Source organism: Streptomyces abikoensis (assembly GCF_014648775.1).
Lineage (GTDB): Bacteria > Actinomycetota > Actinomycetes > Streptomycetales > Streptomycetaceae > Streptomyces > Streptomyces abikoensis.
On the sequence record NZ_BMRT01000001.1, the window covers coordinates 1,314,597 to 1,371,229 of the forward strand.

General features: G+C 69.1%; 52 protein-coding genes and 1 pseudogene (2 of these 53 cut by a window edge). 22 read left to right on the forward strand and 31 right to left on the reverse strand.

The genetic code is table 11. From position 1 onward, the window contains the following. The 4 genes from IE096_RS05685 to acnA form a co-directional block, all read right to left on the reverse strand. Positions 1-677: the 5' portion of a hypothetical protein gene (locus IE096_RS05685; RefSeq protein ID WP_189448941.1), read on the reverse strand. It extends 640 nt beyond the left edge of the window; only the first 677 of its 1,317 coding nucleotides appear in the window; it begins with the start codon at positions 675-677; the stop codon falls past the left edge of the window. A gap of 122 nt (positions 678-799) precedes the next feature. Further along, positions 800-1,132: a hypothetical protein gene (locus tag IE096_RS05690; protein ID WP_189448943.1), complete on the reverse strand. Its 333-nt coding sequence runs from the start codon at positions 1,130-1,132 to the stop codon at positions 800-802. 122 nt (positions 1,133-1,254) lie between these two features. After that, positions 1,255-1,545 carry a hypothetical protein gene (locus tag IE096_RS05695; protein WP_189448945.1) on the reverse strand — a complete coding sequence of 97 codons (291 nt, stop codon included), beginning with the start codon at positions 1,543-1,545 and terminating at the stop codon, positions 1,255-1,257. 214 nt (positions 1,546-1,759) lie between these two features. Continuing rightward, positions 1,760-4,474 carry an aconitate hydratase AcnA gene (gene acnA / locus IE096_RS05700; RefSeq protein WP_308430317.1) on the reverse strand — a complete coding sequence of 905 codons (2,715 nt, stop codon included), beginning with the start codon at positions 4,472-4,474 and terminating at the stop codon, positions 1,760-1,762. 285 nt (positions 4,475-4,759) lie between these two features. On the opposite strand from acnA, the gene IE096_RS05705 reads away from it, so the two are divergent. Beyond that, complete coding sequence (locus IE096_RS05705; RefSeq protein ID WP_189448956.1) at positions 4,760-4,969, forward strand: hypothetical protein; 210 nt, start codon at positions 4,760-4,762, stop codon at positions 4,967-4,969. Positions 4,970-5,177: 208 nt separating this feature from the next. Here the strand turns inward: IE096_RS05705 and IE096_RS05710 are convergent, their stop codons facing one another. Next, entirely contained in the window at positions 5,178-6,071 is an 894-nt protein-coding gene (locus IE096_RS05710) for an alpha/beta fold hydrolase (protein WP_189448958.1), read from the reverse strand. Between the two features lie 187 nt (positions 6,072-6,258). Here IE096_RS05710 and IE096_RS05715 point away from each other — a divergent pair, with 187 nt between their 5' ends. The 3 genes from IE096_RS05715 (at position 6,259) to IE096_RS05725 (ending at position 9,820) form a co-directional block, all read left to right on the forward strand. Continuing rightward, positions 6,259-6,813, forward strand: coding sequence for a Uma2 family endonuclease (locus IE096_RS05715; RefSeq protein WP_189448960.1), 555 nt, complete (start codon positions 6,259-6,261; stop codon positions 6,811-6,813). A 99-nt stretch (positions 6,814-6,912) separates the two neighbouring features. Beyond that, positions 6,913-8,442: a helix-turn-helix domain-containing protein gene (locus tag IE096_RS05720; protein WP_126916506.1), complete on the forward strand. Its 1,530-nt coding sequence runs from the start codon at positions 6,913-6,915 to the stop codon at positions 8,440-8,442. A gap of 154 nt (positions 8,443-8,596) precedes the next feature. Further along, positions 8,597-9,820: an FAD-dependent oxidoreductase gene (locus IE096_RS05725; protein ID WP_189448962.1), complete on the forward strand. Its 1,224-nt coding sequence runs from the start codon at positions 8,597-8,599 to the stop codon at positions 9,818-9,820. Between the two features lie 67 nt (positions 9,821-9,887). Here IE096_RS05725 and IE096_RS05730 read toward each other — a convergent pair whose 3' ends face one another. The 3 genes from IE096_RS05730 to IE096_RS05740 all read right to left on the reverse strand — a co-directional run bounded on the left by IE096_RS05730 (position 9,888) and on the right by IE096_RS05740 (position 12,237). Next, positions 9,888-10,511 carry a TetR/AcrR family transcriptional regulator gene (locus IE096_RS05730; RefSeq protein ID WP_189448963.1) on the reverse strand — a complete coding sequence of 208 codons (624 nt, stop codon included), beginning with the start codon at positions 10,509-10,511 and terminating at the stop codon, positions 9,888-9,890. A 146-nt stretch (positions 10,512-10,657) separates the two neighbouring features. Beyond that, the gene (locus IE096_RS05735) at positions 10,658-11,056 is read right to left on the reverse strand and encodes a RidA family protein (protein ID WP_189448966.1); all 399 of its coding nucleotides are present in this window, start codon (positions 11,054-11,056) and stop codon (positions 10,658-10,660) included. Then, positions 11,053-12,237, reverse strand: a complete 1,185-nt coding sequence (locus IE096_RS05740) for an acyl-CoA dehydrogenase family protein (RefSeq protein ID WP_189448968.1) — start codon at positions 12,235-12,237, stop codon at positions 11,053-11,055. The genes IE096_RS05735 and IE096_RS05740 overlap by 4 nt, the downstream gene beginning before the upstream one ends. A gap of 149 nt (positions 12,238-12,386) precedes the next feature. Between IE096_RS05740 and IE096_RS05745 the strand changes: the two genes are divergently transcribed. After that, the gene (locus tag IE096_RS05745; protein ID WP_189448970.1) at positions 12,387-14,075 is read left to right on the forward strand and encodes an AMP-binding protein; all 1,689 of its coding nucleotides are present in this window, start codon (positions 12,387-12,389) and stop codon (positions 14,073-14,075) included. Next, entirely contained in the window at positions 14,068-14,904 is an 837-nt protein-coding gene (locus IE096_RS05750) for a PaaX family transcriptional regulator (RefSeq protein WP_189448972.1), read from the forward strand. The genes IE096_RS05745 and IE096_RS05750 overlap by 8 nt, the downstream gene beginning before the upstream one ends. 185 nt (positions 14,905-15,089) lie before the next feature. Here IE096_RS05750 and IE096_RS05755 read toward each other — a convergent pair whose 3' ends face one another. The 7 genes from IE096_RS05755 to mmuM all read right to left on the reverse strand — a co-directional run bounded on the left by IE096_RS05755 (position 15,090) and on the right by mmuM (position 26,146). Next, entirely contained in the window at positions 15,090-17,360 is a 2,271-nt protein-coding gene (locus tag IE096_RS05755; protein ID WP_189448974.1) for a bifunctional salicylyl-CoA 5-hydroxylase/oxidoreductase, read from the reverse strand. Beyond that, positions 17,345-18,172 (reverse strand): enoyl-CoA hydratase family protein, encoded by an 828-nt coding sequence (locus IE096_RS05760; protein WP_189448976.1) that lies wholly within the window; start codon positions 18,170-18,172, stop codon positions 17,345-17,347. Before IE096_RS05760 ends, IE096_RS05755 begins: the two co-directional genes overlap by 16 nt. Before the next feature lie 159 nt (positions 18,173-18,331). Further along, positions 18,332-19,333 carry an ornithine carbamoyltransferase gene (gene argF, locus IE096_RS05765; protein WP_189448978.1) on the reverse strand — a complete coding sequence of 334 codons (1,002 nt, stop codon included), beginning with the start codon at positions 19,331-19,333 and terminating at the stop codon, positions 18,332-18,334. Positions 19,334-19,465: 132 nt separating this feature from the next. Further along, positions 19,466-20,698 carry an arginine deiminase gene (locus IE096_RS05770; RefSeq protein WP_189448980.1) on the reverse strand — a complete coding sequence of 411 codons (1,233 nt, stop codon included), beginning with the start codon at positions 20,696-20,698 and terminating at the stop codon, positions 19,466-19,468. A gap of 174 nt (positions 20,699-20,872) precedes the next feature. Then, the gene (locus IE096_RS05775; protein WP_189448982.1) at positions 20,873-23,611 is read right to left on the reverse strand and encodes a polynucleotide kinase-phosphatase; all 2,739 of its coding nucleotides are present in this window, start codon (positions 23,609-23,611) and stop codon (positions 20,873-20,875) included. Continuing rightward, positions 23,608-25,176 carry a 3' terminal RNA ribose 2'-O-methyltransferase Hen1 gene (locus IE096_RS05780; protein WP_189448984.1) on the reverse strand — a complete coding sequence of 523 codons (1,569 nt, stop codon included), beginning with the start codon at positions 25,174-25,176 and terminating at the stop codon, positions 23,608-23,610. Before IE096_RS05780 ends, IE096_RS05775 begins: the two co-directional genes overlap by 4 nt. Positions 25,177-25,210: 34 nt before the next feature. Next, the gene (mmuM, locus tag IE096_RS05785) at positions 25,211-26,146 is read right to left on the reverse strand and encodes a homocysteine S-methyltransferase (protein WP_373298019.1); all 936 of its coding nucleotides are present in this window, start codon (positions 26,144-26,146) and stop codon (positions 25,211-25,213) included. Positions 26,147-26,506: 360 nt separating this feature from the next. Here mmuM and IE096_RS05790 point away from each other — a divergent pair, with 360 nt between their 5' ends. Beyond that, positions 26,507-26,737: a hypothetical protein gene (locus IE096_RS05790; RefSeq protein ID WP_229819940.1), complete on the forward strand. Its 231-nt coding sequence runs from the start codon at positions 26,507-26,509 to the stop codon at positions 26,735-26,737. Between the two features lie 20 nt (positions 26,738-26,757). Here IE096_RS05790 and IE096_RS05795 read toward each other — a convergent pair whose 3' ends face one another. The 4 genes from IE096_RS05795 to IE096_RS05810 all read right to left on the reverse strand — a co-directional run bounded on the left by IE096_RS05795 (position 26,758) and on the right by IE096_RS05810 (position 29,430). Then, positions 26,758-27,216, reverse strand: a complete 459-nt coding sequence (locus IE096_RS05795) for a DUF6099 family protein (RefSeq protein WP_189448988.1) — start codon at positions 27,214-27,216, stop codon at positions 26,758-26,760. Positions 27,217-27,335: 119 nt separating this feature from the next. After that, positions 27,336-27,686 (reverse strand): nucleotide pyrophosphohydrolase, encoded by a 351-nt coding sequence (locus IE096_RS05800; protein WP_189449662.1) that lies wholly within the window; start codon positions 27,684-27,686, stop codon positions 27,336-27,338. 161 nt (positions 27,687-27,847) lie between these two features. Continuing rightward, positions 27,848-28,996 (reverse strand): AAA family ATPase, encoded by a 1,149-nt coding sequence (locus IE096_RS05805; protein ID WP_189448989.1) that lies wholly within the window; start codon positions 28,994-28,996, stop codon positions 27,848-27,850. Positions 28,997-29,022: 26 nt separating this feature from the next. Beyond that, positions 29,023-29,430, reverse strand: a complete 408-nt coding sequence (locus IE096_RS05810) for a cell division protein SepF (protein ID WP_126916490.1) — start codon at positions 29,428-29,430, stop codon at positions 29,023-29,025. Positions 29,431-29,671: 241 nt separating this feature from the next. Between IE096_RS05810 and IE096_RS05815 the strand changes: the two genes are divergently transcribed. Together IE096_RS05815 and IE096_RS05820 are read left to right on the forward strand one after the other, a co-directional pair. Beyond that, positions 29,672-30,277, forward strand: a complete 606-nt coding sequence (locus IE096_RS05815; RefSeq protein WP_189448991.1) for a TetR/AcrR family transcriptional regulator — start codon at positions 29,672-29,674, stop codon at positions 30,275-30,277. Between the two features lie 32 nt (positions 30,278-30,309). Then, the gene (locus IE096_RS05820) at positions 30,310-31,152 is read left to right on the forward strand and encodes a putative RNA methyltransferase (RefSeq protein WP_189448993.1); all 843 of its coding nucleotides are present in this window, start codon (positions 30,310-30,312) and stop codon (positions 31,150-31,152) included. A gap of 48 nt (positions 31,153-31,200) precedes the next feature. Here the strand turns inward: IE096_RS05820 and IE096_RS05825 are convergent, their stop codons facing one another. Further along, a complete protein-coding gene (locus tag IE096_RS05825) occupies positions 31,201-32,004 on the reverse strand; it encodes a polyphosphate polymerase domain-containing protein (protein ID WP_189448996.1) in 804 nt (267 codons plus the stop codon). Between the two features lie 8 nt (positions 32,005-32,012). Continuing rightward, complete coding sequence (locus IE096_RS05830) at positions 32,013-32,645, reverse strand: DUF4956 domain-containing protein (RefSeq protein ID WP_189448997.1); 633 nt, start codon at positions 32,643-32,645, stop codon at positions 32,013-32,015. A 599-nt stretch (positions 32,646-33,244) separates the two neighbouring features. Here IE096_RS05830 and IE096_RS05835 point away from each other — a divergent pair. Together IE096_RS05835 and IE096_RS31250 are read left to right on the forward strand one after the other, a co-directional pair. After that, positions 33,245-35,116, forward strand: coding sequence for a DUF2075 domain-containing protein (locus IE096_RS05835; protein ID WP_189448999.1), 1,872 nt, complete (start codon positions 33,245-33,247; stop codon positions 35,114-35,116). 273 nt (positions 35,117-35,389) lie between these two features. Further along, complete coding sequence (locus IE096_RS31250; protein WP_229819941.1) at positions 35,390-35,518, forward strand: DUF6408 family protein; 129 nt, start codon at positions 35,390-35,392, stop codon at positions 35,516-35,518. A gap of 56 nt (positions 35,519-35,574) precedes the next feature. Here IE096_RS31250 and IE096_RS05840 read toward each other — a convergent pair whose 3' ends face one another. The 5 genes from IE096_RS05840 to IE096_RS05860 form a co-directional block, all read right to left on the reverse strand. After that, positions 35,575-37,692, reverse strand: a complete 2,118-nt coding sequence (locus IE096_RS05840; RefSeq protein ID WP_189449663.1) for a DUF2075 domain-containing protein — start codon at positions 37,690-37,692, stop codon at positions 35,575-35,577. Between the two features lie 410 nt (positions 37,693-38,102). Further along, positions 38,103-39,236, reverse strand: a complete 1,134-nt coding sequence (locus IE096_RS05845; RefSeq protein WP_229819942.1) for a tyrosine-type recombinase/integrase — start codon at positions 39,234-39,236, stop codon at positions 38,103-38,105. Between the two features lie 42 nt (positions 39,237-39,278). Further along, positions 39,279-39,503, reverse strand: a complete 225-nt coding sequence (locus IE096_RS05850; RefSeq protein WP_189449001.1) for a helix-turn-helix transcriptional regulator — start codon at positions 39,501-39,503, stop codon at positions 39,279-39,281. 679 nt (positions 39,504-40,182) lie between these two features. Continuing rightward, entirely contained in the window at positions 40,183-41,676 is a 1,494-nt protein-coding gene (locus IE096_RS05855; protein WP_189449003.1) for a hypothetical protein, read from the reverse strand. Continuing rightward, the gene (locus IE096_RS05860; RefSeq protein ID WP_189449006.1) at positions 41,677-41,937 is read right to left on the reverse strand and encodes a hypothetical protein; all 261 of its coding nucleotides are present in this window, start codon (positions 41,935-41,937) and stop codon (positions 41,677-41,679) included. It abuts the gene before it with no gap. A gap of 167 nt (positions 41,938-42,104) precedes the next feature. Between IE096_RS05860 and IE096_RS05865 the strand changes: the two genes are divergently transcribed. Beyond that, on the forward strand, positions 42,105-42,764 hold the full coding sequence (locus IE096_RS05865) for an HAD family hydrolase (protein WP_189449008.1): 660 nt from the start codon (positions 42,105-42,107) through the stop codon (positions 42,762-42,764). On the opposite strand, the gene IE096_RS05870 is transcribed toward IE096_RS05865, so the two are convergent. Further along, complete coding sequence (locus tag IE096_RS05870) at positions 42,745-44,019, reverse strand: NsdA family TPR-like regulatory protein (protein ID WP_189449010.1); 1,275 nt, start codon at positions 44,017-44,019, stop codon at positions 42,745-42,747. The two genes, IE096_RS05865 and IE096_RS05870, sit on opposite strands and share 20 nt — an antisense overlap. Positions 44,020-44,594: 575 nt before the next feature. On the opposite strand from IE096_RS05870, the gene IE096_RS31780 reads away from it, so the two are divergent. Further along, on the forward strand, positions 44,595-45,140 hold the full coding sequence (locus tag IE096_RS31780; protein ID WP_268248280.1) for a helix-turn-helix domain-containing protein: 546 nt from the start codon (positions 44,595-44,597) through the stop codon (positions 45,138-45,140). A 40-nt stretch (positions 45,141-45,180) separates the two neighbouring features. On the opposite strand, the gene IE096_RS31965 is transcribed toward IE096_RS31780, so the two are convergent. Further along, positions 45,181-45,723: a helix-turn-helix domain-containing protein gene (locus IE096_RS31965; protein WP_308430318.1), complete on the reverse strand. Its 543-nt coding sequence runs from the start codon at positions 45,721-45,723 to the stop codon at positions 45,181-45,183. Between the two features lie 1,035 nt (positions 45,724-46,758). Between IE096_RS31965 and IE096_RS05885 the strand changes: the two genes are divergently transcribed. From IE096_RS05885 to IE096_RS05910, 6 genes are all read left to right on the forward strand, one after another. Continuing rightward, positions 46,759-47,304, forward strand: a complete 546-nt coding sequence (locus IE096_RS05885) for a helix-turn-helix domain-containing protein (RefSeq protein ID WP_189449014.1) — start codon at positions 46,759-46,761, stop codon at positions 47,302-47,304. Between the two features lie 396 nt (positions 47,305-47,700). Next, positions 47,701-48,048: a hypothetical protein gene (locus IE096_RS05890; RefSeq protein WP_049714225.1), complete on the forward strand. Its 348-nt coding sequence runs from the start codon at positions 47,701-47,703 to the stop codon at positions 48,046-48,048. Further along, positions 48,041-49,273: an MAB_1171c family putative transporter gene (locus IE096_RS05895; protein ID WP_189449016.1), complete on the forward strand. Its 1,233-nt coding sequence runs from the start codon at positions 48,041-48,043 to the stop codon at positions 49,271-49,273. Before IE096_RS05890 ends, IE096_RS05895 begins: the two co-directional genes overlap by 8 nt. A gap of 26 nt (positions 49,274-49,299) precedes the next feature. After that, positions 49,300-50,088: an oxygenase MpaB family protein gene (locus tag IE096_RS05900; protein WP_229819945.1), complete on the forward strand. Its 789-nt coding sequence runs from the start codon at positions 49,300-49,302 to the stop codon at positions 50,086-50,088. 204 nt (positions 50,089-50,292) lie between these two features. Next, positions 50,293-51,300, forward strand: a complete 1,008-nt coding sequence (locus tag IE096_RS05905; protein WP_373298037.1) for an AAA family ATPase — start codon at positions 50,293-50,295, stop codon at positions 51,298-51,300. After that, the gene (locus IE096_RS05910) at positions 51,300-51,851 is read left to right on the forward strand and encodes a guanylate kinase (protein ID WP_189449018.1); all 552 of its coding nucleotides are present in this window, start codon (positions 51,300-51,302) and stop codon (positions 51,849-51,851) included. The genes IE096_RS05905 and IE096_RS05910 overlap by 1 nt, the downstream gene beginning before the upstream one ends. A gap of 27 nt (positions 51,852-51,878) precedes the next feature. On the opposite strand, the gene IE096_RS05915 is transcribed toward IE096_RS05910, so the two are convergent. From IE096_RS05915 to IE096_RS31260, 3 genes and pseudogenes are all read right to left on the reverse strand, one after another. Beyond that, positions 51,879-52,763, reverse strand: a complete 885-nt coding sequence (locus tag IE096_RS05915; protein ID WP_189449020.1) for a DUF1932 domain-containing protein — start codon at positions 52,761-52,763, stop codon at positions 51,879-51,881. Next, a complete protein-coding gene (locus tag IE096_RS05920; RefSeq protein ID WP_189449022.1) occupies positions 52,760-53,425 on the reverse strand; it encodes an HAD family hydrolase in 666 nt (221 codons plus the stop codon). Before IE096_RS05920 ends, IE096_RS05915 begins: the two co-directional genes overlap by 4 nt. A 356-nt stretch (positions 53,426-53,781) precedes the next feature. Beyond that, positions 53,782-54,055, reverse strand: a pseudogene (locus IE096_RS31260) (tyrosine--tRNA ligase); the annotation flags it as partial. A 172-nt stretch (positions 54,056-54,227) separates the two neighbouring features. On the opposite strand from IE096_RS31260, the gene IE096_RS05925 reads away from it, so the two are divergent. The 3 genes from IE096_RS05925 to IE096_RS05935 all read left to right on the forward strand — a co-directional run. Next, complete coding sequence (locus IE096_RS05925; protein WP_229819946.1) at positions 54,228-54,761, forward strand: flavoprotein; 534 nt, start codon at positions 54,228-54,230, stop codon at positions 54,759-54,761. Positions 54,762-55,346: 585 nt separating this feature from the next. Beyond that, on the forward strand, positions 55,347-56,456 hold the full coding sequence (locus IE096_RS05930) for an FAD-dependent oxidoreductase (protein ID WP_189449023.1): 1,110 nt from the start codon (positions 55,347-55,349) through the stop codon (positions 56,454-56,456). A gap of 20 nt (positions 56,457-56,476) precedes the next feature. Next, positions 56,477-56,633, forward strand: the 5' end (the start) of a protein-coding gene (locus IE096_RS05935; RefSeq protein ID WP_229819947.1) for a hypothetical protein. It continues 809 nt past the right edge of the window; the window shows 157 of its 966 coding nt (coding positions 1-157); it begins with the start codon at positions 56,477-56,479; its stop codon lies beyond the right edge, outside the window.

The following is a 56,633-nucleotide window of genomic DNA, read 5'->3' on the forward strand; positions in this document are numbered from 1 at the left end:
GTGTAGAAGGCGGGCCACACCAGGTAGATGCCGCAGCCCATCGCGCCGGGCCGGACGCCGCCGTAGCGGCAGGCCGCGCCGTGGCCCAGTTCGTGGAACGCGCACGAGGCGATCGCCAGGAGGACGACGAGCAGGACGGCGGCCGGTGAGGTGAGGACGTCCCGCAGCGCGGCGCCCGTGTCCTGGGTCGTCCACAGCCACGCCTCGCCGGCCACGAACGCGCCGAGCCCGAGGGCGACCACCGCCGGGCGGAACAGCCAGGCGAAGAGGCCCGACAGGAACCAGGTGACGTGCTCCGGCAGTACGGCCAGCCGGAAGCGGAAGGCGAGGAACGGATCGTTCTTCGTGGTCGGGGGTGGCGGGGAGCCGTCGCTGTAGGTGGTGATGCCGAGCGGGGCGAGCTTCTTGTCGATGAGGAAGACGATGTGTTCCTCGGTGAAGCTGCGGCCCGTCTCCTCCGAGAGGTCGGCGGCGATCCGGGCCATGGCGGGCTCGGGGCCGGGGGGCAGGGGGCCGGCCAGGGCGCGCACCACCCGGTAGAGCAGGGGCGGGAGCCGGACGATCTGGCCGTCAGGGCGGCAGACGAGTTGCGGTGGTTCCCGGTAGCCGGATCCCTCGAACTCGCCGACGAGTTCCATGCCGGCCACCAGGCCGGGTGAGGCGCAGGGCGCTGACATGGTCGTCCTCCGGAGGGTGGCGGGCGGCGGGGAAGGGCCGGGACCGGGCAAGCGGGTCCCGGCCCTTCCCCGGACGCTTGGGGCGGGTCCGTCAGGCGATCAGTGACCCATCGGGTGGCCGATCAGTGGCTGGCCACGGCCGCCGGGGTACAGACCACGCTGGCGGTCGGGTTCTCGGAGCCCAGGCCGAGGGAGCCGAGCAGGCCCGGGGTGCCCTGCCGGTCGATGGACTGGCAGGCGGACAGCATCGTGGTGCCGTGGTCGTGCGGCACGGGGGCGAAGACGCCGCCGCCCGTGGCCGCCGCGGAGCTGGAGCTGCCGGAGGCCGCGCCGGCGCCGGGGTCGCCCGGGCCGACGAGGTTGAGCGGGGTGGCGATGACGCCCATGACGGTGCGCTCGGGCAGCACCTCGCCCGCGATGCGGTCGAGTTCCTCGAAGCTGATGGCGTTGTCCATTTCCGTTCCCCTTCTGTGGTGTCCACTCCCGGCCCGCCGAACGGCGCCCGGGCATGCCGCCCCCGCCGGATGGCCCGGGGGCGGAGTCCTTGGGGTTGAGACGGTGGCGCGTGCTGGGGTGGTCAGCGGCTGTGAACGGCCGCCGGGACGCAGGTCATGGTGTAGCCGGGCGTAGTGGGTGCCAGGCCCAGGGCGGCGAGGAGGCCGAGGCTGCCGGGGTTCTCCTTGTACTGGCAGGCGTAGGCCACGGTCGTGCCGTGCTCGGTTCTCACGAACGCCGGATAGACGGGAGGGTGGTCGGCGCCCGCGCCGGCGGCGGCGCCGGTGGGCAGCAGGCTCGACAGGGCGATCCGCGCGGGCAGCTCCTCGCCGTACAGCCGGCCGAGCTCCCCGAAGGTCACGGCGGATCCCATTGGCTCATCCCTCCCTCTGGGACGACAGCGTCGCGTCCATCCCGGCGGGGAGCCTAACCCGCATATGAATGCACAACACTTCATCAATCCCCCTATCACCCGGTCGTGTTGTGAAATGCCCCGGGAGGGTGAAGGGCGGGAACACCCGCCCGGACAAGCGGAAGGGCCGCACCCCGTGAACGGGGTGCGGCCCTCAACCGCGTATCCGGACCGCCTAGTTGCGGATCAGGTTGCGCAGCACGTACTGCATGATGCCGCCGTTGCGGTAGTAGTCGGCCTCACCGGGGGTGTCGATGCGGACGACCGCGTCGAACTCGACACCGGTGTCGGTGGTGACCTTGACCGTGCGCGGCGTGCGGCCCTCGTTGAGCTCGGTGACGCCCGCGAAGGAGAAGGTCTCCTCGCCGGTCAGGCCGAGGGCCTCGGCCGAGGCGCCCTCGGGGAACTGGAGCGGGAGGACGCCCATGCCGATGAGGTTGGAGCGGTGGATGCGCTCGTAGGACTCGGCGATGACGGCCTTGACGCCGAGGAGCGCGGTGCCCTTGGCGGCCCAGTCGCGGGACGAGCCGGAGCCGTACTCCTTGCCGGCCAGGACGACCAGCGGGATGCCCTGCTCGATGTAGTTGCGCGAGGCGTCGTAGATGAAGGAGACGGGGGCGTCTTCCTTCGTGAAGTCGCGGGTGAAGCCGCCCTCGGTGCCCGGCGCGATCTGGTTGCGCAGGCGGATGTTGGCGAACGTACCGCGGATCATGACCTCGTGGTTGCCTCGGCGGGAGCCGTAGGAGTTGAAGTCACGACGCTCGACACCGTGCTCGGTGAGGTACTTGCCCGCCGGGGTGTCGGCCTTGATGGCACCGGCCGGGGAGATGTGGTCGGTGGTGACCGAGTCGCCCAGCTTGGCCAGGACGCGGGCGCCGGTGATGTCGGCGACCGGGGCCGGCTCCATCTGCATGCCCTCGAAGTAAGGGGGCTTGCGGACGTAGGTGGACTCGGCGTCCCACTCGAAGGTGTTGCCGGTCGGGATCGGCAGGGCCTGCCACTGGGCGTCGCCCGCGAAGACGTCCTGGTAGGACTTGTTGAACATGTCCTCGCCGATGGCGTTGGCCACGACGTCGTTGACCTCGGCCTCGGAGGGCCAGATGTCCTTGAGGTAGACCGGGTTGCCGTCGGTGTCGATACCGAGGGCGTCCTTGGTGATGTCCACCTTCATGGAGCCCGCGAGGGCGTAGGCGACGACCAGCGGCGGGGACGCCAGGTAGTTCATCTTGACGTCGGGGTTGATCCGGCCCTCGAAGTTGCGGTTGCCGGAGAGCACCGAGGTGACGGCCAGGTCGTGCTCGTTGACGGCCTTGGAGACCTCCTCCGGCAGCGGGCCGGAGTTGCCGATGCAGGTGGTGCAGCCGTAGCCGACGAGGTTGAAGCCGACCTTGTCGAGGTAGGGGGTCAGGCCCGCCTTGTCGAAGTAGTCGGTGACGACCTTGGAGCCCGGGGCGAGGGTGGTCTTGACCCACGGCTTGCGGGTCAGGCCCTTCTCGACCGCCTTCTTGGCCACGAGCGCGGCGGCGACCATGACGTAGGGGTTCGAGGTGTTGGTGCAGGAGGTGATCGCGGCGACGGTGACGGCGCCGTGGTCGATCGTGTAGGTGCTGCCGTCGGGGGCGGTGACGGTGACCGGGTTCGACGGGACGCCGTTGGCGGCGGCCGGGGAGTCGGAGGCCGGGAAGGACTCCTCGCCCGCCTCGTCGGCGGTGGAGACGTAGTTGAGGACGTCACGCTCGAACTGCGCGGCGGCCTCGGCCAGGACGATGCGGTCCTGCGGGCGCTTCGGGCCGGCGATGGAGGGGACGACCGTGGAGAGGTCGAGCTCCAGCTTCTCGGAGAAGTCGGGCTCGGCGGCCGGGTCCAGCCACAGGCCCTGCTCCTTGGCGTACGCCTCGACGAGCGCGACCTGCTGCTCGGAGCGGCCGGTGAGCTTGAGGTAGTTCAGGGTCTCGCCGTCGATCGGGAAGATCGCGGCGGTGGAGCCGAACTCCGGCGACATGTTGCCGATGGTGGCGCGGTTGGCGAGGCTCGTCGCGGCCACGCCCTCGCCGTAGAACTCGACGAACTTGCCGACGACGCCGTGCTTGCGCAGCATCTCGGTGATCGTGAGGACGAGGTCGGTGGCGGTGGTGCCGGCCGGGAGCTCACCGGTCAGCTTGAAGCCGACGACGCGCGGGATGAGCATGGAGACCGGCTGGCCGAGCATCGCGGCCTCGGCCTCGATGCCGCCGACGCCCCAGCCGAGCACACCGAGGCCGTTGACCATGGTGGTGTGCGAGTCGGTGCCGACGAGGGTGTCGGGGTAGGCCTGGCCGTTGCGGACCATGACCGTGCGCGCCAGGTGCTCGATGTTCACCTGGTGGACGATGCCGGTGCCCGGGGGGACGACCTTGAACTCGTCGAAGGCGGTCTGGCCCCAGCGCAGGAACTGGTAGCGCTCCTTGTTGCGGCCGTACTCCAGCTCGACGTTCTGGCCGAAGGCGTCCTTGGTGCCGAACTTGTCGGCGATGACGGAGTGGTCGATGACCAGCTCGGCCGGGGCCAGCGGGTTGATCTTCGCCGGGTCGCCGCCGAGCTCCTTGACGGCCTCACGCATGGTGGCGAGGTCGACGACACAGGGCACACCGGTGAAGTCCTGCATGATCACGCGGGCCGGCGTGAACTGGATCTCCTGGCTGGGCTGGGCCTGCGAGTCCCAGTTGCCCAGGGCGCGGATGTGGTCGGCGGTGATGTTCGCGCCGTCCTCGGTGCGGAGGAGGTTCTCCAGCAGCACCTTCAGGCTGTAGGGAAGGCGCGCGGAGCCCTCGACCTTGTCCAGCCGGAAGATCTCGTACGACTCGTCGCCCACGCGCAGCGTGCTGCGGGCGTCGAAGCTGTTCGCCGACACGACAGTCTCCTTCATGCATGAATTCGCGTACTGCGGCAATCCTGCCGCCCCGATGGCGCGCGCGTACGCTAAGGTGTGCCTAACTTAGGTATGCCTTACTGGCGCGACAGCGGTACGCCTCTCGGCAGATATCTCGATGTCGAGATAACTCTAATACATCGCCGCCGATCGGTCATGCCCGGATAGGCCGAGCGGGCCCGCGCCGCCGTCCCCGCCGTAGCGGCGAGCCCCTCCGGTGGTGAGCCGCGGATCACGAGCGCCTCCAGCCTCACGGGGACGGGGCGCATGGACCACCCCGTGCCCGGCGACGACATCCGCGTCACCGTCGACGCCCGCGCCTTCCACGGGGTGGGCCACCTCCCCGTACGGTCCGAGGGCACCTTCCGCGTCTCGCACCACACGGACGCCGTGAACGGGGAGCCCGCCTCCGACCACTGGGGTGAATTCGCCGTCGACTGCCTGACCACCGGCGGCCCGGTGGCGACCGGCCCCTGAGAGAAGGCGGGCCACCTGAAGCGGCACGTGCGCATGGGGGTGAGCTTCTACGTCGTCGACGTCGCCAATGGGAACGGCGGCCCGAGCCGGATCGGGCTGTCAGGAGGAACGGAGAAGGGGGACTCCCCCTGAAGAAGTGCATGGCCCCGGCCCCCGACGCGGCGGTCGTCGCGGGCGGCTACACCCTCAGGGACAGGACGCCGGTGGACTAACCGACCACCGCGCTCTCGGCCTTCTGGAGGAACTCCGGAACCAGGTCGTTGAACCACCGCACCGGAATCCCGTGCCCGGCCCCCGGGAGGACCTCGACCCGCGCACCCTCGATGGTCCGGCGCGCCCGGTCGGCGGCACGCCGGGGGTCGTGGACGCGGCTGGCGCCGCCGAGGGCGAGCAGGGCGGGCACGGCGATGGCGCGCAGCTCCTCGTCGGTCATGCGGGCCGGGAGAAGCAGCCGCATGCGGAAGCCGCGCAGGGCCTTCAGCGAGAAGTCGGCCCCCGCATCGGCCATGTCCGCCGGGGCGCCCGTGTCGCCGATGAGCCCGGCGAACCAGCGGCGCTGACGCTCCCCCGGCTTGCCGAGGAAGGAGGCGACCGCCCCGAGCACGAACCCGGCCTTCAGCGGGGCCAGCGCGCGCGGCGGGTCGTACGCGGTCACCGAGACGACCCGGCCGGGGGCCCGTACGGCGTGATTCAGGGCGACCCAGCCGCCGTACGAGTGCCCGACCAGATGCACCCGTTCCAGGGCGAGCCCGGCGAGCACCTCCTCCAGCCAGGCGGCCATGGCGTCCTGCGTCACGATCGGCGCGGTCTGGGTGCTGCGACCCGGTTCCCCCACCCGGTCGACGGCGAAGACGGGCCGCCCCTCACCGAGCGCGGCGACGTGCGGAGCCCATTCGGCGGGCCCGGCGTTCTGGCCGTGGAGGAGGACGACGGGGATGCCGCCGCCGTCGGGGTTGAAGGTGTGGACGCGCGTCGTACCGAAACCGGTCTCGACGTCGCGCTCCCCGCGCGGCTCCGGCCAGTACGCCATGGCCTTGTCGTAGGCGGCGAGCACGCGCGTACGCGCGGCGTCGTCGGCGAAGGAACTGATCCGAGTGCCCATGCGGCGGCCTCCCCCTGCGGGCGGCCGGTGCGGCCACCGTCGGGTCGATCTTCGCAGGTGGCCGATCGCGGCAAGCGAGGGGGGTAGTTCACCAGTTCGGGTGACGGTTGGGCCGAACGGGCGGACCGACAGAGCGGATTGCCGTAGACCTTTGACTGCTTCCACCAGGCCGCCACAGGAGCACGTCATGAGCGCATCACCCCGCGCCTACACGCCCGAAAGTCCTGAAACAGCCTTGAAGTACGCGATCCAGCACATCCGACTGGACCGCGTGCAGATGATCGAGGGCGTCATCCACCCCGTTTCGCGAAGCTGGAGCCACGAGGCGACGGTCGACTGCGTTCGCACGGGGATCGACGCGGCGGTGACCCGGATGGCCTGTGTCGCGGGGCGCGGCGGCCTCGACCTGCCCGGTTCCTGCAACTGGTACATCCCGGATCTGGCCGTCGTCCCGGAGGGCCTGACGACGGGCGCCGGAGCGCTCCTGCCGCGACAAACCCTGCTCATCGTCGAAGTGACCGACGAGTTCGACGGCGACACCGACCGGATCGTCAAGCGCCGCCGCTACGCCGAGTTCGGCGCCCCTCTCTACCTCCTGGTCGACCGCCAGGAGCAGTCCTGCACCCTCTTCGGCGAGCCCGGCAAGCTCGGCTACACAAAGGTCAGCGGCCCCCACCCCTTCGGCACGCCCCTCCACCTCCCCACCCCCTTCGACCTGGAGCTCGACACGTCGGACTTCTGATTTCCACACTCCTGTCCGATTGTTCGGATAGGAGTAGAACGCGTGGAGAGGCCATGGCGCATGCGGAAGGAATCTCATATCTGAGATACCGTCTGACTCATGACAGACGCCTACCTCGGCCGTATCGGCAAGCTCATCCGCGACGCCCGGCAGCACCGTGGCTGGACCCAGTCGCAGCTGGCGGACGCGCTCGGGACCAGCCAGAGCGCGGTCAACCGCATTGAGCGGGGAAATCAGAACATCAGTCTTGATATGATCGCCCGCATCGGTGAGGCCCTCGACAGCGAGATCGTCTCCCTGGGATACGCCGGACCGATGCATCTGCGCGTCGTCGGCGGGCGCCGGCTCTCCGGTTCGATCGACGTCAAGACGAGCAAGAACGCCTGCGTGGCCCTGCTGTGCGCCACGCTGCTCAACGCCGGACGCACCACCCTGCGGCGCGTCGCGCGGATCGAGGAGGTCTACCGGATCCTCGAAGTGCTCGCCAGCATCGGCGTGCGGCACCGGTGGATCAACGACGGGAACGACCTCGAGATCGTGCCGCCCGCCGAGCTCGACCTGGGCGCGATGGACACCGAGGCCGCCCGCCGCACCCGTAGCGTCATCATGTTCCTGGGTCCGCTGCTCCACCGCATGGACCACTTCAAGATCCCTTACGCCGGCGGCTGCGACCTCGGCACCCGTACCGTCCAGCCGCACATGACGGCGCTTCGGCACTTCGGCCTGGAGGTCACGGCCACCGACGGCACGTACCACGCCCAGGTGGATCGTTCCGTCTCCCCCACGCGCGCCATCGTGCTGACCGAGCGCGGGGACACCGTCACCGAGAACGCCCTGCTGGCCGCCGCCCGTCACGACGGCGTGACGGTCATCCGCAACGCCAGCTCCAACTACATGGTCCAGGACCTCTGCTTCTTCCTGGAGGAGCTGGGCGTGCGGGTCGAGGGCGTCGGCACCACCACGCTCACCGTGCACGGCGTGGCCACCATCGACCGCGACGTCGACTACGCGCCCTCCGAGGACCCGGTCGAGGCCATGAGCCTGCTCGCCGCCGCCGTGGTGACGGAGTCGGAGCTGACGATCCGCCGGGTGCCGGTGGAGTTCATGGAGATCGAGCTCGCCGTCCTGGAGGAGATGGGCCTCGACCACGAGCGCAGCCCCGAGTACCGCGCCGACAACGGCCGTACGCGCCTCCTCGACCTGACCGTGCGCCCCTCCAAGCTGCGGGCGCCGATCGACAAGATCCACCCCATGCCGTTCCCGGGCCTGAACATCGACAACGTGCCGTTCTTCGCGGCCATCGCCGCGTTCGCCCAGGGCCAGACCCTCATTCACGACTGGGTCTACGACAACCGCGCCATCTACCTCACCGACCTCAACCGCCTCGGCGCGGACGTCAAGCTCCTCGACCCCCACCGGGTCCTGGTCGAGGGCCCCACCCGCTGGCGCTCGGCCGAGATGATGTGCCCGCCGGCGCTGCGCCCCGCCGTGGTCGTACTGCTGGCGATGATGGCCGCCGAGGGCACCTCGGTGCTGCGCAACGTCTATGTCATCAACCGCGGTTACGAGGATCTGGCCGAGCGCCTCAACTCCATCGGCGCCCAGATCGAGACGTTCCGGGACATCTAGCCCGCCCCGCCCAAGCCACGAGCCCGGCGCGCCCGTTCGGACGGACGCGCCGGGCTCTCGCGTTCCCGCCTGCCGTAGACTCACGACTGACCAAGCGGTCAGACTGCTGACCGTGCGGTCAGTCAGCGTCCACCGTGAGGGGAGCGGAAAAGACATGGAACGCACGACGTGCTGTGTGGTGGGTGGCGGTCCCGCGGGCATGATGCTCGGCCTGCTGCTCGCCAGGGCCGGCGTCGAGGTGACCGTGCTGGAGAAGCACAAGGACTTCCTGCGGGACTTCCGCGGCGACACGGTCCACCCGTCGACGCTGCGCCTGCTCGACGAACTCGGCCTGGGCGAACGGTTCGCACGGCTCCCGTCCCGCAAACTGGACCTGGTCCGGCTGCACATCGGCGACACGGTCGTGACCCTGAGCGACCTGCGGCGCATCCCGGGCCCCCACAAGCACATCGCGATGGTCCCGCAGTGGGACTTCCTCGACCTGCTCGCGAGCGCGGCCGCCGAGGAGCCGTCCTTCACCCTGCGGACGCGCACGGCCGTCACGGGCCTCCTCACCGAGGGCGGCCGGGTGACCGGCGTGCGCTACGAGGATGCGGACGGCGCCACCGGGGAGCTCACGGCGGATCTCACGGTCGCCTGCGACGGCCGTGACTCGCTGGTCCGCGAGCTGGCGGGGCTGCGGCCCGACTACGTCGACGTCCCCATGGACGTCTGGCAGATCAAGGTGCCCGCGCAGTCCGACGACACCAAGGACGGCGCGATCTTCATGCGCGCCAAGGACGGGCAGTTCGCGGCGACGACGGACCGGGGCGATTACTACCAGACGTCCTACCTCATCAAGAAGGGCACCGACCGGGAGCTGCGGGCCAACGGGATCGAGTGGTTCCGCGCCCGGCTCGGCGACCTGTTCGGCTGGGGCGAGGAGGTCACGGACACGATCCGCTCGTGGGACGACGTGAAGCTGCTCGACGTGACCATGGGCAGACTGCGGCGCTGGTACCGGCCGGGGCTGCTCTGCATCGGGGACTCGGCGCACATCATGTCGCCGACGGGCGGCGTCGGCGTCAACCTCGCGGTGCAGGACGCCGTGGCGGCCGGACGGATCCTCGCGGAGCCCCTGCGGAACGGCTCGGTCTGCGTGCACGACCTGGAGCGGGTGCAGAAGCGGCGGCTGCTGCCGGTCGCCGTCATCCAGCGGTCGCAGATCGCCGAACACGAGGCCATGCTGCGGCCCATCCTCGACGGCACGCTCGGCCCCGACCGGCTGCCGGTGCCGGTCCGGCTGATGCGGCGCGTACCGATGCTGCGGACGGTGTCCGGATATCTGGGCGGGGTCGGCATACGTCCGGAGCGCGTGCCCGCCTTCGCCCGGCGCTGACGGACACCGCTGACGGACAACACCGCGCTGACGACGGAGACGCCTGCCTGCCGGGACCGTACGGGGGTCAGTCCTGGCGCCGGATCGCGCTGAGCGTGAACGTCTCCAGCTCGTCGGCCGCGGCGTCGAGGTCGTAGTCGGGGTGGACGAGCCAGTGGGAGATCACACCGTCGATCGCCCCGCCGATCGCGAGCGCAACGGTCACGGGGTCGAAGGCGCGCACCTGGCCGGTCTCCTGGCAGCGGGCCAGGAGACCGACCAGGTGGCCCAGGCGGTCGTGGTTGTCGTGGGAGCCCGGATTCTTGAGCCGGGTGCCGCCCTCGTCGTCGAGGAGCATCTCGGTGATGACGCGGACGTGGCGGCGGTTGGCCTGCTGGTACGAGATCATCGCGCGGACGTACGCGACGATCGCGGCGCACGGCTCGGTCTCGCGCTCCACCCGCTCGTGGACGTAGGTCCTGAAGCCCTCCAGCACGTGCTCGAGCGTGATCCGGGCGAGGTTGTCCTTCGACGAGAAGTGGTAGAGGACGGCGGCCTTGGAGATGCCGGCCGCCTCGGCGATCGCCGAGAGCGAGGTGGCCGGATAGCCCTTGGTGGAGATCAGGTCGATGGTGCACTCGACGATCTGCTGCCGCCGGGCCCGCTCGGTGAAGGTCAGGGCCTGGGGGTCGGCACTCCGACGAGGGGCCATCGACACGCCGCCTTTGCTCTCGCTGATTCCACGAACAGTTTCGCGAACCGCTGCAAACGGTACACCGGGCGCCCCGACCCGAGCAGCACGGCCGCCGGCCGCCCCCGCCCGTCAGAACGGCGGGCACCGCCCACCCGGCACCTTCGTCAGGGCAGCACGGCCAGCCCGTCCAGCTCCACCATCGCCTCCTCGTCCCAGAGCCGGACCACGCCGACGACGGCCATCGCCGGGTACTCGCGGCCCGCCAAACGCCGCCAGATCCGCCCGAGTTCAGGGGCGTGCGCCCGGTACGCGCCCACGTCCGTCGCGTAGACCGTCACCCGGGCCAGGTGCTCCGGCCCGCCCCCGGCGGCCCGGAGGGCGGCCAGGAGATTGGTCAGGGCCCGCTCGAACTGCTCCGGCAGGCCGCCCGCCACGACCGTCCCGGCCGCGTCGAGCGCGGTCTGCCCCGCCAGAAGGACCAGCCGCCCGCCCGTGGCGGCGACGGCGTGGCTGAAGCCGCGCGCGGGCGCGAGCCCGGCGGGGTCGATCCGCTCCAGGCTCACGGGGAGGCCCCCGCGCCCGCCGCCCGGAACAGCTCCTTCGCGATGATCGTGCGCTGGACCTCGCTCGCCCCCTCGTAGATCCGGGGCGCGCGCACCTCCCGGTAGAGGTGCTCCAGGAGGTGGCCGTGGGCCAGGGCGCGGGCGCCGTGGATCTGGACCGCGGAGTCGACGACGTACTGGGCGGTCTCGGTGGCGAAGAGCTTGGCCATCGCCGAGCGCGCGGCCACGCCCGGCTCCCCCGCGTCGTAGGCCGCGGCGGCCGCCTGGACGAGCAGGGCGGCCGCCTCGGTGCGGGTGGCCATCTCGGCGAGCAGGTGGGAGACGGCCTGGAGGTCCTTCAACGGGCCGCCGAACGCCCGGCGTTCCTCCGCGTGGGCCACCGAGGCGTCCAGGGCGGACCGGGCCATTCCGACAGCGAAGGCCCCGACGCTGGGGCGGAACAGATCGAGGGTGGCCATGGCCAGCCGGAAGCCCCGGCCCACCTCGCCGACGACGTCGCCGGGGCCCACGGGCACGCCGTCGAAGGTGAGCGTGCCCACGGGGTGCGGGCCGAGCATCTCCAGCGGTTCGCCGCCGAGGCCGGGGCGGTCGGCGGGGACGAGGAAGGCGGTGACCCCGGCGGCCCGGCTCCCCGGGCCCGTACGGGCGAAGACGGTGTAGACGTCGGCCTGCGGGGCGTTGGAGATCCAGCGCTTCTCACCATGCAGCCGCCAGCCCGACGCGGCCGCCCCGCCTGCCCTGGCCGCCCCTCCCGCCCCGGTCGGCTCCGCGCGCAGCTCCAGGGCGGCCGCGTCCGAGCCCGCGCCCGGCTCGCTCAGCGCGAACGCCGCCACGGCGCGCCCCGCGGCGACCTCCGGCAGCCAGCGCGCCCGCTGTGCCCGGGTGCCGTGGGCGACGACGGGGTGGGCGCCGAGGCCCTGCAGGGCGAGGGCCGTCTCGGCCTCCGTGCAGGCGTACGCCAGCGATTCGCGCAACAGGCACAGGTCCTGGGCACGTACGGGACCGGTCAGGGGAACCACCCGGGAAAGCAGGCCGAGTTCGCCGAGCGTCGCGAGGAGCGGCCTGTTGACCTTGCCGGGAGCGCCCCGGTCCGCGACGGGGCGCAAGCGGCGGGCGGCGAGCGCGCGCAGCTCCACGGAGCCCTTGCGCCGCTCCCCCTCCCCTGTGAACGGTGTGGCCATCCGACCCACCCTTCTCTCGCATGGTTTATCGCGCTCTATTGACTGCCGTCACCGCCTCGTTACGCTGACAGTGGATCCGCGTCGCTGGCAAGACCCCCGTTCACCTCCGATTTCTCCGGCGATTCCGCCGACGAGGGGGCGCATCCGCGATGGAGCTCATGCCATCGGCCCATATCGACACCTTCCCGCGCGACCACCTCCCGCCCGTCGCCCAGTGGCCGGAACTCCGCTTCGACCTCCCCGGCGCCCCGGACCTGCGCTACCCCGACCGCCTCAACTGCGCCGAGCGCCTGCTGGACGCCACGGTGGACCGGCTGGGCCCCGGGCGACCGGCCATCCGTGGCGGGGGCGAACCCGGGGACGGGGCCGGGGACAGGGCTGGGGACGGATCCGGGACCGGGCTCGTCTGGTCGTACGGACTGCTCAAGGAGCACGTCGACCGGATCGCGCACGTCCTCACCGAGGACCTGGGCGTCGTGCCCGGCAACCGGGTGCTGCTGCGCGGCCCCACCACGCCCTGGCTGGCGGCCTGCTGGCTGGCCGTGCTCAAGGCGGGCGCGGTGGCGGTGACCGTCCTGGCCGCGCAGCGCCCGCACGAACTGGCCACCGTCTGCCGCATCGCCCGCGTCCGGCACGCCCTGTGCGACGCCCGGTCGGCCGGTGACCTCCGTGCGGCGGGCATACCGGACTTACGCCTCACGCTGTACGGCGGGAATACACCCGACGACCTTCTGCGGCTCTCGGCAAATAAACCCGCATCCTACGACGCTGTGGACACCTCCGCCGACGACGTCGCCCTCATCGCCTTCACCTCCGGAACCACCGGACACCCCAAGGGATGCGTCCACTTCCACCGCGACGTCCTCGCCATCGCCGACACCTTCTCGGCGTGCGTACTGCGCCCCCGTCCGGACGACGTCTTCGCCGGCAGCCCACCGCTCGGCTTCACCTACGGCCTCGGCGGTCTCCTCGTCTTCCCGCTGCACGCCGGGGCGTCCACCGTGCTGACCGACTGGGGCGGCCCCGAGCGCCTGCTCGCCGACGTCCAACGGCACCGCGTCTCCGTCCTGTTCACCGCGCCGACCGCCTACCGAGCGATGCTGGAGACCCTCGGCCCGTACGACGTGTCCTCCCTCCGCCGGTGCGTCTCCGCGGGCGAGCACCTGCCCGCCGAACTCTGGCACGCGTGGCGGCGCGCGACGGGATTACGCCTGATCAACGGCATCGGCGCCACCGAAATGCTGCACGTCTTCATCTCCGCCGCCGACGACCGCATCCGCCCCGGCACGACCGGCCTGCCCGTCCCCGGCTACGAGGCGCGCGTCGTCGGCCCGGACGGCGCGCCCGTCCCCGACGGGCACCCCGGCCTGCTGGCCGTGCGTGGCCCCACCGGCTGCCGCTACCTCGCCGACGAACGGCAGCGCGTGTACGTGCGCGACGGCTGGAACCTCACCGGCGACACCTATGTCCGCGAGCCGGACGGCTACTTCCGCTTCGTGGCCCGCGCCGACGACATGATCATCTCGGCCGGTCACAACATCGCCGGCCCCGAGGTGGAGGAGGCCCTGCTGCGCCACCCGGACGTCCTGGAGGCGGCGGTCGTCGGCCGCCCGGACGAGCGGCGCGGGCAGATCGTCGTCGCCCACGTCGTTCTGCGGGAGGGGGTGCCGCCCACCGCGGAAACGGTCGCGGAGCTACGGGAGTTCACCAAAAAGGAGATCGTTCCGTACAAGTGCCCTCGCGAGATCGTGTTCCTCCCCGCCCTTCCCCGCACGCCCACGGGCAAATTACAGCGCTTTCGGCTGCGTTCCGGAGCTTTACAGTTTCCCCGTGACTGACCAGCAACCGCTTCACACCCCCCGCTCCCTCATCGTCACCTTCTACGGCGCGTACGGGCGCGGGGACGCCGGCCGCCCCGCCGGGCCGGTGCCGATCGCGGCCCTGATCCGGCTGCTGGGCGCGGTGGGCGTGGACTCGCCCTCGGTGCGGTCGGCCGTCTCCCGGCTCAAGAGACGCGGTCTGCTCGTGGCAGGCCGCACCCCCTCCGGCGCGGCGGGCTACGGCCTGTCGGAAGGCGCCCGGCAGTTGCTGGACGACGGCGACCGGCGCATCTACGGCCGCCCTTCGGCCCGCGCGGGCCATGGCTGGCTGCTGGCCGTCTTCTCCGTGCCCGAGCACGAACGCCACAAGCGCCACCTGCTGCGCTCCCGGCTCTCCCGGCTCGGCTTCGGCACGGCGGCCCCCGGCGTGTGGATCGCCCCCGCCCATGTGCACGAGGAGACCCGGCACACCCTGGAGCGGCTCGGACTGGCCTCCTACGTCGACCTGTTCCGCGGCAGCCACCTGGGCTTCGAGCCGACCGCCGAGTCGGTCGCCCGCTGGTGGGATCTCGACGCGCTGGCCGCCCAGCACCGCGCGTTCCTGGAGGCCCACGAACCGGTCCTCCGCCGCTGGGCCCGCCGCAAGCCGGTGCCGCCGGAGGCGGCCTACCGCGACTACCTCCTGGCCCTGGACCGCTGGCGCCGCCTCCCGTACGCGGACCCGGGCCTGCCGGCGGGCCTGCTCCCCCCGGACTGGCCCGGCGGCCGCGCGGCCCGCGTCTTCGCGGCCCTGCACGCACGACTCAGGGACGCGGGGGAACGCTTCGTGACCCCGGCACTGGCGTAACGGGAAGCCGGCTCGTCCGGCGGCCAGTCCGGGCCGGACGGAACCCGAATCCAGCCCGTCCGGCGCTTGAGCACACGGGGATCCGGGGGCAGAGCCCGTCCAGCCCGTCCGGCTTTTGAGGACACGGGGGTCCGGGGGCGGAGCCCCTGGAGGAAACGGTGAAAGGGCGGGACCGGGGCACCCCCCTACACCCGCCGCCCCGTAGGCGGCCTCCGACTCCCCGCCCGGTAGGGCAAGGGCCACGGCGCACCGGGCCCCGCATACCCCTGCTCGGCGGCGGCATGGAGCGTCCAGTGCGGATCGTACAAATGCGGCCGCCCCAACGCGCAAAGATCCGCCCGCCCCGCCAGGATCAGCGAATTGACGTCGTCCCAGGACGCGATCGCCCCGACGGCGATCACCGGCACCCCCACCTCGTTGCGGATGCGATCCGCGAACGGCGTCTGGTACGAGCGCCCGAACGCGGGCCGCTCGTCCGGCACGACCTGCCCGGTCGAGACGTCGATCGCGTCCGCGCCGTGCTCGGCGAAGGCCCGGGCGATGGCGACGGCGTCGTCCGCGGTCGTACCGCCCTCGGCCCAGTCCGTCGCCGAGATCCGGACGGTCATCGGCCGCTCGGCCGGCCACACCTCCCGCACGGCATCGAAAACCTCCAGCGGAAAGGCCAGCCGACCGGTGATACCGCTGCCGTAAGCGTCCGTGCGGTGATTGGTGAGCGGCGAGAGGAAGCCGGACAACAGATAACCGTGCGCGCAGTGCAGCTCCAGCAGATCGAACCCGGCACGCGCCGCGCCCTCGGCCGACCGCACGAACTCATCTCTCACAACAGCGAGTTCGGCAACGGCCAAGGCGTGCGGCGTCTGATTGACGCCAGGGCGGTACGGAATGGCCGAGGGGGCGACGACGGGCCAGTTCCCCTCGGGGAGCGGCTGGTCGATGCCCTCCCACATCAGCCGCGTCGACCCTTTCCGTCCGGAGTGGCCGAGCTGGAGCCCGATGGCCGTGCCGGGGGCCCGCTCGTGGACGAAACCGACGACACGCCCCCACGCCCGCTCGTGCTCCGGCGCGTACATCCCCGTGCACCCCGGTGTGATGCGCCCCTGAGCGCTGACGCAGACCATCTCGGTCATCACCAGCCCCGCCCCGCCGAGGGCGCGGGCACCGAGGTGGACGAGATGGAAGTCACCCGGAGTGCCGTCCGTGGCGGAGTACATGTCCATCGGGGAGACGACGACGCGGTTGCGCAAGGTCAGCCCGCGCAGCCGGAAGGGCGTGAACATCGGCGGGGTACCGGCCGGAACGCCCGCCTCCTCCTCTACGGCGGCGACGAAGCCGGGATCGCGCAGCCGGAGGTTGTCGTGGGTGACGCGGCGGCTGCGGGTGAGGAGGTCGAAGACGAACCGGCGGGGCGGCCCGCCGACGCGGACGGCGAGGTCCTCCATCCACTCCATGCTGGCGCGGGCCGCCCGCTGCAGGGACTCGACGACGGGGCGGCGCTCCGCCTCGTACGCCGCCAGCGCCTCGATGACGCTCGTGGCGCCGTCCAGATGCGCGGCGAGGGAGACGGCGTCCTCAAGGGCGAGCTTGGTGCCGGAGCCGATGGAGAAGTGGGCGGTGTGGGCGGCGTCCCCCAGCAGGACCGTACGGCCGTGGGACCAGCGCTCGTTGACGACCGTGCGGAAGACGTTCCAGGTCGAACGGTTGGAGCGCAGGGCGTGGCCCTTCAGCGACCCGGGGAACCAGCCGGCGCAGGCGTCGAGCGACGCCTGCTCGTCGCGGCCGTCCAGGCCGGTGCGGCGCCACACCTCCTCCCGCATCTCGACGACGACGGTGCTGGCGTCCGGGGCGAAGGGGTAGGCGTGGAGCTGCATGACGCCATACGGGGTCTCGGCGATCTCGAAGCGGAAGGCGTCGAGGGCGAAGTCGGCGGCGAGCCAGATATAGCGGCAGCGGTGGCTGGTGATGGTGGGACGGAAATGGTCGCGGTGGGCGTCACGGGTGCGGCTGCCCGCGCCGTCGGCGGCGATGACGAGGTCGTAGGAGCGGGCCAGTTCGGCGGCGGGCGGCGCCTGCGCGCGGAAGCGGAGGGTGACGCCGAGGTCGTGACAGCGCTGGTGGAGGAGGGCGAGGAGGCGGTGACGGCCGAGGGCGGCGAAACCGTGGCCGCCACAGGTGACGGTGCGGCCCCGGTGGACGACGTCGACGTCCTCCCAGCTGACGAATTCGCGGTGCAGGGCGGCGCGTAGGACGGGGTCGGCGGTCTCGATGCCGTCGAGGGTCTCGTCGGAGAGGACGACGCCGAAGCCGAAGGTGTCGTCGGGGGCGTTGCGTTCCCAGAGGGTGATGTCGCGTTCGGGCGCCTGGCGTTTGAGCAGGGCGGCCGCGTAGAGGCCGGCGGGTCCGCCGCCGACGACCGCGACGCGGGCCGCCGCCGGGGCGGTCACCGGCCCCGCCACGCGGGAGGCCGCTTCTCGGTGAAGGCGGCATGGAACTCGGCGTAGTCGGCGCTGCGCATCAGCAGGGCCTGGGTGGCGGCGTCGAGTTCCAGGGAGGCGGCGAGGGACATGTCGAGTTCGGCGTTGAGCAGGGCCTTGGTCTGGGCGTGGGCGAGGGCGGGACCGTCGGCGAGCCGGCGGGCGAGGTCCTGGGCGGCGGTGGGCGCGCCACCGGGTTCCGTCAATTGGCTGATGAGCCCGATGCGTTCGGCTTCGGCGGCGTGGACGGGTTCGCCGAGCATCAGCAGCCGGGTGGCATGGCCGAGGCCGACGACGCGGGGCAGGAGGTAGGCGGCGCCCATGTCGCCGCCGGAGAGGCCGACCCTGGTGAAGAGGAAGGCGAAGCGCGCTGTCGGGTCGGCGACGCGGAAGTCGGCGGCGAGCGCGAGGACCGCGCCGGCGCCGGCCGCGACCCCGTGCACGGCGGCGACCACGGGGAAGGGGCAGTCGCGCAGGGCCCGGACGACCTGGCCGGTCATGCGGTTGAAGTCGAGGAGACGGGCGGTGTCCATGGCGAGGGTCGCGCCGATGATGTCGTCGACGTCGCCGCCGGAGCAGAAGCCGCGTCCCTCGCCGCCGAGGACCAGGGCTCGTACGGATCCGGCGCGGGCCAGTTCCGGGAGGAGGTCGCGCAGGTCGGCGTAGGCGCCGAAGGTGAGCGCGTTGAGCCGGTCGGGGCGGTCGAGGGTGACGGTGGCGACGCCTGAGTCGAGGGTCAGGCGCAGGTGCCGCCATTCGTCGGTGCGGGACGCGGAGCCGGTGAACGGACTCATGGAGCGCGGCCTCCTTCAGCCGGACGGCTGGTGCCTGCCCGGTGAAGCTATCACCGTTGTGTGACTGTCGTCACGGGTACGCGATAGGACTCGGAGTGGCTTCGGGCCCTGCCGCGCACTCGTCGGCGAGGCGGGTCGAGATGCGGCGAGGCGCCCGGCTCAGCGGCCCAGGGTCGCCACCATCAGGGCCTTGATGGTGTGCATGCGGTTCTCGGCCTCGTCGAAGACGACCGAGTGGGCGGACTCGAAGACCTCGTCGGTCACCTCCAGGGAGGTCAGGCCGTGGCGCTCGTGGATCTCACGGCCGATGGAGGTGCCGAGGTCGTGGAAGGCGGGCAGGCAGTGGAGGAACTTCACGGCGGGGTTGCCGGTCGCGCGCAGGACGTCCATGGTGACGGCGTACGGCGCGAGGAGGGCGATGCGGGCGTCCCAGACCTCCTTGGGCTCGCCCATCGACACCCAGACGTCGGTGGCGACGAAGTCCGCGCCGCGCACCCCCTCGGCGACGTCGTCCGTGAGCGTGACCCGGGCGCCGCTGGCGGCGGCCAGCCGCCCGGCCTCCTCGATGACCTCCTGCGCGGGCCACAGCTCCTTGGGCGCCACGATCCGGACGTCCATGCCGAGGAGGGCGCCGGTGACGAGGTAGGAGTTGCCCATGTTGTAGCGGGCGTCGCCGAGGTAGGCGTAGGCGACGCGCTCCAGCGGCTTGGCGGTGTGCTCGGTCATGGTGAGCACGTCGGCCAGCATCTGGGTGGGGTGCCACTCGTCGGTGAGGCCGTTGTAGACGGGCACCCCCGCGTATGCGGCGAGATCCTCGACGACGCCCTGGCCGTGACCCCGGTACTGGATCGCGTCGAACATCCTGCCGAGCACCCGCGCGGTGTCCGGGACGGACTCCTTGTGGCCGATCTGGGAACCCACGGGGTCGAGGTAGGTGGTGTGGGCGCCCTGATCGGCGGCGGCCACCTCGAAGGCGCAGCGGGTCCGGGTGGAGGTCTTCTCGAAGACGAGCGCGATGTTGCGGCCCTGGAGACGACGCTCCTCGGCGCCCGTGCGCTTGGCGGCCTTGAGCTCCGCAGCCAGTTCGATCAGGCTGTGGAACTCCTCGGCGGTGAGGTCCGTCTCCTTGAGGAGGTGGCGGCCCTTGAGGTCTGTCGCCATGGCGTGGGCTCCTACGTCGTCAGCGGCTGTAGCGGCGCCGTCGTTGGTCAAAACGGAATTGTATACAGCCTGCCACATTCTTATGCGCCAGCCTAGGGGTGGGTCCCACCCCGGTTGCCCCAGCTCAGAAGGCTAGGCCCCCGGCACCGGGTCCCGCTCGACCGGGCAGCTCATACAGCGCGGCCCGCCCCGGCCCCGGCCCAGCTCGCTGCCCGGGATGGTGATGACCTCGATCCCATGTTTGCGCAGGTAGGTGTTGGTCGTCGCGTTGCGCTCGTAGGCGACCACGACGCCCGGCTCTATCGCCAGCACGTTGCAGCCGTCGTCCCACTGCTCGCGCTCGGCCGCGTGGACGTCCTGCCGCGCGGTCAGCACTCTGATCGAGTCGAGCCCCAGGGCGGCGGCGATCGCACGGTGCATGTGCTCCGGCGGGTGATCGGTGACCTTGAGATCGCTTTCGCCGACACCGGGCTCGATCGTGTACGAGCGGAGCATGCCCAGGCCCGCGTACTGGGTGAAGGTGTCGCCATCCACCATGGTCATCACGGTGTCGAGGTGCATGAACGCCCGCCGCTTGGGCATGTCCAGCGCCACGATCGTCCGGGCCGACCCGGCCGCGAACAGGCCCCGGGCCAGCATCTCCACGGCCTGCGGGGTGGTCCGCTCGCTCATCCCTATGAGGACCGCGCCCTCGCCGATGACCAGCACATCGCCGCCCTCGATGGTGGAGGGGTAGGCCGCCTGCCCCTCGCACCAGACGTGGAAACCGCCCGGGGCGAAGAGCGGGTGGTGGCGGTAGACCGCCTCGTAGTGCACGGTCTCGTGCCAACGGGCGGGCCAGCGCATCGCGTTGACGCTCACTCCGTCGTAGATCCAGGCCGAGGTGTCACGGGTGAAGAGGTGGTTGGGCAGCGGATTGAGAAGGAAGTCGTCCAGGTCCATGACGTGGAAGCGGACGGAGACGGGCTCGCTGTGCCGCTCCAGGAACTCGCGCTTGGTCATCCCGCCCACGAGCCACGAGGTCAGCTCGGCGACCGGCATCCCGTCGAAGGCGGCCCGCAGATGGTCGGTGGCGAGGGGGCCGTACTCCTTCTCGTAGAAGACCCGGTCCAGCACCAGGGCCCGGGCCGCCGGCGACCGCAGGCTCTCCTCCAGCAGGTCCTGGAAGAGATGCACCTCCACACCGCGCTCCCGGAGGACGTCCGCGAAGCCGTCGTGCTCGGCGCGGGCGCGGCGGACCCAGAGCACGTCGTCGAAGAGAAGAGCGTTCTTGTTGGAGGGCGTGAGCCGCTTCAGCTCCAGGTCGGGGCGGTGCAGGATGACGCGGCGCAGCCGCCCGGCCTCGGAATCGACATGGAATCCCATCCCCCCATCCTGACCCCAACCCGCCCCGTTCACTCGGCGACCGGGGCACGGAGTGCCGCCCCGCGCCCCGTAAGGGGCGCGGGACTGTGTCGATATGCGGCTACCGCCGCGCGGGCGCGACCAGCCCCCACCGGCCCGCAGCGCCGGAACCGCGAGACCACCGGAGGGGACCCGCTAGAGCCGGGGATCCACCGGCTCGGACTCCAGTGCGAGGACGGCGAAGACCGCCTCGTGGACCCGCCACAGCGGCTCCCCGGCCGCCAGCCGATCCAGCGCCTCCAGCCCCAGCGCGTACTCGCGCAGTGCGAGCGAGCGCTTGTGACCGAGGTGGCGTATGCGCAGCCGGGCCAGATTCTCCGGGCGGGTGTACTCGGGCCCGTAGATGATCCGCAGGTACTCGCGGCCCCGGCACTTGATACCCGGCTGGACGAGCTTTCCGTCCTCCCCGCGCACATACGCCTGGAGCGGCTTGACGACCATGCCCTCGCCGCCGGCTGCGGTGAGGTCGAGCCACCAGCGGGTGCCCTCGGCGACGGACGCCTCGTCCCCGGTGTCGACGACGATGCGGCGGGTGGTGGCGAGCAGCCCGCCGGAGCCGCCGGCGCCCGCCTCCTCCGCCACGCTGTCCTCCGCCACGATCCGGTCGATCATCGCGAGCTGCTCGTCGTGCGGGACGGTGGCCAGACTGCGGCCCTCGGCGGCCAGGATCTGGAACGGCGCCAGCCGGATCCCGTCCAGGACGTCCCCGTCGGTGCCCTCGGTCGGGCCGACCGGCCAGCAGTAGCGGCGGTACGCCTCCGTGAAGGCCTCGGCGTCCTCGGCCCGCTCACGCTGGCGGCCGAGCAGCTCGGCGACGTCCAGGCCCCGGGCGGCGGCGGATTCCAGGGCCGCGAGCGCGCCCGGGAAGACCGCGCCGGAGGCCGCGCCCACGGCCGCGTACTGGTTGCGCAGCAGCCCCTGGGCCTTGAGGGACCAGGGCATCAGCTCGGCGTCCAGCAGCAGCCAGTCGGTAGTCAGCTCCTCCCACAGCCCGGCGCCCGCCACGCAGCGGCCCAGCCGCTCCAGGAGACGGGTGGCCACCTCGGTGTCGTCGAAGAACGGCCGGCCGGTGCGGGTGTACACCGCGCCGGGCACGCCCTCGGGCACTCCGAAGCGCTCGCGCGCCACCTCCGCGTCGCGGCAGACCAGGACCACGGCACGGGAGCCCATGTGCTTCTCCTCGCACACCACCTGGCGCACACCGTCGGCGCGGTAGGCGGCGAAGGCCTCCGCAGGGTGCTCCAGGTAGCCCTCCTCCTTGGAGGTGGCGCAGGGGGCCATGGTCGGCGGCAGGTAGACCAGCCGGCGGGGCTCGACGGCGAAGCGGCTCATGACCTCCAGGGCCGCCGCCGCGTTCTCCTCCTTGACCGCCACCCGGCCCAGGTGCCGGGTCTCCACGACGCGGCGGCCGGTGACGTCGGCGAGATCCAGCGGGCGGCCGTCGGCGCCGCCGGGAGCCTCGCTCACCAGCGGCCGCAGCGGCTCGTACCAGACGCGCTCGGCCGGCACGTCCACGAGCTCGCGCTCGGGCCAGCGCAGCGCGGTCAGCTTGCCGCCGAAGACGGCACCGGTGTCCAGGCAGATGGTGTTGTTGAGCCAGGTGGCCGTGGGGGTCGGGGTGTGGCCGTAGACCACGGCGGCCCGGCCCCGGTAGTCCTCCGCCCAGGGGTAGCGCACGGGCAGGCCGAACTCGTCGGTCTCGCCCGTCGTGTCGCCGTACAGCGCGTGCGAGCGGACCCGGCCGGAGGTGCGGCCGTGGTACTTCTCGGGCAGCCCCGCGTGGCAGACGACCAGCGCGCCGCCGTCGAGGACGTAGTGGCTGACGAGCCCGCCGATGAACTCGCGTACCCGCTCCCGGAACTCCGGGTCCTGCTCGGCTTCCCTCTCCAGTTGCTCGATCGTCTCGGCGAGACCGTGCGCGACCTTGACCTGACGACCGCCGAGGAAACGGCCGAGCTTGTTCTCGTGGTTGCCGGGGACGCACAGGGCGTGCCCGGCGGCGACCATGCCCATCACCAGGCGCAGCACACCCGGGCTGTCGGGGCCCCGGTCGACGAGGTCGCCGACGAAGACGGCGGTGCGCCCCTCGGGGTGCGCGGCGTCCACAGGGCGACCGGCGTCGTCGCGCACGAGGTCGTAGCCGAGCCTGGTCAGCAGGCTCTCCAGCTCGGAACGGCAGCCGTGGATGTCACCGACGATGTCGAACGGGCCGGTGACGTGGCGGAGGTCGTTGAAGCGGCGCTCGCGCACGACCTCGGCGGAGTCCGTCCGGGCCGTGCCCCGCAGGACGTGCACCTTGCGGAATCCCTCGCGCTCCAGGTGACGCAGGGAACGCCGCAGCTCGCGCTGGTGGCGCTGAATGACGCGCCGGGGCAGGGCGGCCCGGTCGGGCCGGGCGGCGTTGCGCGCGGCGCAGACGTCCTCGGGGATGTCGAGGACGATCGCGACGGGCAGCACGTCGTGCTCCCGGGCGAGGGCGACGAGCTCCTTGCGGGGCTCGGACTGGACGTTGGTGGCGTCGACGACGGTCAGCCGGCCGGCCGCGAGGCGCTTGCCGACGATGTAGTGCAGGACCTCGAAGGCGTCCTTGCTGGCGCTCTGGTCGTTCTCGTCGTCGCTGACCAGCCCCCGGCAGAAGTCGCTGGAGATCACCTCGGTCGGCTTGAAGTGCCGTGCGGCGAAGGTGGACTTACCGGATCCGGTGGCCCCGACGAGGACCACGAGGGACAGGTCGGGAACGTCCACGGTCACACGCTGCTCAGCCGTGCGTTCTCCCGTGGTGCGTTCTTCTGCCGTGGTGCGTTCTTCTGCCGTGCGCCCGTCTGCCGTGCTTTCCGCCGCGGTACGGCTCTCTGTTGTGCGGTCCTCGGTCATGCGGTCCTCGCCTCCTTCGCGCTCTCGTCGGTGCCGCGCTGCTTGCCACTCACACCATTGACGTACTTCACGTCATTCACGTCGTTCACATCGCTGTTCGCCTTCTTGCCCGCGTCCCCGCCCGCGTCGTCGCGCCTGTGGAAGACGGCCATCTGCGTCGGCGGCCCCACCTCGGGGTCGTCGGGGCCCACGGGCAGGAACTCCACCGTGTACCCATGACGCTCGGCGACCTTCTCGGCCCAGTCCCGGAACTCCTTCCGGGTCCACTCGAAGCGGTGGTCCGCGTGGCGCACGTGCCCGGCCGGCAGGGTCTCCCAGCGCACGTTGTACTCCACATTGGGCGTCGTCACGACGACCGTCGCCGGGCGGGCCGCGCCGAACACCGCGTACTCCAGGGCGGGCAGCCTCGGCGGATCCAGGTGCTCGACGACCTCGCTGAGCACGGCGGCGTCATAACCCGCGAGCCTGCGGTCGGTGTAGGCGAGGGAGCCCTGGAGCAGCGCCACACGGGCCGCCTGCCGCTCCGGCATCCGGTCCAGCCGCAGCCGCCGCGAGGCCTCCTTCAGCGCGCGTATCGACACATCGACGCCCACGATCTCGGTGAAGCGGGCGTCCTTCAACAGCTCCCCCACCAGCTGCCCCTGGCCGCAGCCGAGGTCGAGCACCCGCGACGCCCCGGACCGGCGCAGGGCGTCGAGGATCGCCGCACGTCGCTGCACCGCCAGCGGCACGGGCCGCTCCTCGGTGTCGGCCGTCTCGTCGACCGCGTTGTCCAGCTCGTCGGCCTCGGTGTCGTCGGCCTCGGCCAGCCGGGCGAGCGCCAGGCGGTCGAGGGCGTCCCTGGTGAGGCCCCAGCGTCGGGAGAGGTAGCGGCTGGTGATCAGTCGCTGCTCGGGGTGGTTTTCCAGCCACCCCTCGCCGAAGCGCAGCAGCTTCTCCACTTCGTCGGGCGCGACCCAGTAGTGCTTGGCGTCGTCCAGCACCGGCAGCAGCACATACAGCTGCCGCAGCGCTTCGACCAGCCTCAGCTCCCCGTCCAGCACCAGCGACACATAGCGCGAGTCGCCCCACTCGGGGAACCGCTCGTCCAGTGCCACCGGACGGGCGGTCACCGTCCACCCCAGCGGCGCGAAGAGCCGTTCCACGAGCGCGGCACCTCCTCGGGCCGGCAGCGCCGGGATCTCGACGCGCAACGGACGAGCTCGCTCGGGCAGTTCGGGCCGGGCCGCGCACTGTCCCTTGATGGCACTGGAGAACACGCTGCCGATCGCCACGGCCAGCAGCGAGGACGCCGCGTATGGACGGTCGTTGACGTACTGCGCCAGCGCCGAGTCGGGTGCGCCGCCCCGCCCCCGGCCCTTGCCGCGCCGGACGAGCGCCACCGGATCGACCTCGAGCAGCAGCGCCGCCGTGCAGCGCTCCACACCGGCCTCGGGGTAGAGGACGTGCGCGGTGCCGTGGGAGGTGGAGAACCGCTGCGCCTTGTCGGGGTGCTTGTGCAGCAGGAATCCGAGGTCGGTCGCGGGGTTCTGGGCATCGCCGGAAGTACTGATCGTCAGGAACACGCAGTCGATTATCCGGGCCCATCTGGCCGGATTCCTACTGCTTTTCCAGTAGCGCGGCCAGCTCCGCGATCCGTTCCGGGCCGACACGGCAGCAGCCGCCGACGATTTGGGCCCCGGCGGCCCGCCAGACCGCGACCCTCGCGGGATCGAATGTCGCACGCCCCCGCCAGTCCTTTGCTCGCGCATCCCACCCCTCCCCACTGTTCGGATAGACCACGACCGGTTTCCCCGTCACCCGGGCGGCGATCTCCACCGCCCGGTCCGCATCACCCGGCGCACAGCAGTTGACCCCTACGGCGATCACGTGATCGTTTCCGGCGGCCACCGCGAACGCCTCCGCCAGCGGCTGCCCCGCCCTGGTGGCCCCGCCCTCGACGCTGTACGACAACCACACCGGCACCCCGCAGCCCCGTACGGCCCGCAGCAGCGCCCGCGCCTCGTCCACGTCCGGCACGGTCTCCAACGCCAGCACATCCGGCCCGGCCCCGGCCAGTACCTCGATCCGTGGCCGGTGGAATCGCTCCAGCTCCTCGACGCTCAGGCCGTACCGTCCCCTGTACTCGCTGCCGTCCGCGAGCATCGCCCCGTACGGCCCTACGGACGCGGCGACCCAGACTTCCCGCTCGGCCCGCGTGGCCGCCCGGCGCGCCAGCTCGACGCTCCGCCGCAGCAGCGCGGCCGCCTCCTCCCTTCCCACTCCCCTTTTCGCGAACGCCTCGAAAGTCGCCTGATAGCTGGCCGTGATGAGCACCTGGGCGCCCGCCCGGACGTAGGCCGTGTGCGCGGCTTCGATCTGCGCGGGGTCGTCGGCGAGCAGCCGGGCCGACCACAGCTCGTCGGACAGGTCACAGCCCTGGGCCACCAGCTGATTGGACAGCCCGCCGTCCAGGACGAGCGGCCCCCGCGCGAGCGCGGCCGTGAGCGAGGCGCCGGGCAGCGCGTCGGGCAGCGCGTCCGGCACACCGGACACGTCAGGCGGTGTCATCGGCAAGGAACCGGGCGGGGTGTCAGGGACGGACGTCAAGGTGTTCCTCCAGCGGCTGGGTGGGCCTCTTCCCACCACTATCGCGCCCCCTCCGCGCACCTCAGCCCCGCCTGCTCGAACAGACGTCAACAGGTCGCCTCACGCCCTCCCCTACTCACTCCGGCCGGGTGAAATTCCCCCGTGCCGGGCGGCCCACGGAGCCTCCGCCAGTGTCCGGCGCGTCCGGCTGATCGTTGGCTCGGGCGGAGCCGGACCGCCCGGCCCGCGCACCGGTGTCCGCTGCCGGAGGCGATGATCGCAACGCCGCCCGACCGCTCGGGGAGGGCGAGGGCCGAGGAGGCCACCATGACCCAGGAAGCCGCGCCCGACGAGGCCGTGCCCACCCAGGCCGCTTCCCCACAGCAGGGCGCACCCAAGGGCCTGCTGCAACAGATGGAGGAGCTGATGGCGGCGCTCAACGCCGATCTGACGCAGCTCGACGCCGACCTTCAGTCGTCGGAGCGGCGAGGCGTCGACGACGAGCCCGAGGAGCCCGCCGAGCCCACCTCGCCGAGGAGCGGCGCCGGCACGGACTGACCTCCACTCCCCCGGGGGCCTCATGCCGCACCGCCTCGCGTCCGCAGGGCGAGCCGTCTGAGCAGCCCTCCGATCCTGTCGCTGGTCTCGTCGGCGGCGTCGATCGCCTCTATGCACTGCCAGTAGACGGCGTCCTCCTCACAGGCGCCGGCGACACCGACCAGCGCGATGCCGACCTCGCCAAGGAGCTCTCCGAGGTCCGTCAACGCCGCCCAGGGGTCGCGAACTTCGGCGAGCTGCGCCGCTCGTAAGCCTCCGGACCGCAGCGCGGCCTGGCGCAGCGCGCCGGAGGCCCGGGCCCCGGCCTCGCTGAGGCCGACGGCCGCCGCGCGCGCCTCGAAGGGCCCGTGAAGGGCGAGGTGACTGCCGATGGCCTCGGCCAGCGCCTGCGCCTGCCATGCCTCGACGACGATGTCCCGCACCTCCCTGGCCTGCGCCAGGGCGTGCCGAGTGGCCACGATGAGCCGCACTGCCTCCATGACCGTCCCCCATGCTTTTCCGTCTGCCCGCTCTCACTACCCAGAGTGATGACTAACCGCCGGAAAAGCCAGGGGAATTCAGAAATCTGTGGATACCAAATGCGGTGTGGATAACTCAATCACTCCGGAGAGTGACGACCGTCGCGATCGGCGACGCCGTCACCGGTCTCCTTCAGTGCCGGAAATCGCCGCTCATTTCGGTCGATCTTCGCCGAAAGCGCCGCCAGGACATCGATGCCCAGTACCTCGCAGAACTGGAGCAGGTAGGCCAGGACGTCCGCGACCTCGTCCTCGACCCGCGCCGCGGTCGAGGGTTCCTCCATCACCCGGGCCGACTGCTCCGGCGTCAGCCACTGAAAGATCTCGACCAGTTCGGACGCCTCGACGCTGAGCGCCGCGGCCAGGTTCTTGGGGGTGTGGAACTGCTGCCAGTCGCGTGCCGCGGCGAAGGCCGCCAGCCGGTCCTGCAACGTCCGGACGTCGAGACCCGTCGTCCCGGCCGGCTCACGGCGGTCAGGTCCGGCAGGCCCGTCAGGTCCGTCAAGCCCGTCAGGATGGTCATGACGGTCGGAGCAGCCACGGCGGGTTTCCTCATGGGACTCAGGGTGCTCAGTTTGTTCAGGGTGTTCACTCACGCCCCCAGGTCTACCATCGATGCCCCTGCCACCTCACCGGCCACTTCCGCCGCAGCCCCCCGCAGCGTCCCCACCAGTCTGATGTGCCCTCGTTCGCACATCCGCGCCGCCAGTTCCAGCAGCTCCCGGGCCTGGCGCGCGTCGAGGCACCGGTCGAGGCCGTCCGCCAGGACGGTGAGCACCTGCCGGGCCTCCAGCACCTCGGTCGCCGGGTCCACCGCCAGCACCCCCGGCCCCGTCAGCAGCACCAGGCACAGCGCCAGATAGCGCAGCTCTCCATCGCCCAGCCGTTCCAGCGGGGTGGCGGCCCCGGCCTGCCGCCCCAGGACGGCCCGCACGAACCCGCCGTCGAGGCCCTCCACGGACAGTCCGTCGACCGGCCCTCGACATCCCGCGGCCGCGGCCGCGACCAGCAGGGCGTGCCGGGTGACGCACTCGTTGCGAGTGCGCCCCAGGACCGCGGCAACGTTGTCGCACGCGCCGCGCAGCCGCCCGTCGCGCGCGGCGACCGGCGCGCGCATCAGCTCGGGCCGGGGGTCGCAGGGGAAGACCGAGCGCAGGGCGATCACGACCTGCTCCGCGGCGTCGAGAACCATCCGCTGCCCGGCGGTCTTCCCCGCGACCCGCAGCGGCAGGAGCGCCGTGCCCAGCCGGTCGTCGGGCAGGGGCGCGCGGGTGACGGGCACGGAGCCCGCCGTGTGCCAGGCGGCCTCGACCCTCGGCAGCCCCGGGTCGCGCAGCGCCGTGGAGAGCAGCGTCAGCCCCGACCCCGTCAGCCGTTCGCCGACCACGCGCAGTTCGGGCTCGGCCTGGACGGCCACGTCCAGCAGGACCGGCCCCACCGGGCCTTCCACGGTGCACCCGATCCGGAAGCCCCGCCTTCCCTGGGCGTCGGGTCTGGCCTGCTGCGGTACGCACGCCTGGGCGCCGCCGGCCACCGGGGCCAGCGCCTCGCCGAGGGAGTCACCGCCCGCGAGCCGGGCGAGTACCTCGTACGCCTCCAGGGCACTGGACTTGCCGCTGCCGCTGCCACCCCGGAAGAGGGTCAGCGGATCGAGCGGGAAGACGGCGTTGCGGTGCGACTTGAAAGCGGAAAGCCGCAGTTCGGTCACGACGGGGCGCTTGTGCGGATTGGCGGCGTCCATGTCTGAGGACCGTAGGCGGCAAGCTGTCAGCCAAACCGTTTCATCTGATCATTCTTCCTACGATCGGGGTACCCGGAGGCCACCTCGGTCCCTTCCGGGGCCAGCAGGAAGACATTGGTGTCGACCCGGTGCATGGCACTGCCCAGCCCGAAGACCACACCGCTGGAGAAGTCGAGGATGCGCTTGGCCACGTCGGTGTCGGCGCTCGTGAGGTCGAGCAGCACCGGGACGCGGGCGATCAGGTGCTCGGCGACCTCGCGGGCGTCCGCGAAGATCTGCACCCGGAGCACGACGAGCCGTCGCTGCTTCTCGGCGGGCTCCTCCTCGGGCAGGGCCCGGTGGTCGGGCCAGGACGGCCATGCCTGGTGGCTCCGCAGCGGAACGACCTGGGCAAGCCCCTCCCACTGCTCATCAGTCGCCTCGGACCGGTTCACCGGATCACCCCTCCGGGGAACGTGCTGGGTATGTACATCCCGCGATTCTAGGGATAAAAAGCCCCCGTTAGGCCCAATGACACGCGCCCCGAGTGGGCCGATCGGCCCAGGGGCCGGCTCTGGGGCGCCCCAACGCCTCCTCAACACCACCACGGCGGCGGGGGTCGGCGAGCGGGCGACAAGGGGGCAGCGACGGCGAAACGATACGTATCGCCTCGATCACTCGCTACACTCACGTTTCATGCCCGACAAGACAGCACCCGACGCCGCCCGGCGCAGCCAGCGCTCACGCCAGGCGATCTGCGAGGCCGCCCTCTCCCTCGTGGGCGAGACCGGCTACGACAAGCTGACGATCGAGGGGATCGCGGCCCGCGCCGGCGTCGGCAAGCAGACGATCTACCGCTGGTGGCCGTCCAAGGGGGCAGTCCTGCTCGACGCCTTCACCGAGACCGTGGAAGCCGGTGAGGGCACGCTGCCCGACACCGGCGACCTCGCGACGGACCTCAAGGCCGTGCTGCGCGCGACGGTCGACGAGTTCAACGACCCCGCGTTCCAGGCCCCCTATCGCGCGCTCTACGTGGCCATGGTGAACGACTCCGAGGTCTCCGCCGGCTTCACGAGCAAGGTGATGGAACCGGGCACCCAGGCCTATGTCGACCGGATCCGCGCCGCGCAGGAGGCGGGAGAGGTCGCCGAGGACATCGACCCGCGCCTGGCCGCGGAGCTGATCCTCGGCCCCTTCGCCCAGCGCTGGCTGCTGCGGAGTCAGCCGCTGACGCACGAATTCGCCGACAGCCTCGTCGACATGGCCCTCACCGGCCTGCGACCCCGGGCTCCCCGGACCTGACGCATCACGCATAACGGTACGATCGGTACGCGATGTTGAACCATATTGTGCGGTACCTGCACTGCCCCCACTGCACCGCTCCCCTGGCCACGAAGGACCGTGCGCTGGCCTGCTCGAACGGCCACTCCTTCGACGTGGCGAAGCAGGGCTATGTGAACCTCCTCCCGGGAGCGGTCAAGTACAGCGCCGACACCCGCGAGATGGTCGACGCCCGCGCGGAATTCCTGAACGCCGGCCACTACGCCCCCATCGCCGACGCGCTGGTCGCCCTGGCGCGCGACACGACCGACTCGTCGGCCGAGGGTTGCGTGCTCGACATCGGCGGCGGGACGGGCTACTACCAGTCCCACGTCATGGACTCCTTCCCCGAGGCGGAGGGCATCCTTCTCGACATCTCCAAGTTCGCCGCACGCCGAGCCGCCAAGGCGCACGCGCGCATCGGTGCCGTGGTGGCCGACGCCTGGCAGGCTCTTCCCCTGCAGGACGCCTCCGCCGCGCTCGTCGTCAACACCTTCGCCCCCCGCAATGGCCCGGAGCTCCGACGGATCCTCCACCCGCAGGGCACCCTGCTGGTCGTCACGCCCCGCCCCGACCACCTCCAGGAACTGATCGACGCCCTCGACCTGATGCGCGTGGACGAGCGCAAGGAACAGCGCCTCTCCGACCAGCTCGCCCCGCACTTCTCGACCACGGCGTCGCGCGCCCTGACGACGACCTTGACGCTCGACCACCGCGCCCTGACCCAACTGGTCGGCATGGGCCCGAACGCCTGGCACCGCGACGGCGAAGCCCTGGCGGCACGGGTCGCTACGCTCCCGGAGCCGTACGAGGTCACGCTGTCAGTGACGCTGACGGCGTACCGACCGCTGGGCTGAGAAGCCCGTACGACACGGACGCCATCACGGCCACTGCCACCCTCCACGTCACCCGCCCTCCCCGAACACCCGCCGGGCCGCCCGCCGCCAGCGGTTCGCCGGAAGGGCGGGGCGTAGGGCCGCCAAGGCTCCGCAGTACTTGGTGAAGACGGCGGGTCGCACCCCATGGGCGTGCAACAGCCGGTCGACGTCGCTGAGATGACCTGCGGACTTCGTCTCGACGAGGACGAGCGCGGCGTCCCCGCGTACGGCCCGTCCTGTGCGCGGGTCTCCACAGATCAGACCCGCGTCGCAGGTGACGCGCTCCCCGTCGCCCACCAGAGTCGTCCGTAGATAGTCCGTGGTGAGGGAAGGGCGCAGGGTCGTCGGCGCGGCGATGCCGTGCGCCCGCTGCAAGGTCTCGGCGAGATACACGCGGCAGTGGGGGTCGAGCGGGATCTCCGAGCCGGTGAGAGCGCGACGGTGCTTGACCGTGGCACCGCGCCTCCCCTTGAGCTTGATCTCGAACTGCCGCTCCCCCGAGTCCTCGTACACCCGCTCACGGATCTTGAAGCGGAGCCGACGGCCCTGGCGGTGGTCGTGGAAGGAGCGGAGCTCCGGGGTGTCGTAGTAGACGGAGTGATAACGGAAGGCTCGACGCCCGCCGATGGCCAGCACCCGGAAGGGGCCACCCGGCCACCGGGCATCCGTCAGCCGGCCGGCCATGCTCAGGAAGACCGGTGCGGGCACGAGATAGCTGCGGTCGAAACGGGTCAGCAATTGGGCCCGTTCGTTCACTTCGGTCAGGGAGATGGGTGCGGCGGCCCAAGCGACGCGCGCGACGGCGCGCGCGGCTGTCGTGGTGGCCGCCATGGTGGCGGTCATACCGGCTCGCAGACGGGTGCGACCCGGAGCCCGGCCAGGACGTCCGCGCCGAGGTGCGGGCCCTCGTCCAGGTCCGGCTCGCGGTACCGGACGTCGACGACCATCAGGTCGCGGACGTAGTCCACCTCCATGACGGTCCACCGCAGCGGCTCGCCCAATCGCCTGGCGAGATCGGCCCGGAGGGCGACGGGGTCACGGTGCACCCGGTCGAGCGTGACGACGGCGCGGCGCGAGCGGGCCAGCAGCCAGTGACTGTCCGCGACCCAGAGCACAAGGAGCAGCACCGCACTCAGCCCGGCCTTGACCGGCACCGTCACATCCGGCAGCCCGCAGACGAGGCCGAGGACGAGCGTGGTGAAGTAGTACGCGACGTCCTCCTGCTGCACCGCGTCCGAGCGCAGCCGCACGATCGACAACACCCCGAACAGCCCGAACCCGAGCGCCGCCGCTCCTCTGCCGCCCACCGCCGCCAAGGCCGCGACGACGGTGAACAGGCCGGTGTTGAGGGCCAGGTAGGCCGGTACGAGGTCACGTCGGCGATGGCGCGGATAGTAGATCGCGAAGGCCAGCAGACAGACGGCGGCGAGGTCCAGCACCAGGCCGGCGACGATGTGCCGTAGAGCGTCCATGATTCGCTCCCTCTCAGGTCGGAAGGGTCGGAAGGACCGGAAGGAGCACAGACGATAGGCCCACGCGGATCGAACGTGCTCCCCCCTGTGGAGAAACGTTCCTGTATGGAAGCCGGGCGAACAGTTGTGGCGCGCGATACAAGCCTGCCCTGACACTTCGGCGGCGGGGCGGGCGAACCGGGCGGTGAACGGACGAAGTTCTCGGCCGCGTTGCACAACGCTGGCGTCGGCAAGGGCGCTGCCAGGCCCGCGGATTCCAAGGGGTGCGTGCAGCCCTGGCGGAACCGGCGCGCGTCCATATCGGCTCTTCCGGCTGAGGTCTCGGCCGGTGGGCCGAGCGCACCGGTGTGATTCACTCGCTTGTGCGTCGCCCGTGACCGGGGAGCCCCGGCACGCATGTAGTGGACCTGCGTGGCTCCGACATCGGGCCTGACCCGGCGTGCGCGACGGCATTACCAGTAGGGGGCCCGATCCACCTCCTGTTTTAGAATGGCAAGAACCATCTCAGCGGCCCGACGGGCTTCCGCTCCGCTTCCCGCGGAACCACAGGACATGCCCCCACCCGCACGAGCTACTTCGTGCTGCCTGGGGGCATTTTCTTGCTGTTCCGTGAGTCCGCGGCATCGTTGGCCAACCGCACCCACCTCGAGGGACGGCTGGCGGAACTCCTGGCCGAGAACTTCCTGCACAAGCACCGCCACCGGCCCCAGCCGTCGGAGGTGCGCTCCTGGGAGCGGAGCATCCCCGCGCTGACCAACGCGCTCGTGGAAGCCGGGCTCGGCGAGGTGGAAGTGCTTGTGGAGTACGGACTGCCACTCACCAGCAAGCGCGCGGACGTGATATTGGCCGGCGTGCATCCGGCCACCGGCGAGCCGTCGTACGTGGTGGTCGAGCTCAAACAATGGAGCGAGGCATATCCGGAGGATGACGACCCGCTGCGGTGCCACGTTCCGTCCTATCCGGAGCCGGTCCTCAACCCGATCGAGCAGGTACGCGGCTACTGCGACTACCTGGTCTCGTTCAACGGGGCGCTGGAGCAGGTCCCGGAGTCGGTCGCCGGCGTGGCCTACCTGCACAATGCGACCGAGTTCGGGGTGGCTGGACTGCGCGCCGTCGCGGAGGACGATCGGGGCCGGATGTTCACCGGTGACCAGCGCGGCGCCTTCCTGAGCTACCTGCGTTCCCGGCTGGCTGCGAAGCCCGGCGCCGAGGCAGCCGACGCGCTGCTGCAGGGCAAGATCCGGCCCTCGAAGCAGTTGATGACCGTCGCGGCCGAGGAGGTCCGCAACCGGGAGCAGTTCGTCCTGCTGGACGAGCAGCGTCTCGCCTACGAGACGGTGATGTCGGCAGTCCGGCGGGCCCGGCGGGCCAACCACAAGCAGGTCGTCGTGGTCGCCGGGGGGCCGGGCTCCGGCAAGAGCGTGATCGCCCTGTCCTTGCTCGGCGATCTCTACCGGCGTGGGGTCCCCGCCCTGCACGCCACCGGTTCGCAGTCGTTCACACAGACGATGCGCAAGGTCGCGGGCGCCCGGAAGCCAGAGGTGCAGAAACTCTTCCGTTATTTCAACAGCTTCATGGAGGCCGAGCCCAACGATCTCGACGTGCTCATCTGCGACGAGGCCCACCGTCTCCGCAAGACCTCCGCCAACCGGTACACCAGAGCTGCGCTGCGGACCGGTCGCGCGCAGGTGACGGAGCTGATGGACGCCGCCCGTGTGCCGGTGTTCCTGCTGGACCAGCACCAGGTGGTGCGCCCCGGCGAGATGGGCACAGTGGAGCAGATCCAGGAGGCCGCCGCCGAACAGGGGCTGGAGTGCACGGTGGTCGAGCTGGACAGCCAGTTCCGGTGCGGCGGCAGTGACGCCTACCTGAGCTGGGTGACGAGCCTGCTCGGCTTGGAGGGCGGTAGGCCTGCCGCGTGGGAACCGGACGGCAAGGTGCAACTGCTGACCGCCGAGACTCCACATGAGCTGGAGGACTTCCTCGCCTCACGACGGGCCCAGAGCTACGGCGCCCGGATGTCCGCCGGCTACTGCTGGAAATGGACGACAAAGGTCACTCCGAGCATGTCTGCTTTGCCCACCGACGTGGTCATCGGCGATTGGGCGAGGCCTTGGAACCTCTACGGCGACCGCGCCCTCCTCGGCGCGCCGCCCGCGCCGCTCTGGGCCACCGATCCTGCCGGGTTCGGGCAAGTCGGCTGTGTCTACACCGCGCAGGGCTTCGAGTACGACTGGTCGGGTGTGATCATGGGTCCGGACCTGGTCTGGCGGACCGACCGCTGGGTGGTCGACCGCAGTGCGTCGAAGGACCCCGCCTTCACCAAGGCGACGCCGGACGAGGACGTCGACCGCCTCGTCCGCAATACCTACAAGGTGCTGCTCACTCGGGGCATGATCGGAACGATCATCTACTCGACGGACGCGGAGACCCGCGAGAAGCTCCGTTCTCTGATCCCTCCGGCTCTTTAGGAACGCCGACAGCCTTCGACGTCCTGCGGACAGCTATGAGATCGCTGCATTGAGCCGTCGCCTTCGAAAACCACAACACGCGGGCCCAGCTCAGGAGATAGGATCACTGTGCTGCGCACCTTCCCGGAGGGTACTGGTTGCGGCTCAGGTGCTTGCTCCCATGAGCCGTGGTTGAAGAGTGGTTGTGCCCGTCATGTGGTCACACATGACGTGAGCGTGGATGCCCGGTAGGGCGTCCCCCTACCATTCCGATCTCACTGCTCTGGAGTGGTCATGGCCTCGGTCGAGTACAAGCCTGCGCGTCGTGAACGGATCCGCGAGGTCCTGAACGAGATCGCTGTCGGAGTCGTCTCCAATCTTTTGGTGACGACCTTGACGTCGATTGCGAGCCTGCTCTTCTGACGCAGGCAGGTGGCGGGCCCGGTGAGCCCGCCACTCCACTCCGACAGCAACCCCCGTCAGAACAGCCGCAGATCAGGCCTCTTCGAGCCGGTTGCCTTCCGGCCTCTGCGGCCACGCCCCCCTCTGCCGGGCCGGGGCAGATGCGGCTTGCGCGCCTCCGCCGGCAAGTTCTCCCAGGTGGGACGCAATCCGTGGATCTCGAGCTCGCCGACGAGCTCCTTGAGGTAGGCCCGGGTCTCCTCATCCGTGGAGTAGAGCACCGTCGCACGGCTGGCCCGGGTCATCAGCACGTGATACGCCTGGCGGACAAGCCTGGCGAATTCCTCGTCATCGACGCTGCTCGCCTTCACCTTCGGGTCGAACGAGCCGGGTTGAGCAACGCTCTTGATACCCGTCTCCGGATCCTTGCGCTCCTTGCCCCGGCGGAAGACCCACTGGCCGTCGCGACGCACCATGTCCTCGCCCATGATCACACCGCACCAGTCCCATTCGAGGCCCTGCGCTGTGTACACGCAGCCGATCTGCCCGAGCCCGTTCTCGTGCACGGACCAGATCCTCGACGGGGGAACTCCGTCTTCGCAGTAACTGTCGCTGTCGGCATTCCACGGCCGGTGCCAGTCGCCGATACGAACATCCGCCTCCAGCCGTCTCTCCGCGCCGATCGGCTTCGTCCAAGGCCAGCAGTAGCCCGCGACCATGCGCGCGGAAGCACCGGCCAGTGCTTCCGTGCGGATGATCCGTTCGAGTTCCTCGGGGGTGTCCACTACCTCGATGTGCATCAGTCCATCCGGTGTCCACCGTTCGGGCGCTTCGTCGGTCGCACCGAGCATCGCGCGTACCCAGCGGACGTAGGCGTCGCTGCCCCCGCACCGGAACTGCTCACGGAGTCCGTATCGGACGAGTCGGGCGTCGTGCCGCGCGGCGGCCTCCTCGATCAGACCGACAGTGCCGACCTCGTTCGGTCGCACGGACTGGCCTTCGTCCAGGAAGAACACCGTCAGACGGGACGCTGCGAGAAGCTCGTCCACCTGAGGACCGGTCCCCTGCTCCTCGGGTTTCCAGAAGCGGTTGGTCGAGCGGTCGCGGAGACGGTGCGCCTCGTCGCAGATCAGCACGTCCAGAGGTGGATCCGGCGGGGTGACGAAGTTACTGAAGTAGGTGAACGTCTCCTTGAACTCCCGGTCTCCATAGCCGACGTGCTCTTGGAGTGCACCGTTGAAGGCCCTGCTGCCGCTGGCGTAGTTGACCGTGCGGCCTTGGGCCTCCAGCTCCGCCTTGATCTGCAGGCCGATCGCGCTCTTCCCGGTTCCGGCGCCTCCGGTCACCAGGAAGATCACACGTCGCTCGTCCGGGATCAAGGTGGGGTATCGGGGATCCGGGAGGGCTTTGGAAGCCGTCTCCATTACTTGGTCGGCGACATCCTTCTGCCGCCCGCGCAGAGTGAAAACGGTGTCGGTTCCGCGGGACCGGATCATGGCGTCGAGCAGGGGGGTATTGCGCAAGCCCATGCTCCGCAGCATCGTCTCGGCCACAGAGGCGGCACCGTCCCCGGCGAAATGAGCCCGGAGGTCGGACAGTAGCTGTGTGCGTCGGTCTCCCGTGTACACACGGGCGTAGGAACCTGTAGGCGCGTCCACTTCCAGCAGGGGACGCACCGAGTCGTCCGTAGCGTTGTGCAGATAGGCAAAGCCGCCGCAAGCGAAGTCAAGTCCCTGGAACGGGCCTCTGGCACTCGTGAACGCCTGGTAGTACTCGCGCAATTGCAGAGCCGGGTGTTTCTTGCTGTCTTTCATACCCGGTACATGCACCAGGTCAGCCGTAGCCTGCTCCACCCTGGTCACGGTCGACCAGCGCTTCAGCTCGACCAGTTGCACGGACGGCCCGTTCTCCTCCGGGTGACGGCCCACCAGAACGACATCGATGAGCCGGGGATCACCCGGGCGGTCCGACTCGTCGACCGTGGCGGCGCACTCGACGATCATCTCTACGTTCCCGCGTCCTGCGGCGACCAAGTCGTTCGCAAGACTCACCAGGCTCTCCGCCCACGCGGCCCGCTCCGTCTCCGAGGCGTCGGCGCCCCGGAAGTGCCGCCAGCGAGCCGCGAGATGCGGCACCATGCGACGACGCGAATTCAGAGTGAGCAGATCCTGCGCCGACAGCTTCAGCAGGAGCATGGACACGAGGTGGTTCCCCCAGGGCACGAGTGACTCGTGCGGGTGGGGGCATGTCCTCGTCAGGAAGCCCGTCGGGCCGCGATTGGTTCCGGTGATCTTAACCCGCTGAAAAGCGACACTGCGGCTGCTGATCAAAGCCGCAGGCACTATGGCCGGATCGCGTTGTCCGTGTCGTGGGCGCGGGCTCAGATACCGGCGGCGACTCCCCTTGGACACCCACGCTTCATCGGCGTCCCCATGCGTAGCACCGCCTTGCTTCCGCGCGGGTTTTCGCGCGGAAGCAGGGCCTCGGCATACTCTCAGCCGTCCGTCTTCACCGGCTTCAGGATCGCCACGCACTCCACGTGGTGCGTCATCGGGAAGACGTCGAGGCGGCGCAGTCTCGGATAAACCGCAGGTCAGAGGCGCTTTTAGGTTGCCAGGGCGAGGCCATCAGGACCCTGGAGCGTCAATTGAGCGTCAAGGCGCTGCCACGCTCCGAGTACCGCCTGATGAGCGTCAGGCTGGAGGTGCGCGTACCGCTGCGTGGTCTGGTAGCTCTCGTGACCGAGCAGGTGCTGCACCTCGTACAGCGACACCCCATTCTGCACGAGCCACGAGGCAGTGGTGTGGCGGGTGGCATGAGGCGGGTACTCCGGCACGAGTACGTGCATGTTGGTCGTCGGATCCAGGTAGGTCGCGGCGCGAACAGCCGGCCACCAGGTCTGCCGACGCCAGTTCCCGTCGTCGAGGAGCCTCCCAGCCCGCCCCTTGGTGACCGTGGTGAACACCACGCCGTCCCGGTCCCGCCCGTGCATGTGGCGCTCGAGCGCTTCCAGAACATGCGGCGGGATGGGCACCTCCCGTCGGCTCCTCGAGCTCTTGGGGTACTCCTTGATCCCCGACTTCGTGTTGACCTCGACGACGAAGAGACGTGAGCGCTGCCAGTCGATCCGGTGTCCGTGGAGCCCAGACAGCTCGCCCCAGCGCAAGCCGGTGTAGAAGCCGAGCAGGACCATGGTCCGCCAGGGATCGACGAGCTGGTCGAGGATGGCCTGCGCCTGCCCGAGGGTGAACCACTGCGGGGGCTTCTCCGCGATGGTCGGCAGATCGATACGCCGGCAGGGCGATACAGCGATCAGGTCCTCGTCGACTGCGGCGCGCATGATCGACTTGGTGAGGTTGTACGCACGGTGAATCGCCGAGACGCCCTTGTCGTCCTTCACCAACTTGCTGATCCATGCCTGCATGTCCATGCGGGCTATGCCCTGTATCTCCCAGTCCGCCCAGTACGGCATGACGTGGGTCTTGATGCTCGAAGCGTCTCCCCGGCGAGTGTGAGGTTCGACGACTCGGGCCTCCCACCATCGGTCGTGCCAGTCCCTGAACTTGATCTCGCCAGCACGCGGGTCACGCAAGACACCGCGAGCAAATTTCATCTCGAGGTCGGCTGCCCAAGCCTTGGCTTGCGTCTTAAGAGGAAAGGATTCTGTGAACCGGTCACCACCCGGATTGCGGACGGTGGCCTGCCATTTTCCAGACTTCAGCTTGCGGATGTACGGCATAACTCTTTCAAAGGGGAACGAGGGACTATCAAGTGTGATGTCTCAGCGATAGACGGCCGGTACTGCGCGCTGCTTAGGAGGAGCAACCGCTCGCCGCTCAATAAGCGCTTCTACGTCGGCGCTCGGGATCCGTACTCGAGACCGCTCGCCACCGGTTCTGAGATCGACGATGGACAGCTCACCCGCGGCGATGAACCGGTAGATCGTGCGGCGACTAACGTCGAGACGCTCCGCCACTGTCAGCACGGATAGAAGGCGATCGCTCACTGCTTACTCTCCTCAATACTTGCGCATCGCTGCCGCCGCAAAGATTGAGATCGAGACGTCCGGAGGATTGACAGGTCAGCCCACGAACCGTCCCACCGCAGCTCTCACAGATCGGGCAGCTCTATGTCCGCACCGAATCCACCGCCAAGCAGACTGCGCGAACAACATCGAGTGTCCGCAGGAAGGCCAGTTTGGGTAACCGGCGATCTTCCGCTATAAACAGGCTCCCCCATCAGGGAGGCACGCCGGCTCTGCTCTCGAGAGCACTTGGGCGATGGGTATTTTGGGCTGGCCGTTCGGGGCATGAATGCGGATCCATCCGGTGCTGGAATTTACGGAGGTCCGTACGTTGACATGGTTTGCAGGCGTTGTTCCAGTCCCAAACACGCTGTTGCGATCTGCCATGGGCGAAACTGCCTGCGTGACGCTCTGCAACGTCATCACGGCCGAAGCAGCACCATTTCGGGCTGCGACTTCACGAGTCATTCACATCGTCGCCCGGCTAGTTTGCTACTCCAACGAGCTGGAGATGAACAACGACGAGTCGGTGTGGAGCTGCTGGTCGATGGCGACGCAGAAGTCGCCGCAGCAGAGCTCCGGCAGCACATCGATGCAGCAAAGCAGCTGCGCGGACTTGAAGCCCTCAAGCGCCTCTGGCGCACTCGCCAGCATCCCTGAATCAGGAGGCTTCTTCGATCCTCCGGACCGCGTTCCGAGCGAGGAGGGCGAAGTCGCTGTCGCCGTCGTCGGCACGCAGACGGAGCGCGGGCAGCGCAGGCCGGGCCGCGACCCCCATGGAGCCGAGATGGTCCTGCACGAGCAGGCGGGCGTGGCGAACCTGCTCAACCAGGACGGTCAGCGCGCCGTCCGCTTCGCCGGTGATCTTCCACAGTGCGTGGGCTGCGGCAGCCCGCAGCGAGCCGGGCTCCGCCGTACTGTCCCGTAGCCGGCGCAGGGTGGCGACGGCGGGCTGGGCCGCGTCCGGCAGTGCGCCGATCCACTCGCAGGCGTTGATGTCGTAGCGCGGATCGTCGGGGTGCGGGGTGTGGCCGGGTTCGCGTCGCCGTATCAGGGGGTCCAGCACCCTGCGTACGACGTCGTGGTCCTTTGCGTAGAAGAGCCCCATGGTGTGGCGCATGCGCGCGAGCCTGTCCTCCAGGCTCTGCTCGTCGACTACCCGGGCGCGCCAGTCGCGCAGGAACGCGGCGGCCTCGCGAGCCGCGGCGTGATCGTCGGGCTCGGGGTTTCCGATGGCGTCGGTACGGGTGTTCAGCCGCTCCAGCGCGGTGGCGACCGGAATGGCGATCCGGTCTCCGGCCGCGTGCCAGCGGCGGGCCTGGGTCAGCAACGCGGTGACCTCGGCGGCCGGAATGTCTTCATCCGCGATCCGCGCCCCGATGGCGGGCCACAACTGGTCGGCGAAGTTGCCCGCGTATTGCAGCACACCGCAGTCGAGGGTGCCCTGCCGGATCCTCTCCCGGAGGTGCGGCAGGCACCGGGGGTCCTTGCGCCGCAGCAGCGCAGGGCCCGGGCGGAAGGCCGGGGTCGTCCAGGACTCCCAGCAGGGCGTCGGCGTAGCCGTCGTGGGCGAAGAGATGGCGGTGCGCACGGCTGCCCGCCGCACCTCGGCGTCGGTGTGCCCGAGGAGGTCCGCGACGGCGGCCGCGTGCTCCCTGTAGCGACTGCCCTGTTTGAACAGCCGGTCCGCCGCCTCGATCAGCACCGGTGCGGCCGAGGGGTCAAGCCGCCCGTCCCCCGTCCCCCAGCCCCCCCAGCATGCGCGCCAGCCAGCGGCTCCGCACGTCAGGGGTGCGCCAAAGCCAGCCGTCGGCAGCGGTTCGCCGTTCCACCGCGGGTCGCCCCAGGCCAGCTCCGCCAGGGCCGCACCGGCCTGTTCGTCGGCGCACAGGGTGAGCGCTTCGACCACCTCGTCGTCGGTGACCGGGACCGGCGCCAGGGCCAGGCCGAGGGCGGCTCCCAGCGCCTCGGCCGGGTCTCCCTCCCGCATACGGCGCCGCAGGTGATCACTCACCCGAGGGTCGCCGGCGTACCGGCCCGAAGCCAGCAGCAGCCCGAGCCGGACCGGCGCGTCCGGGTCGCTCCGGCTGTGGTGGAGCAGCCGGCACCACATCATCGGCAGCGCATCCACGTAGGCCAGCACCACGGGCACCATTCAGCGCACCGTCAGGTCCGGGTGGGAGAGCCGTTCCAGCAGTGCGAACAGGCCCATGCCGAGCACGTTGGACAGCCGCTGCGCCCACTCGCCGCACAGGTCGAAGCCCTCCGCCTCGTCGGGCACCCCCAGGTCGTCCTCCAGCGCCTTGAGTGCGGCACTGCTGCGGTCCCCCGGAGCATCGAGTTCGACGTCGAAGTCCCGGGCGACCACCGACTGCCAGTCGAACCCGGCACTCTCCCGATCGATTTCCCCCCCCATGGGCGCACCTTAGTCAAGGCGCGTGGCCCGGACATCACCCGCTGCTCAGGTTGAGCGAGACGAGACAATCTGAACCACCCCAGGTCAGCGCACTGGGATGGCCCACTTCTAGAGAGACGGGATACCACAGCCTGTGGCGATCCGAGCGGTGCTCTACGCTGCGGTGCATGATTCGCGCTGTTGTGTTCGACGTCGGTGAGTGCCTCGTTGACGAGACCCGGGAGTACGGGACCTGGGCGGACTGGCTCGAGGTGCCTCGCCATACATTCGCTGCCATGTTCGGTGCCGTAATCGCACAGGGGCGGGACTATCGCGAGACCTTCCAGGTGTTCCAGCCGGGCTTCGATCTGACTGAGGAGCGGGAGAAGCGGGCCGCCGCCGGGAAGCCCGAGTGGTTCGGTGAAGGGGACCTCTACCCCGATGTGCGGCCGGCACTCTCGGCTCTTCGCGAGGCCGGACTCTGGGTGGGTATCGCGGGCAACCAGACGGTCAGGGCCGGGGGGCTGCTGCGGGGCCTGGATCTGCCCGCGGACCTGATCGCCACCAGCGATGACTGGGGGGCCTCCAAGCCGGACGTGAAGTTCTTCGAGCACGTCATTGAAGCGACGCCCGCGGAGCCCGAGGAGATCTTGTACGTCGGCGACCGCTTGGACAACGACATCCGGCCCGCGGTCGCGGCGGGCCTCCGCGCGGCTTTGATCCGACGCGGACCGTGGGGCACGATCCAGCAGCACGACCCGGACGCCGACCGCATCACCACTATGCGGATCGACTCTCTGTCCGAACTGCCCGAAAAAATTGCTAAGTTCAACGCTGGAGTGCGTTGACCGTCGTACCCCAGTCATAGAGGCGGTCGTCGAGGTCACGAACGCACTGCTCGTTCTGCCAGGGTGCGAGCGAGCGGCGCACATCCCGTACGCGATCCATGCCGGTCGCGTACGGGGTGATCGCCAGCTGGTCGAGAGCTCGCAACGCGTAGTGACATGCCTGTTGCGGATTTCCGTCGGCAGCTTCGACTGCGGCGAGGTCGCCGAGGACGACCGACCGCTGCTTGTCCGACTCCGGGGGCAGGCCGTCCAGGACGTGAAGCAGAGTGGTCCGGGCTTGGGGGATGTGTCCGGCCTTGAGCTGCGTGTTGCCCTTGAAGGCGGCCAGGCGCACCGCGCTGAACCAGTCCATCCATTCGGGCGTCGCGTGCTCCGAGCCGGCGGCGAGGGCGTCTTCGGCGTGGATGATCAGATTGAGGGCCGCGCGGGTGTCCCCGCATCGGGTTTCGCATTCTGCCTCGACCGCGTCCAGCCATGCCCAGAACTCAGCGGAAGCGGTTCCGCGTCGGGCATAGGTCCGTGCGGCCGCCATCCGCTCGACGGCTCCGTTGCGGTTTCCCGCCCAGCCCGGGATGAAGGCCGTGTGCGCGAGAATGGCTGAGCCAAGCAGTGAGTCGTCCGCCTCCCCCGCGGATTGCAGGGCACGAAGGAGCGTTTCGCTCGCCCGTTCCGGCTGTTGAATATCAAAGAACTCGATGCGTCCTGCCAGGAGGTAGGACTCGGCGAGCGCGGCGGCAAGTATACGGCGCCCCGGATCCGCTGTTTCGGGCAGAAGTGAGCAGCCAAGCCTCGTGTGTTCCAGTATCGCCGGGTGAAGCGTCGCCGGTGCGACCGACCAGTACATGCGGCGGTGAGAGCGCGTTACCGCCTCAAAGTCCCTGCCGATGCTGGCAGGTTGCGACACGAGCGGGACCTGTGAGGGGACGGTGGCGAGCCTGGTGCCGACTCTCGACTTAGCGGTGGCCGTCTGGCCAGCAGGCGCCACCGAGGTGCTTTCGGCTCCCCACGGCGGGGTGAAGCCGAGTTCTTCCATGCTCTGGCCCAAGAGATGAGTCAGAACCCGTCGGATGTCGGGGTGCGGCCAGGGCGGTGTACGCGACTCCCAACGCCGTACCTGCCGGACGCCGACGGTGAGGCCACGTATCCCAAGGCGCGATGCGGTCCTGGTGATGACGTCGGCGAGAGCCTGTTGCGAGTTGTACCCGGCAGCGACACGAGCTGCTTTGAGTCGGGTGTTACCTGCAGGGCGGGACACGGGTACCTCCGGGCTTGGCGCTTGCCTGAGAGTTCCACTGTAAGTCCCTGATCAGGCAACAAATAGCCCCTACAGGAGCAATAGGGACCTATATAAGTCCTCTTGACGTCCTCTTAAAGTCCTCGAAACGGCCCTCCCTGACGTCCACCATGGCATGGCACCACTGATCACTCAGTGGCGCCGCATCTGCTGACGCCCGCGCACCTCAACTCGCACCCCGGGAAATCGGAGTTTGGCATGTCTCGCACGACCACGACGTTCGGTAACAGCCACCTCGTCATCGAGCCAGGCGTTGCCGGACCCGGAACGCCGCTGCGCGGCTCGCCCACCGGCTGCACGCGGAGACCGGCGACCACGCCGAAGCACATCGGTCAGGACCACGGGCGGCAGCGCCGCTACGTCCGTTCCCGCTGCCGAGCCCACCAACGCAAAGGTGATCAGCTTTGCTGCAGGTATTGAACAGCTTCGGCAACCTAAGTACTACCGGCACGGCCTGCATCCCGATGCCATGACCCCAGCACTGCCGAGCCAGGGCACCTCCTGGCTCTGCCCGTGATCGCTTCACGAAGGAGTGGATGACCGTGCGGACGCTACCAGCCACCAAGGCGTTTCCGGTGGAAGAAGGAGTGCGACTCTGCGGTCGATGCGAGGGCCGCTTGAGCAGGTACAACCGGGAGAACTACTGCAACCGATGCCTCCGCCACCTGTACGAAGCGGAGCTTGCCCCACCTTTCGTTCCCCCGCACGTCTGGCAGTTATCGGACGTGCAACGCTCCCTCATAGACCGGAACTTCGGGTGTCTCTGCCTGCTCATTCGCAAGCATGGCGAACTCCGACAGGAAGACGTGGCCGCACTGACCGGGCTGAGCCAGGCGTTCCTATCGATGCTCGAGGCAGGCGTGCGCCGACTCACGAACATCGACAAGATCGTCCAGCTACTTGACGGACTGCAGGCGCCGATGGAGCTTACCGGCCCCATGCTTCGCTCGCCGGCAGCGGACGAGGCCGCGCATCAAAACGCACACAACAGGCCGACGAGGTCGCGACCCATGGCAACGGTGCACGCGACGAGGCTGTCACCAGGCTTCTACACTCCCGATCACGGCGCGGAACCCTGTTGAGCTAGTGATCTTCGACTGTGACGGCGCGAAGGGCAGGAGGCTATCGCGTCCCCGACCCCGACGTAGATCCGTCAGGACCACCACAAGGCGACGTGGATTCTTCTGAGGCGCGCAACATCGGACCTGTAAGCTCCATCGGCGCCTCAAGGCCATCGAGCAGTCTGACGATCTTGTCGATGTTCGTAAGCTTCCGCACACCCGCTTCAAGCATCGATAAGAAGGGCTGACTGAGGCCGGTCAGCCTGGCCATGTCCTCCTGCCGGAGCGACCCAAGCCGTCGAATCAAGAGGCACAAGGTCCCGAAGTCTCGCTCGGTAAGGGCCTGCTGCACCTCTTCGGCCTCCCATACGCGCTGAGGCACCGAGAACATCCTTGCGCTTTCGCCCCCTTCTCGACGGCTGCATGCACTGCAGCGACGGCCGCTGTTGTACCTGCTCAGTCGACATCCACACCCTTCGCAACGGCGCACTTCCCCTGGAACCGCAAGCGCTTCAGCGGTACGTAGCGTCAACACGGACATCTGCTCCTTGGTGAACCGAAGCCGACCGGAGAGCCGGCGGGGCCCGACCCCGAGATAGATCATGAGATCTCCGGGCTCGAGCGGTGTGGCAGGGCTTGAACATGAAACCGTGACGTCGGCGGCCGAGGTATCACTGCCGGCTACCAAAGCTCCTCACTCCGTGGCGACACGGTTTTTCAACATGTGCTTGCACACGCGCCCGCGAGGGGCATCCCTTCGTTCACATCGGTGCGACGCTGCCGGCTGGCGCAGAGCCATAGGGTCCGTGGGACCAGACGGGTACGCCCCACAGCCCTGTGAGATCGGTCCAGTTGAGTGCCGCTGAGGCCGATGGATGCCACCATGCCGCGCTCGCGGATCCGGCCGCAGTGGATGTCAAGGCCGCGCGTCAGCGACCGGGACGCTTCGACCTCGGCCCCAGGCGACCACAACGGACCTGCGAGCTTCGGTTAGCACCTTCGCGTGCCTGGAAGCATTGGACTCCCACGTCCAGGATCAGTCGGCAGCACTTCGTGCAGCTGTCGCCAGACACACCGGCCTCGCTTCAGGGACGCCGCTGCCGCCAGCAGGTCATACCCGACCCGGCGCCGTGGACAAGCGATCCCGCTACGTACCGGTGCACAGCGCGAGCCAGATCCCCCACTGCAGCTGGCGGTCCTGCACTGGGGGCGGCCATGGGTGCGACACCGCCGCCCCCTCACCGATAGCAGCGACTCAACCCACCCCCTACAGCTCGACCGCCGGGCTCGCCAGCGGACTGTCGGTGCTTTCACCCATCGACACCGTCAGGGGGGTCGGCTGTGGCGTCCCGGCCTCGCCCTCTCCCCTGCGGAGGACGAGAATCCGGGAATCGGGTGGCTGCCGGCCTTGGGCATGGCACACCTCTTCCCACGGGCGTGAAGGCCGCACCCGCGAGTGAGTGCCGCCCTCAGGAGCCCGATCCTCTGCAGTTCCCTCACCCGTGTCAATCGATTGGAGAACGTTCCCCTAAAGGTGCAGCTCAGCGAAACGGAGGATCGCCGCTGGGGTTCAACTATCGTGTATCTACGTTCCGTTGGGGGGTGTTCGACCGTGCGACGCCTGGCCTAGGATGCGCCCATGTCCACTCCAAATCGGCACGCGTCGGCCCCGTCGCCCCCGCCTGGGGAGCGGGACGCGGCACTGTTCGCCCAGCGGTTCAGGCGCCTGATCGACGTGGTGTATCCCGCCTCGTTGGGGCGGCCCTATACGGACACCGAGATCGCGAGGCAGACGGGTCTGTCCAACCAGTACGTCGGGAAGCTCCGCAAGGGGCAGTCCGTGCCGAGCCTGGCCAATGCCGGGCGTCTGGCCAAGCTGTTCGGTGTGTCGACGGACTACTTCCTCAACGCCTCGGACCATCCCACCGTGCGGTCCGTCGAACGCAACCTGCGGATGATCGAGGACCACCGCGCCGGCAGGGCGCAGCGGGTCGAGCACCGGGCCGCCGGACGCGAGGCGGGAGGCGAAGACGCTGTCGACCTGCTCGATGACGACGAAGTGCGGCAGATCGCCGAGGGGGCTGCGGAACTTCCGCCGGCCATGAGGGGCCCGGTGCGCGCTGTTATCGACCAGCTTCGCAAGGCCCTCGGATTAGGAGCTGACAGCGGTCCTGGGCGCACATGAGCGAGGGACCGATCAATACTCCGGCCATTGTTGTCCTGCTGGCAGTTGGCGGAGCGGGGAGGACGCGGTGAGGGCGGTCGGTCCGGCGGCCCTGGGCGCGCCGGAGGGCGCCGCCAGCCAGCCCACGTTGTCGCACGACCCGTATGCCCGGCGGCGGCCGGTTAGGGGGATCATCATGCTCGTTCAGCCAGGAGGACGTCCGTGAGTGCGGCAGACATGCCCCTGGGTCATGTGGCAATCCGCTGGCGGCTCCCTGAAGGACAGGAGAATGCCCTCGTGGGCTTACGACGCGCCCGACGCGAGTGCCGAGCCCTGTTGGAGAAGGCGAACCTGCCTCCGTATTCCACCGTCCAAGAGTTATGCGAACGACTCGGTGTGCAGCGGGGACGTCCCATCGTGCTCATCGCCAGGGAAATGACCCACGGGCAGAGATCCGGACAATTCGAGCAGCATCTGACCGAAGACCGGATCTATTACCCGCAACACACCAGTACGGCCCACCAGGCACACATTATCTGCCACGAGATAGCACATCTCCTCCTCGCGCATATCCCCGAACTCGACGCCCTGGACCCAGAGGTCGTCCGTCTGGTCCTGGGTCGCTCCCACTACGCCGACCCAGCCGAGGAGCAGGCTGAGGTACTCGGCACCCTGCTCTGGCAGCAACTCAACCTGGCGCCTGCAGAGCCGACGAATGCCGCAGTGGTCACCTCATTGGAGCACCGCCGGAGCCGCCATGTCTGACATCATTTTCAGTTATCTCTGCCTGTTCCTGAGCATCCTGCTGTGCGTACTGGCCGGCTTCAAACTCCGGGCCTGGCGCCGTCAACGCGGCCCGGCGCTGCTCGTCATGGGGATGGCCGCGCTGGTCTCCGCCCTCTCCTTCCTCTGCGCGGCACCCGCGATCGCTCACCTCATCAATCGAGTGTCCGGCATCGGCCCCTTTAGCGTGCTGCTCGCCTACGTCGGCAGAATGCTGTTCAGCGCCTGCGCCATCACGCTCGTACTGCTCTGGTCACCGCCCTCCCGGCGCCCAGCCAGCCGTGAGGTGTGGGCCGTGCCCTACGCCACAGTGCGATCCGAGGTGCGGCGCAAGGTTATGTGGGTCTACGGCTTGATCATTCCGGCCATGGCGGTGCTGTTCGCGGTCTTCTGCCCGGGCATGGATACCTCCGTGGCGTTAGACACCACCTACGCGCACCGTCCTTCGGTCCTTGTTTTCCTGCTGATCTACCAGGCGGGATTCGGCTGGGCACTGTGGCAATTGGGTCGAATTTCCTGGAAACACGCCGCTGACCTACCCGCGCATGGCCTGCTGCGCCGGACCTTGCGGCGTCTGACCATCGGGTGCGTGCTGATCGGCGGCTACTGCCTCAGCAAGACCGTCGCGATCACTGCCGCGGCAGCAGACCACCATGCCCTGGACTGGCTGGGTTCGATCGTCGGCCCTCTTTCGGGCTGCGTCGGTTGTCTGGTCCTCGCTTCCGGCTGGGCGGGCGCCGCGGTCGTCACCTGGCGTCAGCGGCGAGCCGACTACCGCGCCCTGCATCCACTGTGGATGACCGCCATGCAGGTCGACGGGCGCCTGGCGCTGGACAACCCGCTGCGGCCGTGGGCTGAGCGGCTGGCCACCCGCGATCTGGAGTGGCGCATCACCCGCCGCACCCGGGAGATTCGCGACGGGCAGCTTGCTCTGCGCCCGTGGGTCCCGGCGGACGTGGTTGAGGTCGCCCGCCGCCGTGCGGCAGAGCACGACAGTCTGGAACCGCAAGAGCGGGAGGCCGCGATCGCCGCCGCGGCCCTCGCCGGCGGTGTGCGCGCCCTGCGCACTCGGCAGCGCCCGGCCCAGCACTCCGAGCACACGCCCGGCACGGATGTCGCCCCGGGAGACGAGCGCCGACATTTGGTCCTGGTCTCCCAGCACCTCCAGGGGCCCTTCGTCGCCCAAGTTTTAGCCGAGACCGCCTGAACGACTGAGACCCCAAGGGGAACAGAGTGAAGCCCGGATCCGACGCAGAAACAACCTTGTCGCGAGCAGAATCCGTCTATCGACGCCTCGCTTTCCACGACTTCAGCGAGGATCTCGCGTTCGGCCTCAACATCGGCTTCTACCGTGCATTTGCTGTGCCCGAGATCGCGCGGCTCCTGGCCTCCACCAGGAAGATGACGGGCCAGACGGAGCTGCGCGCCAAGACGACCGGCCAGATGATGTACCGGCTCTTCCGCGATGGGCTCGACAGCGAGCTGGGTACGCAGACCGTGGCTGCCCTCAACCGCATCCATGCCCGCTGGCACATCACCAACGACGAGTTCCTCTATGTCCTGGCCTGCTTCGACGTCGCCCCGATGCGCTGGTGCGACACCTACGCCTGGCGGCCCACAACTACAGAGGAGAAGGACGCCTCCCACGTTTTCTACCTGGCCCTGGCTGACCGTATGGGCATCCAAAAAGTCCCTCCGACATGGGGCGGGTTCGCCGCCTGGATGGACCGCTACGAACAGAGCCGGTTCAGCCGCACCGCGGAGGCCGCCGAGCTGTGGACCGCCACCCGCGGTATTCTCACCAATCGCTTCCCCGCCGTCCTCGGCCCCTTGGTCCGCGCCGCCGCAGACGCGCTCCTCGACGAGCCACTTCGTTGCGCCTTCGGAGCCCGCCGCCCGCCCGCTCTCGTGCGTGCACTGGCCTCAGGCGGCATGCGGCTGCGAGCCCGGCGCATCGGCCTTTCCCACGCTGATCCCGACTACCGCCCGGTCCTGCCACCCTCGGTGCGCGATCTCAGGTGATCAGGTCCCCCGCCTGACAACGCGATGGTTTGGGCGGGACTTGGACATGACACCGTGGGCATCGACGATCGACGTATCACCGCCGTCCACCGCTGCCGCTCGCTCCGTGGCGACATGACTTTTCAACATCTGCTTGCACACGGGTTCATGAGGGGCAGACTTATGGTCTTGATCATGGCAAGGGATGGGCAGGCGGTAACGGACATGGCAAAGCGCCGTGCGGGATGGCGCCCGGACAGGCTCCGTGAGATGCGTGAAGCACACGGGCTGACGCTGGAGAGGGCTGGGGAACGGCTGCGAGAGGTGGCCCGCGCTGCGGGCATCGCTGAGCCAGCAGCGAACTTCCAGACTCTGTGGCAGCACGAGCAGGGAGAGGTCTACCCCGGACCTCAATACCGACGGGCGTACTGCCTCCTCTACAGGGCTACGGAACCCGAGCTCGGCTTCCGTAACGCGCTGCCGGACGAAGCGACCCTCATGAAGCTCACACCGTCGAGCGAGCCGTACAACGGCGCCCACGTACTGGCTGTTGAGCGCGCCTTGTCCCAGATCGCCCCGGGAACGACGGACTCCGATGGACAGGGGGTGCAGCAGCGGATCATCGATGCGTGGAAGCGGCGACACACCGGTGGAGACCCGAACCGGCCGACACTGCTGATGGTCGGCGGATACGCAGGCAGTGGAAAATCGGAATTCTCACGCTTCATCTCCCAGCTCACCGGATGGCCTGTACTCGATAAGGACCCGATCACACGGCCACTCGTGGAGAGGCTACTTGTCGAGATGGGCAGTGACCCTCATGACCGGCATTCCGCTCTTTACCGTGAACAAGTGCGCCCACTGGAATACCAGTGCTTGCTGGAGACCGCGTACGCAAACGTCGACTGCTCCATCAGCACGGTGCTGACTGCGCCCTTTGTCTCCGAGGTAACCGATGTCCGCTGGATGAGGCGCCTGACCAACCGATGCGAGGCACGAGGGGTCAGTGTCGCTGTCGTCTGGATCCAGTGTGACCTGGAGACCATGCACGAGTACATCAGCTTCCGATCGGCGGCTCGTGACAGTTGGAAACTACAGAACTGGGACGACTACGTAGCGACCATCGACTCAGAGCTCCGGCCTGCTGTACCCCATCTGATAGTGGACAACCGGCTGGGCGCGGCCATATCGCTCACTGATCAAGTTCGTCAGGTCTTCGGGACGGTGTTCTGATGAATCAAGGGATACTGCTGTACGGGCCGCCGGCCGCGGGGAAGGACACCGTTACCGACGAGCTCGCCGCGCTCGATCCGCGTTACGTTCCCTTCACCCGTCTCAAGGTCGGGAGCGGAAACACCAAGGGATACAGGATGGGCACGCTTGAGCAGCTGGGTGAGCTGGAGGCCCACGGCGATGTCCTCTACCGCAACGACCGCTACGGCAACACTTACGTCGTCGACTGGCCAGGCCTGGACGCGGTGATGAAAGACGGATGCATCCCCATCCTGCACCTGGGCCAAGTAGCAGGCGTCGAGGCTGTCGCCTCGAACTACCCTGCGAGGTGGTCACGCATCCTGTTGTGGTGCTCTCGCGACACCACAGCGCTGCGTTCCAAGGGACGGGGAGACGGCGATACGGATGCACGACTCACAGCCTGGGACGCGACCGACCTGGACCTCACCCACAACCAGTCCGCGTCGTGGCACCTCCGCGTGGACACCGAGGTTTGCTCACCGGCAGACGCAGCCCGGCAGATTGACCACCTGGTCCGCACTTCAGCGTGACAGACAGGGATCCCACCGCACGGACGACTACCTCTCCGCGGCCCCCGTACCACCTTTGTGATCAGCCTGTCCTTCAGTACACAACTGCCGGAGGGCTTCGTCGACTGTGAGGGTCCTGTCCCTCGCGCTCTCCCAAAGATGGAGGACCTCGGTAGCCGCACGCATGAGGTGATCCGGGAGACCTGCTTCGGCGAGCAGGTCCGCGGCATCGCCCAGTTCGGGGCCCCACCGCCAAGCACGTGCGGCCGTCTTGGGGATGTAGTCGGTCTCGGCGAGATAGCTGCCGGAGCGCTTGCTCGCAATCTCAAGGAGTTCGTCGGCGACACCGTGCGAGTCCGCAAGCCCGTAGGCCACAGCGGCCAGGACTCGTGATGCCTTCTGATAGCTGGAGTAGGCGAGCTTCAGCGCGGAAGCCTTCCCGATCTCCTCTCCCAAGCGGTGAGCACGGATATCAGTGCCCCTGAAAAGCGCTTCGACCTGCGCAACGTGTTCGCTCGGTCCGGAGAGATAGAGGGTGGGCTGCTTACCGCCCACCGGCGGTGAGCCGACCACAGCTCCATCGACGACAATCGCGTGAGGCAGGCGATCGGCGATGCGGCGGACCCTCAGCGGGGTGATCGCATTCGCCTCGATGTACGTGCCGCCCCGAAAGCCAAAGGCTCCAACCTGTGCTGCAACGTCTTCGGCCGCCTCAGGCGGACATAGCGACAGCACCACATCGACACGCCGTAGGAGCCCACCGAGATCATCGACTGCTTCGATGCCAGCGCAGTCAGCCCGTTGCCTGGAGGCATTGCTGCGGCCAGTCCGGCACCACAACACAGGAATGCCCTGGGAACGTAGCTGGGCAGCGAAAGCGGCACCCATGCTGCCGGGGTGCAGCAGCCCGACCGTCGATACGTTCACCGTCATGCAGCACCCCTCGAGTGGTCAACATTCAGGAGCAGTTCAATCGCCGCGAGGGCATTTGGCACCGATCTATCGGGTGGAGCGAGGTGGGTGGGCCAATGCCTGTCGCGGCTTACCCAGACCGTCCGCAGCCCGGCTGCCTGGCCTCCACAGATGTCGGTTTCGGGGTTGTCGCCGACCATCCAGCCGCCTCCAGAGAGCGAGGAGTCACATGCTTCCGCTGCTTTGACGAAGAACGCGACCTCCGGCTTCCGGGCGCAGGCTGCTTCCGAGACACACACGCCGTCCACATGTTCGAGTATGCCGGCGGCCCTGAGCTTGGCCGTCTGGATGTCGCTCGGCCCGTTGGTGGCTATCCCAACCCGCCATCCCGAAGCCCGGAGCCCGGCGAGGCCGGCAAGGACGGCGTCTGAACAGGCGACGGATGCGGCTATGTCACGGCGGTACTCCCGCCACAGGGAATCCCGGGACGGTGCAAGGCAGTATTCGGTTCGGATCTCCCCGAAGGCCGCAGGAGAGGCACGATCCTTCAACCTGGCGATCAACTGCCGACGGACGTGATCCCCGAGACGGTGCCGTGCAGTGAACTCGGTCACCCAGCTGACCAGGGCTCCGCTCCTGTCGATCAGCGTGTCATCGAGATCGAAGAGAACCAACCGTTGCATGGACACAGACCCTAACTTGAGCCTGCGGGCACACCCCAAAAGACCCTGCGACAAGTACGGATGCGGCGATGCCGATCGCCACACCACGCCGCCCGTTGGCTCCCCCGCATCAAGGGCCGCGCCGCTGATGCACGCCGACGACGCCCCTCTCGACCTGGTCTGGTTCTATGCCCTGACTCGCAGGGCGCATATACGAGCACCTACGACAGGAATTTCGTGCAGCAGATCATCCCCGCCGCCTGGGACACGGACGTCGCCCACGGCATGACGGGCAGCAGCCAGCCGTCGGATCCGGACATGGCCCAGCGGGAGCGTAGACAAGAGCCAGTCAGGCTCCGAGACCTCGATCGCCACCAGTTCTTCTTGCCCCTGCACAGCACCAGCCAGCGTCCGCGCAGAGCTCGTCGGCCATGGCCACCGCATACTCGGCGGTCACCTTCACGTTGTTCACGTAGGCGCCACCCTCCTTCACGGTGCAGCGGGCGGCCGGCTTGCTCGCCACGAGGCCCGACCTCCGCGAATAGGTCGGTGACCTGGCCGAGCTTGCTCACCTTGGCGCGTGGGAGCTCGAGCCCCCGGCGGCCAGCTAGCCTCGGCGAGCTCGCCCTGCCCGGACAGCGCCTTCGACGAGCGCTCTGCCATTGGTCACGAATCGTGTCCTGAGTGTCGGATCGTGATCGATCACGTCGATCGCCTGACCAAGATCACGCGCGGCGCGCTACGGGCGCGGACGCATCCGCAGAACGGGTGATGCGCAGGAAGGCAGCGATCGCCGGCCCCCTCCAAGACCACGCTCAGCGGCATGATCGCCCTAAAGCGAAGGGAACCGATCATGAATCCAGTGGTGCACCTCATCGGATGTGGGACCCGCCCGACCCGAGAGATCCCCGAATTCGCGGCCACACTTCGTACGACCGGCTGGGATCCCTACCTCATTCCCAGCCCGGTGGGACTACGCTTCCTGGACCTCGCTGAAGCCGAGGCACGCTCGGGCCGGTCGGTGCGCTGGGACTTCGACCCTGATGACCCAGTGGGCCTGCCCCGTGCAGAGCTTGTGGTCGTCGCACCAGCCTCGTTCAACACGATCACGAAGCTCGGGGCTGGGATCGCAGACACGCTGGCGCTGGCCGTGATCAGCGAAGCAGTCGGCGGAGGCATGCCCGTACTCGTTGTGCCGTGGATGAACGCTGATCTGGCTGCACACCCCGCATACGTGCAAGCACTCGCCAGTCTTCGAGCGTGGGGGGTCCATATCCTCCCTGCCGACCAATCCGAACCCTTCCCGTGGACAACGCTTCGCGAGCAGATGGACTGGATCGGGTCCAAAGCCCACTGAGGGTACACACGCCCATGCGATCCTCTTCGCTCGCCTCACGGCCTCCCACCGCCCAGCGGCTCCGGCGTGACGGTACAGGCCCGCTACGCCAACGACGTCTTGCGCTCCCTCATGAGCCCAGAAACTGGGCACTGCCCACAGCAATCAACCTTGTCTGGCGCTTCGTCACTCCCCACCCGCCGGCCCGCTCCTCGACCTGACACACAGCATCACGCGAGTGATATCACCGACGCGATAGGCCCTCCGGTCGATTGAATAGCACACTGACTGCCTGTGTTCTTGTAGCACACTCACAGGTGAAGCCACATCGATTGCTGGACCCGGCCCACAACGACAGCACCTCATATTCCGTTAGCCGACAACGGAGAGTTCCCTTCGCAAAATCCGCTCTTCAAAACCGCGATCACCGATGGTGCGCACGACATAGACGCGCACACTCGCATCAGACGGGAGAATAGGCCTTGCGTCGCATCTCGATACTGATCGACAGCGAGTTCCTTACTCGCATCCATAGACACGGTTTCGGTACTACCCATGTGGAACACGCCAACAACCAGGCCAATCGCGCGAATCAGGCGGACCAGCATGAACACGTCTAGGAGTTGCGTTGTGGTCGGCGCGGGCTTGACCGGCGCAACCACCGCGTGGGAACTAGCCCGACACGGCTTTCATGTGCGCATATACGAACAGGCCGACGTGGTCGGTGGACACATACGGACCGAGTGGCTAAGAGGAATCCCATACGAGCCACACGGCGCGCACATCTTCCACACTAACGACGCCGAGGTGTGGCAACTTGTCTCCAAACTCACAGAATTCGTGCCCTACCGACACCGAGTCACCATCCGTGTACGCTCCCATGAGTTGAGCTGGCCTCTCCAGAAATGCGAACTGTCTCAACTCGAGGAATGGCCCGAAGTGGAGCGCGAGCTGGCTTCGACCCCAGATCGGCCTGACTTAACCAACTTCGAGACGTATTGCCGGTCACTCATGGGAGAAACTCTCTACGACCTCTGTGTTCGCAATTACACGATGAAGCAGTGGGGGCGGGCCCCCGAGAGCCTGTCGGCTTCCGTTGCCACCAATCGAGTTGAGCTGCGCGACGACGGGTACAGAGGGTTGTTCCGTGACCCCCATCAGGGTTGGCCGAAGCGGGGCTACGCAGACCTCGTGGAGGCACTCCTCGAGCCTGCGGAGATCCATCTCGGGCAGCCGATAACCTACGGCAACCTGACGGAGCTGACCTTGCCCGGTGAGCCCGTCGTGATCACCTCTGCACTGGACGACTTCTTCTGCAGCGAGCTGGGGCCGCTGGAATGGCGAGGAGTCCGTCTTGAAAGTCAGTTCATCCGGGACGTCAAACTCGCCCAACCGTCGATGGTGGTGAACGAACCCGACCTTGCCGTCCAGTGGACCAGGACGATCGAGACCAAGTGGGCTTTGGAGAGCCTCCACGACAGGCCCGGGACCGTCGTCATGCGCGAGTACCCCGGCGCCTCCGCAAAGCACTACCCAGTCCCCGACAGCGCCGGCGTCAACAAGGCGCTGCAATCCTCCTACGAGGCGCAACTCGCCGCTCACACGAGGAATCCGCTCATAGCAGCCGGACGCCTCGCCACTTATAGCTACATCAATATGGACCAGGCCGTCCGACAGGGCCTGGATGCAGCACGTCGCATCGTCAAATCCCGCTGATCCGAGAATAGGAGCCGGGCGTGGCCACCGAATTACTGCACATTCCCAAACATGGGTCATTGGGTCGGATGATCCCCATCGTCGTGCCGGTCGGACCGGACCACGACCCGCGACCCGCCATCGCCTCCAGCCTGCGCGCCGCGTCGGAGGCCAGCCCCTGCACGCAGACCATGCACA

What these genes read in the sequence shown, in the direction of transcription:
- IE096_RS05905 (WP_373298037.1), top strand. Translation starts at nt 50,293, where the DNA reads ATGGCAAAGCGCCGTGCGGGATGGCGCCCGGACAGGCTCCGTGAGATG.
- IE096_RS05760 (WP_189448976.1), bottom strand. Translation starts at nt 18,172, where the DNA reads ATGAGTCCGTTCACCGGCTCCGCGTCCCGCACCGACGAATGGCGGCAC.
- IE096_RS31250 (WP_229819941.1), top strand. Translation starts at nt 35,390, where the DNA reads ATGGCCTCGGTCGAGTACAAGCCTGCGCGTCGTGAACGGATCCGCGAG.
- IE096_RS05725 (WP_189448962.1), top strand. Translation starts at nt 8,597, where the DNA reads ATGGAACGCACGACGTGCTGTGTGGTGGGTGGCGGTCCCGCGGGCATG.
- IE096_RS05770 (WP_189448980.1), bottom strand. Translation starts at nt 20,698, where the DNA reads ATGGGATTCCATGTCGATTCCGAGGCCGGGCGGCTGCGCCGCGTCATC.
- IE096_RS05790 (WP_229819940.1), top strand. Translation starts at nt 26,507, where the DNA reads ATGACCCAGGAAGCCGCGCCCGACGAGGCCGTGCCCACCCAGGCCGCT.
- IE096_RS05715 (WP_189448960.1), top strand. Translation starts at nt 6,259, where the DNA reads ATGAGCGCATCACCCCGCGCCTACACGCCCGAAAGTCCTGAAACAGCC.
- IE096_RS05820 (WP_189448993.1), top strand. Translation starts at nt 30,310, where the DNA reads ATGTTGAACCATATTGTGCGGTACCTGCACTGCCCCCACTGCACCGCT.
- IE096_RS05840 (WP_189449663.1), bottom strand. Translation starts at nt 37,692, where the DNA reads ATGCTCCTGCTGAAGCTGTCGGCGCAGGATCTGCTCACTCTGAATTCG.
- IE096_RS05705 (WP_189448956.1), top strand. Translation starts at nt 4,760, where the DNA reads ATGGACCACCCCGTGCCCGGCGACGACATCCGCGTCACCGTCGACGCC.
- IE096_RS05795 (WP_189448988.1), bottom strand. Translation starts at nt 27,216, where the DNA reads ATGGAGGCAGTGCGGCTCATCGTGGCCACTCGGCACGCCCTGGCGCAG.
- IE096_RS05825 (WP_189448996.1), bottom strand. Translation starts at nt 32,004, where the DNA reads ATGGCGGCCACCACGACAGCCGCGCGCGCCGTCGCGCGCGTCGCTTGG.
- IE096_RS05720 (WP_126916506.1), top strand. Translation starts at nt 6,913, where the DNA reads ATGACAGACGCCTACCTCGGCCGTATCGGCAAGCTCATCCGCGACGCC.
- IE096_RS05865 (WP_189449008.1), top strand. Translation starts at nt 42,105, where the DNA reads ATGATTCGCGCTGTTGTGTTCGACGTCGGTGAGTGCCTCGTTGACGAG.
- IE096_RS05845 (WP_229819942.1), bottom strand. Translation starts at nt 39,236, where the DNA reads ATGCCGTACATCCGCAAGCTGAAGTCTGGAAAATGGCAGGCCACCGTC.
- IE096_RS05920 (WP_189449022.1), bottom strand. Translation starts at nt 53,425, where the DNA reads ATGCAACGGTTGGTTCTCTTCGATCTCGATGACACGCTGATCGACAGG.
- IE096_RS05925 (WP_229819946.1), top strand. Translation starts at nt 54,228, where the DNA reads ATGATCGCCCTAAAGCGAAGGGAACCGATCATGAATCCAGTGGTGCAC.
- IE096_RS05695 (WP_189448945.1), bottom strand. Translation starts at nt 1,545, where the DNA reads ATGGGATCCGCCGTGACCTTCGGGGAGCTCGGCCGGCTGTACGGCGAG.
- IE096_RS05775 (WP_189448982.1), bottom strand. Translation starts at nt 23,611, where the DNA reads ATGACCGAGGACCGCACAACAGAGAGCCGTACCGCGGCGGAAAGCACG.
- IE096_RS05740 (WP_189448968.1), bottom strand. Translation starts at nt 12,237, where the DNA reads ATGGCCACACCGTTCACAGGGGAGGGGGAGCGGCGCAAGGGCTCCGTG.
- IE096_RS05910 (WP_189449018.1), top strand. Translation starts at nt 51,300, where the DNA reads ATGAATCAAGGGATACTGCTGTACGGGCCGCCGGCCGCGGGGAAGGAC.
- IE096_RS05805 (WP_189448989.1), bottom strand. Translation starts at nt 28,996, where the DNA reads ATGGACGCCGCCAATCCGCACAAGCGCCCCGTCGTGACCGAACTGCGG.
- argF (WP_189448978.1), bottom strand. Translation starts at nt 19,333, where the DNA reads ATGGCGACAGACCTCAAGGGCCGCCACCTCCTCAAGGAGACGGACCTC.
- IE096_RS05745 (WP_189448970.1), top strand. Translation starts at nt 12,387, where the DNA reads ATGGAGCTCATGCCATCGGCCCATATCGACACCTTCCCGCGCGACCAC.
- IE096_RS05830 (WP_189448997.1), bottom strand. Translation starts at nt 32,645, where the DNA reads ATGGACGCTCTACGGCACATCGTCGCCGGCCTGGTGCTGGACCTCGCC.
- IE096_RS05730 (WP_189448963.1), bottom strand. Translation starts at nt 10,511, where the DNA reads ATGGCCCCTCGTCGGAGTGCCGACCCCCAGGCCCTGACCTTCACCGAG.
- IE096_RS05815 (WP_189448991.1), top strand. Translation starts at nt 29,672, where the DNA reads ATGCCCGACAAGACAGCACCCGACGCCGCCCGGCGCAGCCAGCGCTCA.
- IE096_RS05885 (WP_189449014.1), top strand. Translation starts at nt 46,759, where the DNA reads ATGTCCACTCCAAATCGGCACGCGTCGGCCCCGTCGCCCCCGCCTGGG.
- IE096_RS05710 (WP_189448958.1), bottom strand. Translation starts at nt 6,071, where the DNA reads ATGGGCACTCGGATCAGTTCCTTCGCCGACGACGCCGCGCGTACGCGC.
- IE096_RS05895 (WP_189449016.1), top strand. Translation starts at nt 48,041, where the DNA reads ATGTCTGACATCATTTTCAGTTATCTCTGCCTGTTCCTGAGCATCCTG.
- IE096_RS05855 (WP_189449003.1), bottom strand. Translation starts at nt 41,676, where the DNA reads ATGGTGCCCGTGGTGCTGGCCTACGTGGATGCGCTGCCGATGATGTGG.
- IE096_RS05930 (WP_189449023.1), top strand. Translation starts at nt 55,347, where the DNA reads ATGAACACGTCTAGGAGTTGCGTTGTGGTCGGCGCGGGCTTGACCGGC.
- IE096_RS05860 (WP_189449006.1), bottom strand. Translation starts at nt 41,937, where the DNA reads ATGGGGGGGGAAATCGATCGGGAGAGTGCCGGGTTCGACTGGCAGTCG.
- IE096_RS05690 (WP_189448943.1), bottom strand. Translation starts at nt 1,132, where the DNA reads ATGGACAACGCCATCAGCTTCGAGGAACTCGACCGCATCGCGGGCGAG.
- IE096_RS31965 (WP_308430318.1), bottom strand. Translation starts at nt 45,723, where the DNA reads ATGATCTATCTCGGGGTCGGGCCCCGCCGGCTCTCCGGTCGGCTTCGG.
- IE096_RS05915 (WP_189449020.1), bottom strand. Translation starts at nt 52,763, where the DNA reads ATGACGGTGAACGTATCGACGGTCGGGCTGCTGCACCCCGGCAGCATG.
- IE096_RS31780 (WP_268248280.1), top strand. Translation starts at nt 44,595, where the DNA reads ATGACCGTGCGGACGCTACCAGCCACCAAGGCGTTTCCGGTGGAAGAA.